We start from the raw sequence: 56,800 nt of genomic DNA on the forward strand, positions 1-56,800 counted from the left end.
GGGCGGCGACAGTCGTGGATCGACTGCCGCCTCCCGGTGCGCGCCTGCGTCACCGGCGGACCACGCTGGGGAGGGACGATGAGGCTGCCGCGCTCGGGCGCCGGCTGGACGATCGCGGTCTTCGGGCTCCTCGCGCTGCTCCTCGGCGCGCTCGGCCTGATCTGGCCGGAGACTCAGCTTCGTCTGCTCGGCTTCGAGGTGCCGGCCGAACGCGCACCGGGCGACTACACCGGCACGTTCCTCACCGCGTCGTCCATGGCCTCGTTCAACATGGGGGTCTACTACCTGCTCGCCGTCGCCACCGAGTGGCGGCCGTTCTACCGCTTCACTGTCTGGTTCCGCCTGGTCACGTTCACCGTCTTCACCATCGCGGTGCTGTCCGACGTCGCGCCGGACCGGTTCTTCGCGGTCGCCGCGTGGGAAGGGCTGGGCGCGGTCGCGACAGCCGTCGGCCTGTGGTGGGACGCGCGCCGGGCGGGCACCGCCACTGACGACTCCGCGCCGGATCCGGTGCCGGCCACCGATGCGGCCCGCTGAGCGGCCGGACCAGTTGGGTATTTTCGAACCGTGACCGAGACCCCGCCCGGCGCCGTGCGGCTGCCAATCGTGCCCGGTCTGACCGATCTGCAGGTGTTCGCCCGGGGCGGCTACGCCACCATCTACCGGGCCACCCAGATCTCGGTGGGGCGCGAGGTGGCGGTCAAGATCGAGAACCGGACGCTGGACAGCGAACGCGACCAGGCCCGCTTCCTGCGCGAGGCCCGCGCCGCCGGGCGGATGTCGTCGCACCCCCACGTGGTCGACCTCTTCGACGTCGGGGTCACCGTCGACCAGCACCCCTACCTGATCATGGAACTGTGCGACGGCTCGTACGCGGAGCGGATGCGCACCTCGCCGCTGGGCCCGGAGGAGACCCGCGACCTCGGCGTGAAGATCGCCGACGCGCTGGCCCACTCGCACGCGGCGGGCGTGCTGCACCGGGACGTCAAGCCGGCAAACATCCTGCACTCCGAGTTCAACTCGGCGGTCCTCGCCGACTTCGGCCTGGCGGTGCTCGCCGAGTTCCGTGACTCCTCGGTCATGCTGGAGGCGCTCACCCCGGCGTACGCGCCGCCCGAGACGTTCAACCACAGCCCGCCCAGCCCGGCCGTCGACGTCTACTCGCTGTGCGCCACCCTCTACGCGGTGATGTACGGCCGGCCGCCGCGCTGGCACTCGGAACGCAACCCGAGTCTGGTGACCGTGCTGGAGATGTTCCAGCAGCCCATCCCCGGGCTGCCCGGGGTGCCCGGCGAGCTGATCGACGTACTCCGGCTGGGGATGTCGAACGACCCGGGCGCGCGTCCCTCCGCGGTCGAGTTGCGCGGCCTGCTCGCCGGGCTGCCGCTGGACGGCGCCCCGGCCGGCGGCGCGCTCTACGACGGCGCCGAGCGCTACCGCCGTAGCGGCGGCCCGAACCCGCGCCCGCCCGCCGACGACGACCACCCGACCGTGGCGTCGCGGGCCCGCCGCTGGCCCAAGCGCTGGTTCCTCGGCGGCGCCGGGGTGCTCGCGCTGGCGGCGTCGGCCGGTGGCGGCTGGCTGGCCGCCGGTCACACGCCCGCCGCTCCGCCGACCCCGGTGACGAGCGGCGTGGCCGGGGGGCCGGTGCCCGGCTGCGCGTCCGCCGACGTGCGGCTCCCGGCCGGCGCGCGGTGCGCTTCCGAGCTGGAGTGCTTCGGTCCGGTACGGCTGCGCCGCGACCGGGCCGAGGCGAGCCGGGTGCCCTGCGACGGCCAGCACACCTGGGAGACGTACGCCGCGGGTGACCTGCCGGCCGGTCTCGCCGGCGCCAAGCACGACGCGGTGGTCGCCGACCCGGCCGTCGGCAAGGTGTGCAACCCTGACACGTTCCGGGTGGTCAGTGGCGCGGACCCGGCGAACGGATGGAACCTCGAGGTGCTGCCGCCGGAGACCGACGCCGACCGCACCTACCGGTGCCTGGCCGGGCGGGGAGTGAACGCGCTCGCCGGGCCCACGCTCACCGGCCGCTGAGCCCTCGGCTCTGCCGCACCGACCTCGGGTCGAGCGTCTCCAGCGTGTCGGCGTCCACCGCGGTCTGCGTCCGCAGGCCGCGTACCGCCCGCGGGTCCAGCGTCTCGAGCGTGTCCGCGTCGACCGGATGGCCGCCGGGGGCGCGCAGGTTCCGTACCGCCCGGGGGTCGATCGCCTCGAGCGTGTCGGCGTCCACTCCGTACCCGGCCTCGGGCAGCCAGGTCTCGGGCGACGGGGTGTGCCCACCACCGCTGACGGGCTGGCGGGCCGCGGTGATCGTCACCCCGGCGATCATGCCCAGCACGACGCAGACCAGGGCCAGCACGACCGACAGGATGCCGGGCGGGCGCCACACCGCGAGGGCCACCACCGCCGCAACCGTCGCCAGGGACGCGACGACGGCCTTCGCCCGCGCATCGGGCTTCGGGAACGATCTCACCCGACAAGCATGGCCCAGCGCGGCAACCTGTCAACCGGCGGGCCGAGACGGCTTCCCGTCAGTGACGCTCCACTTCGGAGCGCCAGAAGCGTCGATCGAGCAAAAATCGTTACATCTGTTGGCCGGCTGCCGTATCGCTCCGGGTTGGGAAGCCGCTACCGTGAGCGTCGATCCGGGAGTGGCGAGGCCGAGGTCTCCTCGACCACACCGCCCAGTGACGGACCCCCGGGGTACGGCAGGTGATCGGGCACCCGCCGTACCCCGGGCCCACCTCGGTCAGTAGGACTTGTCCTGGCCGAGGACGTGCTGGGCGACGAAGTTGAGGATCATCTCGCGGCTGACCGGGGCGATCCGGCCCGCGCGTACCGCGCCGAGCAGCGTCGACACGCCGTACTCGGTGGTCATGCCGGCCCCGCCGAGCGCCTGGACGGCGGTGTCGACGGCGAGCGCGGCGGCCTCACCGGCCGCGTACTTGGCCATGTTGCCGGAGATGCCCGCTTCCAGGTCGCGACCCGCGTCGTACAGCGTCGCCGCCTTGTAGATCATCAGACGGGCCAGCTCGACCTGTACCGCCGCGTGCGCGAGCGGGTGCGCCACGCCCTGGTGCGAGCCGATCGAGTTCCCGCCCCACACCTTGCGGGTGGCGGTGTAGTCGCTCGCCCTGTCGATCGCGTACCGGCCGGTGCCGGCGCCCATCGCGGCCACCGTGATGCGCTCCGGGTTGAGCCCGGCGAACAGCGCCGGCAGCCCGGCGTCGAGCGACTCGCCGACGAGCGCGTCGGCGGGCAGCCGGACGTCGTCGAGGAAGAGCAGGAACTGGTTCTCCGGCGACAGGATCTCCATGTCCAGCTTGGACTTCTCCAGGCCCGGCGCGTCGGTCGGCACGATGAACAGCGCCGGCTTCAGCTTCCCGGTGGACGCGTCCTCGGTGCGAGCGACCACGAGGACGTGCCCGGCCTCGTCCACGCCGGAGATGTAGATCTTCCGGCCGCTGAGCAGCCAGTCGTCGCCGTCGCGCCGGGCCACTGTGGAGAGCCGGTGGAAGTTCGAACCGGCGTCCGGCTCGGTGATCGCGAAGACGATCTTCTCGGAGCCGTCGGCGAGCCCGGGGAGGTGCTTCTTGCGCTGCTCCTCCGTGCCGTGCTTGCTGATGATCGTGGCGGCGATGGCGGGGGAGACCACCAGGAGCAGCAGCGGGCAGCCGGTCGCGGCCAGCTCCTCGCACACCAGCGCCAGGTCGGTGATGCCGCCGCCCCCGCCGCCGTACTCGGTGGGGATGTTGACGCCCAGGTAGCCCAGCCGGCCGGCCTCGTGCCACAGCTCGGTGGTGTGCTCGCCGGCCTTGGCCTTCGACACGAAGTAGGAATGGCCGTACTTGCGTCCCAGCTCCCGTACCGCATCGCGGAGCTGGTCCTGTTCGGGGGTGAGGTCGAAGTTCACTGGGGGTCCTCCTCGGGGTCCACGACGGCCAGTACGGCACCCGTCTCGACCTGGCCGCCGGCGGGCACCGGCAGTTCCGTCACCACGCCGTCGGCGGGGGCGAGCACGGGATGTTCGAGCTTCATCGCTTCGAGCGTCAGCAGCAGGTCACCGGCGGCGACGCGCTGACCGACCTCGACGTGCACCCGGGTGACCGCCCCGGGCAGCGGCGCGAGCAGCGACCCGGCCGCCAGCTCCGCGGTGGGCAGGGGCAGGCGGGGCAGCTCGGTGAGGCTCGCCGCCCCGTCCGGGCCGTCCACGAAGACCGACGACCCCACCCGGTGTACGCGGAAGGCCCGCCGAACCCCGTCGACGTCGAGCACCACCCGGTCCGGGGCGGCTGTCACCAGCTCGACCACCGGCAGCTCGGTGTTAACAGGGGACCCTTCCTCTACCGGATCCGTTAAGAGGGGGCCCTTCCTTCCCCACTCGGCGAGGGCGCCGGTGCGGTCGAGGCGGTAGTGGATCTCGATCTCCTCGTCGCCGGGGCCGGTGAACCGGGTGACCTGCGGGAAGGACGGCACGTTGCGCCAACCCGACGGCAGCCCGGCCAGCACCGGGGCGGCGGCCCGGCGCGCGGCGGCAGCGGCCAGCGCGGCGGCCAGCGCCACCACCGGAAGCTGCTCGGCCGGCAGCAGCGGCTCGAACACCTCCGGGTGCCGGTCCAGGAAGCCGGTGTCGACGTCCACGGCGGCGAACTCCGGGCTGCGCAGCACGCGTACCAGCAGGTCCCGGTTGGTGGCCACGCCATGCAGCTCGGCGCGGGCCAGCGCGCCGGCCAGGGCGCGGGCCGCCTCGGTGCGGGTGGGCGCCCAGGCGACGAGCTTCGCCAGCATCGAGTCGTAGTGCACGCTCACCGTCGAGCCGTCCACCACGCCCGAGTCCAGGCGCAGCCCCCGGGCCGGACCGAACTCGGCGGCGACCCCGGGGATCGCGAACCGGTGCAGCGTGCCGGTGGCCGGACGGAAGCCCTGAGCCGGGTCCTCGGCGCACAGCCGTACCTCGATGGCGTGGCCGTCGGCCGGCGGCGTGGTGGTGACCGGCAGCGGCTCGCCCTCGGCGACGAGCAGTTGCAGCCGGACCAGGTCCAGCCCGGTGGTCAGCTCGGTGACCGGGTGCTCCACCTGGAGGCGGGTGTTCATCTCCAGGAAGTGCACCTGCCCGTCCGGCGCGAGCAGGAACTCCACTGTTCCCGCGCCGACGTAGTCGACGGCCCGCCCGGCGGCCACCGCCGCCTCGTGCAGCGCCGCGCGCACGTCGTCGGGCAGCACGCCGGGCGCCTCCTCGACGATCTTCTGGTGGCGGCGCTGGATCGAGCAGTCGCGTACCCCGAGGGCCACGACGGTGCCGTGGGTGTCGCCGAAGATCTGCACCTCGACGTGGCGGCCGCGTTCCACGTACCGCTCGATGAAGACGGTGCCGTCGCCGAACGCCGCCGCCGCCTCGCGGCGCGCGCCCGCGACGGCCTCGGCCAGCCCGGCCGCGTCGTGGACGATCCGCATGCCCCGGCCGCCGCCACCGGCGGCGGCCTTGACCAGCACCGGGAAGGCGGTGACCTCGGCCGGATCGGTCCAGGTGGGCAGCATCGGCACGCCCGCGTCGGCGAGCAGCGCCTTGGCGGCCATCTTGTCGCCCATCGCCGCGATCGCCTTCGCGGACGGCCCGACCCAGGTCAGACCCGCGTCGGTCACCGCCGCCGCGAACTCGGCGTTCTCGGCCAGGAAGCCGTAACCGGGGTGGACGGCGTCCGCGCCGGACCGGCGGGCCGCGTCGAGGATGGCGTCGATGCGCAGGTACGTCTCGGCCGGCGTGTTCCCCGGCAGCCGTACCGCCTGGTCGGCGTCGGCGACGAACGGCGCGTCGGCGTCCGCGTCGGAGTGCACGGCGACGGTGGCCACGCCGAGGGCGCGGCAGGTGGCGAAGACCCGGCGGGCGATCTCGCCCCGGTTCGCGACCAGAAGCTTGGTGATCATCTTGAGTACGCCCCCTACATCCGGAAGACGCCGAAACCGTCGGCGCCCTTCACCGGTCCGTTGTGGATCGCCGACAGGCACAGCCCGAGGACGGTACGGGTGTCCCGGGGGTCGATCACCCCGTCGTCGTAGAGCCGCCCGGACAGGAACAGCGCGCCGGACTGCGACTCGATCTGCTGCTCGACCATCATCCGCATGGCGGCGTCGGTGTCCTCGTCGTACTCGCGGCCCCGGGCGGCGGCGGCCTGCCGGGCCACGATGGACAGCACCCCGGCGAGCTGCGCCGGGCCCATCACCGCCGACTTCGCGTTCGGCCAGGTGAACAGGAACCGCGGCTCGTACGCCCGGCCGCACATGCCGTAGTTGCCGGCGCCGTAGGAGGCGCCCAGGTTGACGGTCAGGTGCGGCACCTTCGAGTTCGACACCGCGTTGATCATCAGGGCGCCGTGCTTGATGATGCCGCGCTGCTCGTACTCGGTGCCGACCATGTAGCCGGTGGTGTTCTGCAGGAAGACCAGCGGTGTGTCCGCCGCGTTGGCGAGCTGGATGAACTGCGCCGCCTTCTGCGCCTCCTCGCTGAACAGCACGCCACGGGCGTTCGCCAGCACACCGACCGGGTAGCCGTGCAGCTCACCCCAGCCGGTCACGAGCGCGGTGCCGTAGCCGGGCTTGAACTCGTCGAACGCGCTGTCGTCGAGTACCCGGGCCAGCACCTCGCGCGGGTCGAACGGCACCTTCAGGTCGGCGCTGGCGATGCCGAGCAGTTCCTCCGGGTCGTACCGGGGTGGCAGCGGATGGGGGTTGCGGGGCGGCGGGCCCTGCTTGCGCCAGTTGAGCCGGCGGACGCACTGCCGGGCCAGCCGGATCCCGTCGCGTTCGTCCTCGGCGAGGAAGTCGGCCAGGCCGGACGTGGTGGCGTGCATCGCCGCGCCGCCGAGCGACTCGTCGTCGGTGACCTCGCCGGTGGCCATCTTCACCAGCGGCGGCCCGGCGAGGTAGACCTGCGAGCGGTCCCGGATCATGATGGTGAAGTCCGACATGCCGGGCACGTACGCGCCACCGGCGGTGGCGTTGCCGAAGACCACGCTCACCGTCGGGATCCGCTGCGCCGACAGTCGGGTCAGGTCCCGGAACACCCGGCCGCCCGGAATGAAGATCTCCGCCTGGGTGGGCAGGTCCGCCCCGGCCGACTCGACCAGGTTCACCATCGGCAGCCGGTTCGCCGCCGCGATCTCACCCGCCCGCCGGGTCTTCGCCAGCGACCACGGGTTGATCGCGCCCCCGCGTACCGTCGGGTCGTTCGCCACGATCAGGCACTCGACGCCCTCGACCACGCCGATGCCGGTCACGGTGCTGGCGCCGACCGGGAAGTCGGTGCCGAACGCGGCCACCGACGACAGCTCCAGGAACGGGCTGTCCGGGTCGAGCAGCAGCTCGATCCGCTCCCGCGGGAGCAGCTTGCCGCGACCGTGATGGCGGGTCACGTACTTCTCGCCGCCACCGCCCCGGGCCTGGTCGAGCGCCGCCTCCAGTTCGGCGAGGCGTTCCAGCAGCGCCTCCCGGTTGGCGGTGAAGGCGGGCGCGGACGGGTCGATCGTGCTCTGCAGAACTGTCGTGCTCACAGGCCCATGCCCTTCGCGATGATCTCGTTCATGATCTCGGTGGCGCCGCCGCCGATGCCGAGCAGCCGGGCGTCGCGGTAGTGCCGCTCCACCTCGGCGTCACGCATGTAGCCGAAACCGCCGTGCAGTTGCAGCGCCGCGTCGACGACGAAGTCGCACGCGGACACCGCCACGTTCTTCGCGATCGCCACCTCGGTCACCACCGGCTGCCCGGCGGCGACCCGCTCGGCGACCTCGTGCACGTACGCCCGGGCCGCCTCGGTGCGGGAGTGCATCTCGGCCAGCCGGTGCCGCACCACCTGCCGCGAAACGAGCGGCCGGCCGAACGTCTGACGGTCCCGGCACCACCGCACCGTCAGGTCCACGCAGCGCTGCGCGGTCGCGTACGCCTGCGTGGCGAGCGACAGCCGCTCGGCGGCGAACTGCTGCATGATGGCGAGGAAGCCGGTGTCCTCCGGGCCGACCCGGTTGCCCACCGGCACCCGGACGTCGACGAAGGACAGTTCGGCCGTGTCGGAGCAGTGCCAGCCCAGCTTCTCCAGCCGCCGGCCCACCGTGAACCCCGGCGTGCCCTTGTCGATCACGAGCAGGCTGAGCGAGCCCGACCCGGGAAAGTCGGTGCAGACCGCAGTGGTGACGAAGTCTGCCCGGACCCCGCTGGTGATGTACGTCTTGGCGCCGTTCACGACGTAGTGGTCGCCGTCGCGTACGGCGCAGGTGCGGATGCCCGCCACGTCCGAGCCGCCGTCCGGCTCGGTGATCGCCAACGCGCCGATCATCGTCCCGGCGAGCGCCGGCCGGACGTACTTCTCGATCAGCGCCTCGTCCTGAGCCTGAACCATGTGCGGCAGCGCGATCCCGTGCGTGAACAGCGCGGCGATCAGCCCCGACGACCCGCCCGAGCGGATGATCTCCTCGGTGACCACCATCGAGTCGAGCAGGTCGCCGCCGCTGCCGCCGACCGACTCCGGGAAGCCGATGCCGAGCAGGCCGACCTTCGCGGCGGTCTCGTGCAGCGACCGGGGCAGTTCGCCGGCCCGCTCCCAGTCGGACAGGTGCGGCAGCACCTCCCGGACCACGAACGAGCGGGTCAGCTCGCGTAGCTGCCGGCGTTCCGGCGTGTCCACGATGGTCATGCCGGAACCTCCGTCGGAAGATCGACCACCCGGGAGCGCAGCAGCTCGCCGAGCGCCTTGGCCTGGGGATCGAACCGGGTGGACGCGGCCACGCCCTGCCCGAGCAGCCCGCGGATCACGAAGTTGACGGCGCGCAGGTTCGGCAGCTCGTACCGCTCGACGGTGAGCGACGCCGTCTCCGGCAGCAGCTCGGCCAGCCGTTCCACGGTCAGCCAGTCGCGCAGCCACGGCCAGGTCGCGTCGGTGCGGGCCCAGACGCCCAGGTTGGCGTCGCCGCCCTTGTCGCCGGAGCGCGCCCCGACCAGCTCACCCAGTGGCCCCCGCCGGGTGGCGTGCAAGGAAGGGCCCCCTGTTAACGCCTCGTGTTGTACAAGGGTCCCTTCCAAACCGCTCGTCACCGTCGGCGGCGGGATCGGCACCCGCTCGCCGGAGGGCAGCACCGCCACGTGCTCGACCGCGTCCTGCGCGATCGCGTCGGCGGTGAACACCCCGTACGGCGTCGCGTCACCGGGCAGCGTGGTGAGCGTGCAACCCGGATAGGAGGCCAGCGCCAGCTCCACCGCCGCCGCCGAGAACGCCCGCCCGGCCCGCGACTTGTCGCCGTCGCGCAGATGTACGTGCAGCAGCGCGCTCGCCGCCTCGGTGTCGCCGGTGTCCGGGTGGTCGGTACGGGCCAGCGTGAACTCCAGCCCCTCCGTGCCGACCGACTCCTCGATCTGGGCGCGGACCAGTGCCGCCTTGGCCGGGATGTCCAGCCCGCACAGCACGAACGTCATCGAGTTGCGGAAGCCGCCCAGGTTGTTGACGCCCACCTTCAGCGTGTCCGGCGGCGGCGTGCCGCGCACCCCGGACACCCGGACCCGGTCCGGGCCCTCCTGCTCCAGCCGTACCGTGTCGAGCCGGGTCACCACGTCCGGCCCGAGGTAGTCCGGGCCGCCCACCTCGTACAGCAGCTGGGCGGTGACCGTCTCGACCGTCACCGCGCCGCCGGTGCCCGCGTGCTTGGTGAGCACCGACGAGCCGTCCGCGTGCAGCTCGGCGATCGGGAAACCGGGCCGGTGCCCGCCGTCCGGCAGTTCGGTGAAGAAGCTGAAGTTGCCGCCGGTGACCTGCGCGCCGCACTCGATCAGGTGCCCGGCCACCGTGGCCCCGGCCAGCGCGTCGAGGTCGTCGCGGGTCCACCCGAAGCGGGCGATCGCCGGGCCGACCGCCAGCGAGGCGTCGGTGACCCGACCGGTGACCACCACGTCCGCGCCCGCGTCCAGGCAGGCCGCGATCCCGAACGCGCCCAGGTACGCGTTGGCGGTCAGCGCGTCCGGCCGCTGGATCGCGTCGCCCTCGACGTACCCGACCCGCACCTGGAGGCCGAGCCGGTCGCCGAGCGACCGGATCGCGTCGGCCAGCCCCGCCGGGTTGAGGCCACCCGCGTTTGTGACCAGCGTGACGCCGCGCTCCAGCGCGGTGCCGAGCACGCCCTCCGCCTGGCGCAGGAACGTCTTCGCGTAGCCCAGCGACGGGTCGCGCATCCGGTCCCGGCCGAGGATGAGCATGGTCAGCTCGGCCAGGTAGTCACCGGTCAGCACGTCCAGCTCGCCGCCGTCGAGCATCTCCCGCCAGGCGGCGAAACGGTCGCCGTAGAAGCCCGACGCGTTCCCGATCCGCAGCACGCTCATGAGGGAACTCCGCTCGCCGGTTCCCGCTTGTCACCGGGCGGGCCGGCGAACGCCTGGGCCACGTCCAGCCACTCGTCGGCCACCGGCCCGGTGGCGGTCAGGGCCAGGTCGGCGCGGTGCCGGCGCTGCGTGACGAGCAGGCAGAAGTCGAGCGCCGGGCCGGTCACCCGGTCGGCCGCGTCGGCCGGCCCGAACTCCCAGACGTCACCGCCCGCGGGCGCGGTCAGCTCCACCCGCACCGGCGCCGTGGGCACCGCACGGCCGTGGGCGGCGAAGCCGTGCCCGAGGGTACGGAAGCCGAGGTGCGCGATGTGGCGCAGGCGCTGCGTCGGGGTACGGCTGACGCCCAGCGCGTCTGCCACGTCCTCGCCGTGCGCCCACGTCTCCATCAGCCGGGCCGTCACCATCGAGGTGGGCGACATGCTGGTGCCGTACCAGGGGATCTTCTGCCCGGCCGGGACGGCGGTGAGCGCGCCGGCGAGCGCCGACCGGCCGGAACGCCAGCGGGCCAGCAGCGCAGGCGGGGGCGCGAGGAAGGACTCCGCGCCGTCCTCGACCAGGCGCGACGGGTCCGGCGCGGCCATCACCGAGGCGAAGAACGCGGACTCGTCGGTGGCCGCCAGGTAGGCGACGTGGTCGGTCCAGGCCAGGTGTGCGATCTGGTGTGCGACGGTCCAGCCCGGGGCCGGTGTCGGCCGCTCCCATCCGTCCGGTGGCAGGTCCGCGACGAGCGCGTCGAGTTGTTCGGACTCGGCGGCCAGATCCGCGAGCAGGGCTGTCAGGTCGACCATTGTGCCTCCGGGCGGGGGTGGGTCAGGGGATCAGTGCCGCTCGCTCTCGGGGGTGAGCAGCGCGGCGAGCTGGCGTTTCCAGGTGTGCAGCAGGGCGGCGCGGCGGGGCGAGTCGTCGCTGAGCAGGTTGGCCACGCCGAGGCCGCGGAGCAGGTCGAGCGTGGCCTGCACCGACTCGCGTACGCCCGGCTTGCGCTCGTCCACGCCGAGCAGCTCGACGGTGAGCCGGTGCATCTCGCGGCCGATCCGCGCCTCCAGCGGCACCAGCGCGGCGCGCAGCTCGGCGTCGGTACGCGCGGCCACCCACAGCTCCAGCGCGGCCGCGAACAGCGGGCCGGTGAAGGAGGCGGCGAGCAGGTCGACCACGCCGTCGAGCCGCTGCGGGCCGACCGGCAGGGCCGCCGCCTCGGCGCGCAGCTCGGCCGCCCGGCGCTCGGTCAGGTGCGCGACGGCGGCGGTGACCAGCGCGGCCTTGGTGGGGTAGTGGTGCAGCTGGGCGCCCCGGGAGACCCCGGCGCGGGCCGCCACCACTGTCGTGGTGGTGCCGGACCAGCCGTGCTCCACCAGGCAGTCGACTGTCGCCTCCAGCAGCCGGGCCTGGGTGGCGCGGCTGCGCTCCTGCTGCGGAACTCGGCTCGGTGCGGTGGACACGCCATCAGCCTGCCGCCCCCAAAACAAACAGTCAAGCCTGACTTTTTTGAAAGGAGGGGGCCCTTGTTAACGCCTGCGGTAGCGGAGGGGCCCCTTGTTAACGCCTCAGCGACCGTCGCGCGGAGCGAAGACGGTGAGCGCGTCGGCGTCGGAGTGGCGGGAGCGGACGTACTCGTCGGCCCAGGCCGCCGCGTCCGGAAAGGCGGACTCGGTGGCGATCCGGGCGCAGGCGGCGTCCACGTCCAAGCGCGTACGGCGCAGTTGCACGCCCGGACCGAGCAGCGCCCACCAGGCGCCCGCGCCCCCGTACGGCATGCCGACGCTGCCCGGGTTCACCACCAGGCGACGGTCGACCAGCCGGGTGAACGGCATGTGCGTGTGCCCGCAGACCACGGTGCCGACCTCGGGCGGCAGGCCGGCGAAGACCTCGGCCCAGCGGTCCAGCCGCGAGTCGACGAGCACGACCTCCTCGTCGTCGCGCGGGGTGGCGTGGCAGAACAGCACGTCGCCCAGACCGGTGACCGGCAGCGTGACGGACGGCGGCAGCGCGGCCAGCCGGGCCACCTGGTCGTCGCGGAGCTGCCCCGCGGCCCAGTTCGACACCTCGATCGGGGACGCCGCCCCGGCACGCGCCTGCACCAGCTCCCGGTCGGCGTTCCCGCCGACCCAGCAGGCCCGGTCACCGAGCGCGGCCAACCGGTCCAGCACCTCGACCGGCTGCGGACCGGCCGCCAGGTCGCCGGTGAGGACGATCAGGTCGGCGGCGGCCACGTCCGGCTCGGCCAGCACCGCTTCCAGCGCGGGCAGCACACCGTGGATGTCGGACAGGACGGCGACGTGATCGGGCATCGTCCCAGCGTGGCGGCACCGGCCCGGAGGACCAAGCGATTCTGCGACGGGCAGAGACGGCTTGCTCAGAGGCGACCGGCCCGGCCTGCGCAGAACGGCATCGGCCCGGCTCCGCGCGGTGGCGGGCCGGGCCGGGAAGCCGGTACGGAGGTCAGACCCGCGCGCGGCGGGCCAGGCGCTCCGGGTCGAGGATGATGATGCTCTTGCCGTCCAGTCGCAGCCAGCCGCGCGAGGCGAAGTCGGCGAGCGCCTTGTTGACGGTCTCGCGGGAGGCGCCGACGAGCTGGGCGATCTCCTCCTGGGTGAGGTCGTGCGTCACGCGCAGCACGCCGCCGTCGCGGGTGCCGAAGCGGCCGGCCATCTGGAGCAGGTTCTTGGCGACCCGGCCCGGCACGTCCGTGAAGATCAGGTCGGCGAGCGAGTCGTTGGTCCGGCGCAGCCGGCGGGCCAGCACCCGCAGCAACTGCTCGGCGATCTCGGGCCGGTTGTTCAGCCACGGCCGCAGGGCCTGCTTGCGCAGGCGTACGAGCCGGGTGTCGGTGACCGCGGTGGCGGTCGCCGTACGCGGACCGGGGTCGAAGAGCGACAGCTCACCGACCATGTCCGACGGGCCCATCACGGCGATCAGGTTCTGCCGGCCGTCCGCCGCGCGGCGACCCACCTTGATCTTGCCGGACAGGAGGATGTAGAGACTGTCGCCGGGTTCGCCCTCGTTGAAGACGATTTCGCCCTTGCGGACCTCGATCGTCTCCATCTCCTTGGCGAGCGCCTCGGCAGCCTCCGGGTCGACACCCTGGAAGATCCCGCTGCGGGCCAGTACCTCGTCCATCGCGCACCTCCGCCTGCGCGTGCCGTCCGTCGGCCGGGTCCGCCGTCCGCTGATCCCTCGCGCGCCGCCAGTCTAGGCGCACATGAGTAGGAATCAGAGGTGCACCCCTGGAATCTTGATCGTTGGGCGTAACCCGCCCGACCCGGTGAGCAGCTAAGATCCCGCTTCCGGTCCGGGCCGGCGCCACCCGTTCCCTCCTGTGATCGTAGGGTGACCGGCGTGCTGTGTGAGCCGTTCCTGACCACCCGGTCCGAAGCCGGGTGGGACATCCCCCTGCTGGTCTGGCGGGCCGAGACGCCGCTGCTGGCGGTCGGCTCCGCTCCGCTGGGCGGCGGGATCGGCGTCCGCGGGTGGGTGCTGAACGCGACGGTGCCGATGTCGTACGACCGGGACGACCCCGCCGCGCACCTGGCCGAACTGGCGCACGGCCTCGGCCTGGGCGGACCCGGCGTCGGGCTGCTGACCGGCGTGGACGTGACCGAGGTGGTCAGCCACGCCGACGGCGGCGTCCGGGTCTGGGCGACCGTCGGCCTGGGCACGCCGGTCTGGGCCGCCGCGCCCGAGCCGGCGCGGCCCGCCGTGCCCGAGCCCGCGCAGCGCGTCGGCACGGTCAACATCGTCGCGTACGTGCCGCAGCGGCTCGGCGACGCGGCACTCGTCAACGCGGTGGCCACCGCCACCGAGGCGAAGGCGCAGGCGATCTGGGAACTCGGACTGCCCGCCACCGGCACCCCCACCGACGCGGTGACTGTGCTCTGCCCGGCCGACGGCGATCCGGCCCCGTACGGCGGGCCCCGGTCGGCCTGGGGCGCGCCACTGGCCCGGGCCGTGCACGCCGCCGTCCGCTCGGGCGGCGCCGGGACCGTGGTGCCCTGGTCCGACCGGCGGGCGGGCTGACGTGCGCCCCTCACATGCGACACGCCGGGTTTTCCGACCGATCGGCCCTCGTCGCGGCGTTCCGGGGACGGTAGCGTCGCCGACGATGTACGCTCCCGCCCGTTCTGTGCCCCGTGCCCGCCGCGCCGCCGTCGCCGCGCCGCGCCCAGCCCTCCCCGGACCTCGTCGAGGAGCGGTCCGGACCCGTCTGGCCGCGCTCGCCGCGCTCGCCGCCGTCCTGTTCGCCGCCGGCTGCGCCGGTGACGCCGGCGGATCGGGCGGCGACGCGAGGTGGCAGGCCGGTCAGGGCGGCGGGTCGACCGGCGCGGCCGGACCCGCCACCGGTGACCAGCCCGCGGCGCCGAACGCCCCCGACGAGCCGTCGATCTCGCTCACCGCGACCGGCGACGTGATCATGGGCAACGCCCCGGACCGGCTGCCGCCCAACGGTGGCAAGGGCTTCTTCGACGACGTGAAGTCGGCGCTCAAGGGTGACCTGGTGATGGGCAACCTGGAGGAGCCGCTCACCGACGACACCGGCGCCGGCAAGTGCGGCCCGCAGCCGAAGAACTGCTACCAGTTCCGGGCGCCGCCCGGCTACGCCGCGCACCTGCGCTCGGCCGGGTTCCAGCTGCTCAACCAGGCCAACAACCACGGCTACGACTACGGCCGGCAGGGCTACGAGAACACCCAGTCGGCGCTGGAGGCGCACGGGCTCAAGCACACCGGCGCGCCCGGTGAGATCACCGTGGTGGACGTCAAGGGCGTCAAGGTCGCCGTGGTGGGCTTCTCGTCGTACCCCTGGTCCAACAGCCTGGTCGACCTGAACGCCGCCAAGCAGGTGATCGAGATGGCCAAGGAGGCGGCCCAGATCGTCGTGGTGCAGGTGCACATGGGCGCCGAGGGGTCGGACAAGACCCGGGTGAAGCCGGGCACCGAGATGTTCTTCGGCGAGAACCGTGGCGACCCGATCCGCTTCTCCCGCACCGTCATCGACGCCGGGGCCGACCTGGTCATCGGCCACGGTCCGCACGTGCTGCGCGGGATGGAGTTCTACAAGGGGCGGCTGATCGCGTACAGCCTGGGCAACTTCGCCGGTGGCGGGAAGTCGCTGAACAGCTCCGGGCGGCTCGGCTGGGGCGGCGTGCTCAAGGTGTCGCTCACCGCCGAGGGGAAGTTCGTCGGCGGCACGTTCACCTCCACCGTGATGAACGGAGTGGGACGCCCGTCGGTCGACCGGCAGAACCGTGGCCTCGGGCTGGTCCGCGAGCTGAACGGGGCCGACTTCCCGGACACCGGCGCGAAGCTCGACGCGACCGGGAGGATCACCGCGCCCGCGGGTGGCTGAGCGCACGACCACCGCGCCGAGCCGCCGGAGCGTCGGCCCCGCGACGTAGGCTGGCCGACGTGACCACGCGCTCCCCCGAGACCGACCTCGGCCGTACGCGCCGCGCCCGGCGCATCGGCCGCGTGCTGACCGAGACGCACCCCGACGCGCACTGTGAACTCGACCACTCCAACGCGCTGGAGCTGGCAGTCGCGACGATCCTGTCCGCCCAGTGCACCGACAAGAAGGTCAACGAGGTCACGCCGAAGCTGTTCGCCCGCTACCGCACCGCGGCCGACTACGCCGGGGCGGACCGCGCGGAGCTGGAGGAGCTGATCCGGCCCACCGGGTTCTACCGCAACAAGACCAGCTCCCTGATCAACCTCGGGCGCGCGCTCTGCGAGCGGTACGACGGCGAGGTGCCCGGCCGGCTGGACGACCTGGTGACCCTGCCCGGGATCGGCCGCAAGACCGCCAACGTCATCCTCGGCAACGCCTTCGGTGTCCCCGGCATCACCGTCGACACCCACTTCCAGCGGCTCGTGCAGCGGTGGGCGCTCACCACCGAGACCGACCCGGTGAAGATCGAGCACGCGATCGGCGCGCTCTACCCGAAGCGCGACTGGACGATGCTGTCGCACCGGGTGATCTTCCACGGCCGCCGGGTCTGCCACGCCCGCAAGCCCGCCTGCGGCGCGTGCACGCTGGCGAAGCTGTGTCCCGCGTACGGCACCGGGCCGACCGAGCCGGCCGCCGCGGCCAAGCTGCTCAAGGGCCCCCGGGCCCGTGACCTGGCGGTGGCCGTCGGCCTCGACCCCGACCTGGTGCCGCAGCAGGCCGCCGCGGCGGACGTGCCGTGATGCGCCGTCTCGCGTACCTTCTCGTCCCGCTGCTGCTCGCGGTGGCGGGCTGCACCGCCACGGCCGACGAGCCGGAACGTCCGGCGCCGGCGACCCGGGCCGAGCGCCCCTCGCCGTTCGCCGACTGTGCTCCGCTGACCGTCGTGCCCGCCGCTGCGGCTCCGACGCCCGCCGGTAAGGCCGGGGACCAGCTCCCCGACCTGACGCTCAACTGCTTCACCGGCGGCGCGCCGGTGAACCTGCGCGACGTCAAGGGCCCGGCGGTGATCAACGTGTGGGCGTCCTGGTGCCCGCCGTGCCGCAAGGAGCTGCCCGCGTTCCAGCGGCTCAGCGAGCGGGCCGACGGCCGGTTCCAGGTCATCGGCGTGAACAGCCGGGACAGCCGCGGCGGCGCGCAGTCCATCGGCGAGGACTACGGCGTCGGCTTCCCGATGCTGCTCGACCAGGGCGACGCGTTCCAGCGCGCGCTGGAACGCAACGCGTTCCCGCTCACGGTGCTCGTCGACGCCGACGGGCGGATCCGGCACACCGACGCCACCGGCGCGCTCGACGACGCCCGCCTCGCCGCGCTGCTCCAGCGCCACCTCGGGGTGAAGGTATGACCCGACGGCCGCCGGGGTGGTTCGACCCGCTGCTGGGCCGGCTCGGCACCGCGCGCGCGGAAGACTTCACCCGCATCGTCACGCCGGAGCGCGGCGGCCGGGAGAGCGCCGTGCTGGTGCTGCTCGGTGAGGAGCCCGGCGCCGGGCCGGACGTGCTGGTCCTCCAGCGCGCCGCGACGCTGCGCAACCACGCCGGTCAGCCGGCGTTTCCCGGCGGCGCCGCCGACCCGGAGGACGCCGACGCCCGCGCCACCGCGCTGCGCGAGGCGAACGAGGAGGTCGGGCTCGACCCCGGCAGCGTCACCGTGCTGGCCGAGCTTCCCCGGCTCTGGATCCCGGTCAGCGACTTCGTGGTCACGCCGGTGCTCGCCTGGTGGCACGACCCGCACCCGGTGCACCCGCGCGAGCCGGCCGAGGTCGCGCACGTGGCCCGGCTGCCGGTCACCGAGCTGGTCGACCCGGAGAACCGGATGCGGGTCCGTCATCCGAGCGGCTGGACCGGCCCGGCGTTCTCGGTGCGCGGCATGCTGGTCTGGGGCTTCACCGCCGGCGTGATCGACCGGTTGCTGGAGATGGGCGGCTGGTCCCGGCCCTGGCCGCGCTCACGGATGGTGGAGCTGCCGCCGGTCGACGCCACACCCGCGCCGTCGGCGGGCACCGAACCGGCCGACGAGACACCCGTGCGTTGATCACCGGTACGCATCCTCGGGTCACGTTCCGCGAGCGCTGAGCCGAGCACGGGCCCGGTGCCCGTACCCTTGGGGCGTGTCCGCCGTGGATCTCGTCCTTCTCCTGCTCATGCTCGTGTTCGCGATCAGCGGATACCGTCAGGGTTTCGTCATCGGGGCCCTGTCGTTCTCCGGCTTCTTCCTGGGCGCGCTGCTCGGCCTCCAGGTCGGGCCGCTGATCGCCCAGCAGTTCACGGCGAGCGGCACCCGCGTGCTGGTCTCCCTGGTGGCGATCTTCGGGCTCGCGGTGCTCGGGCAGGCGCTGGCCGGCTGGCTCGGCTCCAACCTGCGGGCGGCCATCACCGGGCCGGCCGGGCGGAAGGTCGACGACGTCGGTGGCGCGTTCATCTCGGTCATCGCGGTCATGCTGGTGGCCTGGCTGGTCGCCGTGCCGCTCGGCTCCTCCTCGGTGCCGTGGCTGGCCTCCTCGGTCCGTAACAGCGCGCTGCTCACAGTCGTCGACCAGGTGCTGCCGGACAAGGCGCAGGACCTGTCCACCGCGCTGCGTGACACCGTCGACACCAACGGCTTCCCGGACGTGTTCGGCGATCTCGCGCCGACCCGGGCCCGGCAGGTCGCCCCGCCCGACCCGGCGCTGGCCAACTCGCAGGTGGTGCAGAACAGCAGGCGGTCGGTGGTGAAGGTGCTGGGCTCCGCGCCGAGCTGCTCGCGCCGCATCGAGGGCTCCGGCTTCGTGTACGCCGACGACCGGGTGATGACGAACGCGCACGTGGTCGCCGGCACCCGCTCGGTTGCGGTGGAGCTGCGCGGCGAGCGGTACGACGGCGAGGTCGTCGTCTACGACCCGGACCGGGACCTCGCCGTGCTCTACGTTCCCGGGCTGCCCGGCCCGTCGCTGCGCTTCGCCGCCGGTCAGGCCGCCACCGGCGCGGACGCGATCGTGCTCGGCTTCCCGCTCGACGGCCCGTACGACGCCCGCCCGGCCCGGATCCGGGACGTCGACCGGATCACCGGTCCGGACATCTACTCGGCCGGGGACGTCACCCGGGAGATCTACACGATCCGGGCGCTGGTCCGCAGCGGCAACTCCGGTGGCCCGCTGGTCTCCTCGAACGGGCTGGTGCTCGGCGTGATCTTCGCAGCGGCGGCGGACGACCCGAACACCGGTTTCGCGGTGACAGCGGCCGAGGCGCGGCCGGTGGCGCTGGCGGGCGCGGAGCGTACCCGGGGAGTGGCCACCGGCGAGTGCACCTGAGCCGGCCGGCGGCGCTCAGCCGCCCGCCGGCGCTCCCGCCGGTGTCGCCTCGTCGCCGGAGCGGGACAGCGGCAGCCGGGCGCGACCCCAGGTGAGCGTGCGGTCGAGCACCGCCCGCGCCATGATTGCCACGCAGGCGCCGCCGTTGAGGAACGAGGCGACCACGTCGCTGGGGTGGTGCATGCCCCGGTACATCCGGGTGAGCGCCACGCCGACCGGCACCAGCACCAGCAGCGTCCACCAGCCGATCTTGGCCGGGGTGCTGCGTGCCCGCAGCGCCAGCAGCACCGCGAGACCCACGTAGAGCGCGGTGGCCGCCGACGTGTGCCCGGACGGGAAGCTCGAAGTCGGCGGGGAGGCGTCCATGTGCTCGACGGCCGGACGGTTCCGGTCGATCACCATCGTGGTGAACAGGAAGATCAGTGCCTGCGCGGTCACCGCCGCGCAGAGGAACAGCGGCTCCCGCCAGCGGTGCAGCACCAGCCGCAGCACCAGCGCCGCCAGCACCGTGACCACGACGATCATCTGGGTGCTGGCGAGCGTGCTGAACACCAGCGAGACGTCGTTCCAGCCCGGCGTGCGATCGCCGGCCAGCTCCCGGTTGACCGTGTCCTCCACGGTGAACGGCCAGGTACGCGCCAGCACCCGGGTCACCAGCAGGCCCAGACCCACCATCAGCGCGAAGAGCAGGGCCAGCGGCAGCAGGACACGCCGGGTGACTCGGATCACGACATCGGACATGGGCTCGCCTGTACCCCGTGGCGGCTCCGGCTACGCCCGGCCGCCCTCCGGCCGCTGATCGGCCAGCTCCGGCTCGACGCCCTCGCGGAGCGGACGGGCGGACGGTCGCCCGGATCCGCTGCGCCAGGTGGCGAACGCGGCCGAGGTCGCGGCCACCACCGCCGCCCCGAGCACCCAGCCACCCACCACGTCGCTGGTCCAGTGCACGCCCAGCGCGATCCGGCTGAGCCCGGTCACCACAGTCACCAGCAGCGCGGCGGCCCACAGCATGATCCGGCCGGCGCGGCTGTCCCGGGCGAACGGCAGGAACACCAGCAACAGCACCCCGGCCGCCAGCGCCGCGTTGAGCGCGTGACCGGACGGGAACGAGTAACCGGCCGCCCGGGCCACCGGTTCGAGCAGGTCCGGCCGGTCCCGCCCGACCAGGAGCTTGAGCAGCGCGCCGAGCAGCCCACCGGCGATCATGGTGACGACCACCCAGGCCGCGAGTCGGGACGCGCCGCGCCGGAACAGCCACACCGCCACCGCTGCCGCGGCCACCCGCAGCGGGCCGGGCCCGAAGACATGCGTCCAGACCGTCATCACCGCGACCCAGGCGGGATGGTCCTGCGCGTACCCGTGGAACGCGTCGGTGATCGAAGCGTCCAGCCGGAGCAGCGGCGACCAGGCGCCGAGCACCAGCAGCGCGAGCAGGGCGAACGGGATCAGCACCAGGAACGCGGCGGCGGTGGCCAGGGAGAGCCGCAGACCCAGTGAGTGGTCCCGGTCGAGGCGGCGGCTCCGCCACGACCGGCGGCGCGTGACAGTCGCCCCGGTGGTGTCCATGGGGGCTTCCCTACCCAGGAACGGGCGCGGTCAGACCACCGCGTCGGTCAGCGGCGGATCTGCCGGAACCGGCGCACCATCAGCGCGCTGCCGGTGATCAACGCCACGAACAGCGCCAGGCCGCTCCAGAGCCGCTCCGGGGCGCCCACGACGGTCTGCCCCGCCGGCAGCGCCGACCAGCCCTCCGGCCTGCGCCCCAGCGGGTCGCCACCGCGGCCCGCCGCCGCGGCCCGGGTGTCGCGCCCGTCCTCCGGGGCCGGCCCGAAGCCCACCACGCCGGGAGAGTCGTTGTCGTCCAGCGGGTTGTGACCCACCGACGGCACGTCGGCGGTCAGCGCCGCCACCGGGTCCACCAGGCCGTAGCCGAACCGGTCGTCGCGTCCGGTCGGGCCGAGGTCCCGGGCCGTGCTGATCAGCCGGTTGACCACGTCCCCGGCGGACATCTTCGGATACCGCGAGCGGACCAGCGCGGCGGTCGCGGCCACCAGCGGCGCGGCGAAGCTCGTCCCCTGCACCCGCCAGTAGCCCCCCTCCGGCCGCGCGCCGTAGAGCGCGGTGGCGGGTGCGCTGAGGACCGTCTCGTGGCCGGTGATCGAGCCGGACCAGAGGTTCTCGCCGGAGCGTTCCAGCCCGGCGACGGCCAGCACGCCGGGCTCCCGGGCCGGATACCAGACCTTGGTGGTCGTCGAGGTGGCCAGGTTGCCGGTGCAGGCGACCACCACCACGTCCCGGGCGAAGGCGTAGTCGAGCGCTGCGGCCAGGGCCGCGCTGTCGCTGCTGCCGCCCAGCGACAGGTTGACCACTCCGGCGCCGTTGTCCACGGCCCAGCGCACCGCCTTGGCGATGATGAGCGCGTCGTCGTAGCGGTTATCGGCGTCGAGCACCCGGACCGGGAGGATCTTGGCGTCCGGCGCCAGCCCCACCACGCCCCGGTCGTCGTCGGCCCGCCCGGCGATCAGCCCGGCCACGGTGGTGCCGTGCCCCACCGGATCAGGCCCGTCCGAGCCGTCCGGAGTCACCAGGTCGAGGCCGGGCAGGACCTGGCCGGCCAGGTCGGGATGCGATCCGTCCACACCGGAATCGATCACCGCGACCACCACGCCGCGCCCGGTCGAGGTGCGCCAGGCGGTCTTCGCCCGCAGCTTCTCCAACTGCCACTGCTCGTCGCGGACGTGGTCGCCGCGGAGCACCCGGTCGGGAGCCGCCAACTGCCGCTGAGAGGCGGCGACCGGGACGGACGGCGCGGCCTGTGCCGGCGGCGTCAGCGGACCGGCGACGACGACCAGCGCCGACGCGACGGCCAGCAACGCGCGCCGGGCGACGCGCTGGGGCGGCCCACCGGGCAGGCCCTGCCGATCCCTGGTCACATTCCCCAGCCGTTCCGTCGCGTCAGACACATGCCGCTCGGAGATTACCGGTTGTCCCGGCCGTCACGGGCCAACTCGGCACTTCGGATCACCCGGGCGGAAGATGCGCCAACTGCACCAGGCGCACCCCCTCACGACGGGTGACCAGACGGGCCCGGCCCGGCGGCAGCGGCCCGGCCTTCACCTGACCGACGAGCGCGCCCTCCTCCGGGCCGCCCGACATCACCAGCCCGGCCGTGGACAACTCCCGCAGTCGCTGCACGATCGGCTCGTACGCGGTCCGTCCCGCCCCGCCGGTCCGCCGCGCCAGCACCAGATGCAGCCCGACGTCCCGGGCGTGCGGCAGGTGCTCCTCCAGCGCGCGCAGCGGGTTCGTCGGGCCGCCGGCCACCAGGTCGTAGTCGTCCACCAGCACGAACAGCTCCGGCCCCTGCCACCAGGACCGGCTGCGCAGTTGAGCCGGGGTCACCTCCGGTCCGGGCTGCCGCCCCGCGAGGTAGCCGGCGGCCGACTCGATCAGCTCGGCGGTGTGCGGCGCCGCCGTGCCGTACCCGATCAGGTGTGGAGTGTCGATCACGCCCATCAGGCTGCGCCGGTAGTCCACGAGCATCACCCGGGCCTGCTCCGGAGTGAACCGGTTGACGATCGACGTGGCGAGCGCGCGCAGGAACGACGACTTGCCGCACTCGGCGTCGCCGAAGACCATGAAGTTCGGCTCGGTGGCGAAGTCCAGCACCACCGGGGCGAGGTCCGCCTCCGCCACGCCGATCGGGAACGCCAGCCCGGTTGTCGCGCTCTGGTCCAGCTCGGCGTAGGGCAGCACCGGCGGCAGCAGGCGCACGCGGGGCGCGGGCGGACCGGTCCACGCCCCGGCGACCGCCTTCACCAGGTCGGCGGTCTCGCCGCCGAGCGCGTCGACCCGGGGCACGGCGGTGAGGAAGTGCAACCCGCCGGCGGTGATGCCCCGCCCCGGCCGCTCCTCCGGCACCGTCGCCGCCAGCGCCCGCTTGACCACCACCGAGTCGGCCGGGTCGCCCAGGCGCAGCTCCAGCCGGGAGCCGAACAGGTCGCGGATCGCCGGGCGGAAGTCCGACCAGCGCAGCGCGGTCGCCACCACGTGCACCCCGTACGCCAGGCCGCGGGTGGCCAGTTCGGTGACCAGCGGTTCCAGGTCCTCGTACTCGCCGCGCAGGGTGTTCCAGCCGTCCACCACCAGGAACACGTCGCCGAAGGCGTCGGTCGCGCCCGCCGCCCGGCGCTGTCGCCACGCGGCCATCGACTCCACGCCCGCCTCGGCGAAGCGCCGCTCCCGCTCCGCGAGCAGGCCGGCGACCTCGCCGACGGTACGGCGCACCGCGGTGCCGTCGGAGCGCCCGGTGACACCGCCCACGTGTGGCAGGTCGCGCAACGTGCCCAGCGTGCCGCTGCCGAAGTCGAGGCAGTAGACCTGCACCTCGGCCGGGGTGTGGGTGAGCGCCAGCGCGCAGACCAGGGTGCGCAGCAGGCTGGACCGGCCGCTGCGGGTGGTGCCGACCACCGCGACGTGCCCGGCCGCGCCGTCCAGCGCCAGCCAGAGCAGGTCACGCCGCTGCTCGAACGGCTTGTCCACCACCGCCACCGGCACCTGCAGCGCCCCGTGCAGCTCCGGGTTGGCGACGGTGAGCCCGCGTACCGGGTCGGCGCCGACCGGGCCGAGCAGCTCGTCCAGGGCGGGCGAGGCGTCCAGCGGCGGCAGCCACACCTGGTGCGCCGGCGGGCCCTGCCCGGACAGCCGGTCCACCAGCAGGTCCAGCAGCGTCTCGCCGCTGTCGTCCTCGGCGGGGAGGGCGGCGGGCGTGGCCGGCTCGGGCACCGGCACCAGATGGGTGGAGAAGGCGAGCACCCGCGACTCACCAGCGTCGGGCGCGCCCGCCGGCCCGCCGCGCCGGTGGACCGCGCCGGAGACGTACGCGGCCTTGAACCGCACCAGCGGGTCGGTGCCGGAACGCAGGTAGCCGTGCCCCGGGCTGCGCGGCAGTTCGTGCGCGTCCGGCACGCCCAGCACCGTCCGCGACTCCAGCGCCGAGAACGTCCGCAACCCGATCCGGTACGACAGGTGCGTGTCCAGCCCGCGCAACCGCCCCTCCTCCAGCCGCTGGCTGGCCAGCAGCAGGTGCACCCCGAGCGACCGGCCCAGGCGGCCGATCTGCACGAACAGGTCGATGAAGTCGGGCTTGGCGGACAGCAGCTCGGAGAACTCGTCGCAGATCAGCAGCAGTGACGGCAGCGGCGCCAGCGGCGAGCCGGCCGCCCGGGCGCGCTCGTAGTCGCGCACGCTCGCGAAGTTGCCCGCCCGGCGCAGCAGTTCCTGCCGGCGCATCAGCTCACCGTTTATCGCGTCCACCATCCGGTCCACCAGTGGCAGCGCGTCAGCCAGGTTGGTGATCACGGCGGCGGTGTGCGGCAGCCGCTCGAACGGCGCGAACGTGGCGCCGCCCTTGAAGTCGACGAGGACGAAGTTGAGCTGCTCCGAGCTGTGCGTGGCGGCCAGCCCGAGCACGAGCGTGCGCAGCAGCTCCGACTTGCCGGAGCCGGTCGCGCCGATCAGCAGGCCGTGCGGGCCCATGCCGTCCTGCGCCGACTCCTTCAGGTCGAGGTCGATCGCGCCGCCGTCCGCGCCAACCCCGATCGGCACCCGCAGCCGGTCCCGCGCGGCCCGGGGCGCCCAGCCCTGCTCTGCGGTGAAGCCGTCCGGGTCACCGAGCCCGAGCAGCTCGGGCAGGCCGGGTTCGGCGCCGGGCGGCGCGTCCGGCCCGCGTACCGTGCCGGCGAGCCGCAGCGGCGCGAGCCGCCGGGCCACCGCCTCGGCGTCGGCGGTCGCCAGCGCGTCGGCGGCGCCCACCTCGGCGTGCCCCTCGGCGGAGTGCGAGTGCAGCCGGCCGTCGACCAGGTCGAGCAGGAGCGCGTACCGGTCGAGCAGCCGGGGCGGCGGGGTGTCCAGGTCGAGCACGGTGACCGCGTCGATGCCGCCGTCGCCGGCCAGGTCGGTGGCCCCGGTCAGGTCGCCGCCGTCGAGCACCACCACGACGTGCGGCCCGTCCGTGGCCACGCCGTGCGGACTGAACCGCGACCGGGCGCCGAGCACGTCGTGCAGCAGCCGTTCCAGGTCGGCGGCGGAACTGGTGACCAGCCGCACCGGGCCGAGCGCGTCGGTACGGCTCGGGTGGTGGGCGTGCGGCAGCCACTTGACCCACTCCCAGGCGGCCCGGCGTTCCGGCCCGGAGCAGACCGCGATCAGCAGCTCGTCGGGCGCGTGGAAGACGGCGAGCTGGGTGAGCACCGCCCGGGCCAGCGCCTGCGCGGCGGGCGATCCGGCGCCGCGTACCGGGCCGGCCGGCCCGCGCACGAAGACCCGGGCGAAACTGCGCAGCGACAGCGCCACTGGCAGGTCCGGCACCACCGAGTACGCGTCCAGGAAGCGCCGCAGCGCCCCGGCCGTCATCGGCTCCAGCTCCTCCAGCGGGCGGGTGACCGGCGGGACCAGCGGGGTGGCCAGCGTCTGCGGCCCGACACCGACCCGGACCACGGCGAAGTCCCCGTCGCCGGGCCGCCGTTCCCAGACCCGGTGGCTGTCGACGGTGGACCAGAGTCGCCCCGGATCGGGATGGCGGTAGGACAGGCCGGCCCGCTGCGCGCCGGCGGTCTCCCGCACCCGGCGGCGCAGCGTGGCCAGGTGCCGCAGGTACTCCCGGCGGGCGGCCATCAGCTCGGACTTCTTCGGCCCGGCGCTGCCCCAGGTGGTCACGAGCATCGCCAGCGAGGAGAGGCCGAACATGCCGCCCACCACGTACGAGTAGGCACCGCCGCCCCGGCCGAACATCATCGCCATGGCCACCGTCCCGCCGAGCATCGGCAGCACCATCAGCGCCTGCTGCCAGCGCCCGCCGGTCGCCACCGGGATCTCCGGCGGGGCCTCGACCGGCAGCTCGCCGACCGGGATCTCCGGCGCCGGGCGGCGTGGCGGCCGCTTGATGACGACAGTGGACACTCACCCTCCCCGGAAGTGGCTCTGGGTAACCCGAGCCTGGCTCATCGTAGGTAAAGTCCTCTCGTCCGTCAGCCCACTGTTCCCGCTCGATATGGAGGTGCCTCGATGACAAGCGGGCTCGCCCGGGTCACCATCAGCGCGCCCCGGCGGCGGGTCGACGTGGCCCTACCGGAGCAGGTCCCCCTGGCCGAGCTGCTGCCCGAGGTGCTCCGGCACGCAGGTGTCGGGCTGGCCGACGACGGCGAACGGCACGGTGGGTGGGTGCTGCGCCGCACCGACGGCGGGGTGCTCGCCACCGCGCAGGCGCTCCTGCCGCAGGGCGTCCGCGACGGCGAGGTGCTGCACCTGGTGCCGGCCCGTGCCGAGTGGCCCGAGCTGGAGTACGACGACGTGGTCGAGGCGATAGTCGACGGGGCCCGGCGCCGGGGCGCCGCCTGGTCGGTCCGCGCCACAAGGGCCGCCGCGCTCGGCGGCGCCGCCGTACCCCTGGCCGTCGGGCTGGTCGCCGTGGTCGCGGCCGGTCCCGGTGAGCGCGGCTGGCCGGTGGCCGCCGCGATCGCCCTGATCCTGGTGCTCACCGCCACCGCGGCCTCCCGGGCGTACGGCGACGGCGCCGTCGGTGCCACGCTCGGCGGGTACGCGCTGCCCTGGGCGGCGACGGCCGGTGCGCTCGCCGTCGCCTCCGGCGATCCGGTCGGCCCGATTCCCGGCCTGCGCTGGGTGGGCGCTCCGGAACTGCTCGTCGGCTCGGTGGCGCTGCTGCTGGTGGCGGTGCTCGGGCTGCTCGGCGTGGCCAGCCGGTCCCGGGTCTTCGTGGCCGGGGTGACGGCGGGCGTGACCGGCGTGGCGTCCGCGTTCGGCGGGCTGCTGCTCGACCCGGCCGGCGCCGCGGCCGTCCTGCTCGCCGTGCTGGTGTTCGCGCTCGGCGGGCTGCCGTTGCTGGCCATCCGGGTCGGCAAGCTGCCGCTGCCGCCGCTCACCCTGCCCAGCCCGGCCGGCACCCGGGACCTGCCGGACCGGGGCCGGGTGCACGCGGCGGTGGCCCGCGCCGAGGAGGTGCTGACCGGGATGCTGCTCGGCCACGCGCTGCTCGCGGTCGGCGCGGTCGCGGTGCTCGTCGCCACCGGCCGGACCGCCGGGCTGCTGCTCGCCGCCGTCGCCTGCGGGGTGCTGCTGCTGCGCTCCCGGCTGTTCGTGGCGGTCCGCCACCGGGTGCCCGCCGTCGTCGCCGGGCTGGCCGGGTACGCCCTGCTTGGCGCGGTGCTGGCCGAACACGCCGGTCCGGCCGGCCGGTTCGCGCTGGCCGTGGGCGGGCTGGCGCTGGCCCTGGTCGCGGTCACCGCGGGCGCCACGTACGCCCGGCGACCTGTCTCCCCGTACCTCGGCCGGCTGGCCGACCTGACCGACACCGCGCTGGTGGTCGCGGTCGTGCCGGTGGCCTGCGCGGTGCTGGGCCTCTACGACCGGGCCCGCGACCTGCTCGCCTGAACACGCGGAGGCCCGGGTCGCGAAGCGCGACCCGGGCCTCCGGCGAAAGCGTGAGCGTCAGTGCAGCGTCTCGCCGCGCTCCTCGGCCTCCTTGGCCCGCCGGTACGAGGCGGCGATCTCCGCCTCGGCCTCGACCCGGCCGACCCAGGTCGCGCCCTCGACCGACTTGCCCGGCTCCAGGTCCTTGTAGACCTCGAAGAAGTGCTGGATCTCCAGCCGGTCGAACTCGCCCAGGTGGTGGATGTCGCGCAGGTGCTCCTGGCGCGGGTCCTCGTAGGGCACGCAGAGGACCTTGTCGTCGCCGCCCTTCTCGTCCGTCATCCGGAACATGCCGATGGTGCGGCAGCGGATCAGGCAGCCGGGGAAGGTCGGCTCGGGCACCAGCACCAGCGCGTCCAGCGGGTCGCCGTCCTCGCCGAGGGTGCCCTCGATGAAGCCGTAGTCGGCCGGGTACTGCGTGGAGGTGAAGAGGGTACGGTCCAGCCGGATGCGGCCGGTCGCGTGGTCTACCTCGTACTTGTTGCGGTGACCCTTGGGGATCTCAACCGTGACGTCGAAATCCATCTTCCACGCTCCCTCGTTTGCCCACGCTGGCTAACGGAACCAGCGGTTCGCCCCCGGCGCGGGGGAACGCCCCCCGTCGGCCTCGGCCGCCGCATAGTGTTCGGACCGAAGTAGTGTCGCCCAAGGCGATTTCGAGCGGGGAGGAGGGGGCCGTGGGGAGGGAAGATTCACACTACCGCCCCGAGAGGGTTGACGGGTCCGCTTCCGGGGGTTCCGGTTCCGGTGGCGCCACCGGCCGGGTGTCCGTACCGGGTGCGAACGTCCCCCACCGTCCGGCTCCGGGGCCGATCCCGGTGAGCCCGCCGGTCCCGCCGGCCGGCGCCGCGCCGCCCCCGCCCTCCCCGCCTCCGGCCGCGCCGCGTCGCCGCTCCCGGCTGGTCGCGGCGCTCGCGTGCGTACTCGTGCTGGCCCTGGCGGTCGCCGGGCTGGCCGTGTTCCGGCCCGGTCCGGTCGCGGGCTGGCTGGGCGACGACAGTTCTTCGGGTACGGCGGTCGCCGCGCCGCCCGAGCCCACCCCGCCGGCCGTGCTGGCCGGGCCGGACGGCAACGCCCCGCTGCCCACCGAGGCCGGAATCCGCGCCGCCCTGGACCCGCTGGTGCGCGCCGCCGCGCTCGGCGACCGGGTGCACCTGTCGGTGGCCGACGTGAGCACCGGCCAGGCGCTCTACGGCAGCGGCCAGGACACCCCGACGGTGCCCGCCTCGGTGACCAAGCTGGCGACCGGCGTGGCGGTGCTCGCGGCGCGCGGCCCGGCCTACCGGATCCCGACGAGGGCGGTGGCCGGCCCGAACCCGGGCGAGGTGGTCCTGGTCGGCGGCGGTGACCCCACGCTCGCCGTGGACAAGGACGGCTTCTACCCGGGCGCGGCCCGGCTGGACGACCTCGCCGCCCAGGTGCGCAACGCGCTCGGCGGCACCGCGCCGACCAAGGTGATCGTCGACTCGTCGCTGTTCACCGGCCCGGTCTTCGAACCCGGCTGGGACTCCGACATCCCCACCGGCGGGTTCGGCGCGGCGATCACCGCGCTGATGACCGACGGCGCCCGGAAGAACCCGGCGGAGGCGCGCCGCACCGCCGAGCAGACCAACCACGCCGCCGAACGGGTGCCCCAGCCGGACCTGACCGCCGGCCGGCAGTTCGCCAAGCTGCTCGGGCTCACCGGCGGCGCGGCCCAGGTGACCCGGGGCACCGCGCCGACCGCGTCCGGCGCCACCGGTACGGCGCCCGGCGCCGAACTGGGCACCGTCGAGTCCCTGCCGATGATCCGGCTGGTCGACATCATGATCAGCGACAGCGACAACGTGATCGCCGAGGCGATGGCCCGCCAGGTGGCGCTCGCCAAGGGCAAGCCCGGCTCGTTCGCCGGCGGCGCCGCGGCCACCGGCCAGGTGCTCGGCGAACTGGGCCTGCCGGCGGGCGAGATCAGCCTGGCCGACGGCAGCGGGCTGTCCCGCACCAACCGGATCAGCCCCTCGCTGCTCACCGACCTGATCACGCTCGCCGGCAACGGCAGCCACCCCGAACTCGCCGCCATCTTCGGCGGCCTGCCGGTCGGCGGCTGGTCCGGCACGCTCGACGAGCGCTACCGGGCGGCGGCGACGAGCGCCGGCGCGGGCGTGGTGCGTGCCAAGACCGGCACGCTCAGCGGGGTCAACGCCATCGCCGGCACGGTCACCACCGCCGACGGCCGGCTGCTCACGTTCGCCGTGCTCACCGACCGGACGCAGGGCTCGCTGGACGAGACCCGGGCGGCCCTGGACCGGATCACCTCCGCGCTGGCCGGGTGCGGCTGCCGCTGACCGTCGGGCGTCGATCGGCGGGCGCGAGCCCGGGTGGGGGTGTTCCGGCGCGGGTACGGTGGGTTCATGGCGCAGTTCGTGGACTGGGATCTGGCCGCCGCGACAGCGGGGGCGCTGAGCAAGTCGGGCCCCCGGGTGTCGTACGCCGAGGCCACCGACGTGGTCGGCGACCTGCGCCGGCTGACCGAGGAGGCGGCCGGGCACGTCGCCGACTACACCGGCCTGCGTCCGCAGGTCGCCCACCCGCCGGTACGCGTGGTCGACCGCCGGGACTGGGCCGCGGCGAACATCGCCGGGCTGCGTGAGGTGGTGTCCCCGCTCGTGGAGCGCCTCTCCGGCGACAAGCGGCCGGGCGCGCTCACCGAGGCGATCGGCTCCCGCGTGACGGGCGTGCAGGCCGGCACCGTGCTGGCGTACCTCAGCGGCCGTGTGCTCGGCCAGTACGAGGTGTTCGCCGGTGACCCCGGCCAGCTGCTGCTGGTGGCCCCGAACATCCTCGAGGTGGAGCGGAAGCTCGGCGCGAACTCGCGCGACTTCCGGCTCTGGGTGTGCCTGCACGAGGTCACCCACCGCACCCAGTTCACCGCCGTGCCGTGGATGCGCGCGTACTTCCTCGGCGAGGTGCAGGCGTTCGTGGACGCCTCCCAGGGCGGCGAGCACCTGCTGGAACGGCTCCGCCGCGGCGTGGCCACGCTCTCCGACGCGGTCAAGGACCCGGAGAGCCGGGCCAGCGTGCTGGACATCGTGCAGACCCCGGCCCAGCGCGCCGTGCTGGACCGGCTGACCGCGCTGATGACGCTGCTGGAGGGGCACGCCGAGTTCGTGATGGACGGCGTCGGTCCGCAGGTCATCCCCAGCGTCGAGTCGATCCGGGCGGCGTTCAACCGCCGCCGCGAGTCCGGCAACCCGCTGGAGAAGGCGATCCGGCGGCTGCTCGGCATCGAGGTCAAGATGCGCCAGTACGCCGAGGGTCGCAAGTTCGTGCACGGCGTGGTCGACCGGGTGGGGATGCCGGGCTTCAACAAGATCTTCTCGTCGCCGCTGACGCTGCCGCGCCTGGACGAGCTGGGCGACCCGGACGCCTGGGTGAACCGCGTACACGGGCCCGCCGGTGCCACCCCGCCCCTCGGCTGACCCGCCCGGCCCGGGTGGTTCGCCCAGTTCGGTCGGTGCGCTGAGTTCGGCTGGCTCGGTCGTGCCGGGCGGTCCCGCCGGCTCGGCGGATCCGGCTGGCTCGGTGGATCGCCCCGGCCGGGCTGATTCCGGCGCGCGATCGCGCCGCTCTCCGTCGCCCGCTCCCGCCGTCGCCGCCGTGCGGCTCGCCGTACGCCGGACGCTGACCGGCCTGCCCGGCGCCGGACCGGTGCTGGTGGCCTGCTCCGGCGGCGCCGACTCGCTCGCGCTCGCCGCCGCCACCGCGTTCGTGGCTCCCCGCCTCGGCCGCCCGGCGGGCCTGGTGACAGTCGACCACGGCCTGCAGCCCGGCTCCGCCGAGCGGGCCGAGGCGGTCGCCGCCTGGGCACGCTCGGCCGGGCTCGACCCGGTCGAGGTGCTTCCGGTACGGGTGGACGGCCGGCCCGGCGGCCCCGAGGCGGCCGCCCGCGAGGCCCGGTACGAGGCGCTGGTCGCGGCGGCCCACCGGCACCACGCGGCCGGGGTGCTGCTCGGGCACACCCGGGACGACCAGGCCGAGACGGTCCTGCTCGCGCTGGCCCGGGGCGCCGGGCCACGAGGGCTGTCCGGGATGCCGGAAAGTCGTGATCTCGACGGGGTATCCCTGCTGCGCCCACTGCTCGACATCCCACGTGCCGACACCCGGGACGCCTGCGCCGCGCTCGGGCTCGACCCGTGGGCGGACCCGCACAACGCCGACCCCGCGTACGCCCGGGCCCGGGTCCGGTCCGACGCGCTGCCGGCACTCGTCGACGCGCTCGGGCCGGGGGTGGTGGCGAACCTGGCCCGTACCGCCCGCCTGCTCGCAGCGGACAACGCCGCGCTCGACGCGCTCGCGGACGCCGCGCTGGCCGACGTCCGGGCCGACGGCCGTGCGCTCTCCGTCGACGGGCTGGCCGGGTTGCCGGCCGCAGTGCGTACCCGGGTGCTGCACACCTGGGCCCGCGAGCTGGGCGCCGCGCCGGCCGCGCTGTCCCACAGTCACGTGGCAGCGCTGGACGCCCTGGTCACTGATTGGCGCGGCCAGGGCCCGGTGCACCTGCCCGGCGGCCACCAGGTACGCCGCCAGGCCGGTCACCTCCTGCCCTGACCGGTGATCCAGCCGGGTTCGCGCCGCCACTCCGGCGGCCTGGCGCCCCGCGGCGTCTCGCCCCTCCGGCCTCGCCTCGCCTGGCGGTGATCAAGGACTTTGTGTCCACTTCACGCCTCCGGCAGCCCGCAAACTCCTTGATCACGGGTGCGACGCGGGAAGCGGGCCCACCCGGGGGCGGTGATCATGAGGTTGACGGGGAGGAAACGGACGAAATCCACGGTCAACTTCATGATCGCCGGGGTGGGCCGGGCCGGGCCGAGGTGGGCCGGGGTGGGCCGGGGTGGGCCGGGTGGAGCGGGGAGCGTCAGGCGGTGGTGCGTTCGCGGAAGGTGGTGCGGTAGGCGAGCGGGGTGGTGCCGACGCGGCGGGTGAAGTGGTGCCGTAGCGCCGCCGCGTCGCCGAAGCCGGCCTGCTCGGCGACGCCTTCCACGCTCAGCGTGGTGTCCTCCAGCAGGTGCCGGGCCAGCAGCACCCGCTGGTTGGTCAGCCAGTCGTGCGGGGTGGTGCCGGTCTCGGCGCGGAACCGGCGGGCGAACGTGCGCGGGGCCATGCCGGCGCGCGCGGCCAGCTCGTCCACTGTCACCGGGTGGCGGAGGTGCCCCATCAGCCACTCCAGCACCGGTTCCAGGGTGGGCGCCTCGGGGGCCTTCGGGATGGGCGCCTCGACGTACTGGGACTGGCCGCCGTCGCGGTGCGGTGGGACGACCATCCGGCGGGCCAGCCGGGTGGCCACGGCGGAGCCGTGCTCCTGGCGTACCAGGTGCAGGCAGGCGTCGATGCCGGCGGCGGTGCCGGCGCTGGTGAGCAGCCGGCCGTCCTGCACGTAGAGCGAGTCGCACTGCACCTGGGCGGCCGGGAAGCGTCGCTGGAGCTCGTCGGTGTAGCGCCAGTGGGTGGTGCAGGCGCGCTCGTCGAGCACGCCGGCTTCGCCGAGGACGAACGCGCCGGCGCAGACGCTGAGCAGCCAGGCTCCGCGGTCGGCGGCGCGGCGCAGCGCGGCGAGCACCGGTTCGGGCACCGGGGCGCCGTCGGCGTGCGCGGGCACCGCCACCAGGTCGGCGTCCTCGACCACTGTGAGGTCGGCGGTGGGGGCGAGCAGGAATCCGGAGCGGCTGCGGACCGGGCCGCCGTCGGCGGTGCAGACATCGAACCGGTAGCTGGGGAAGCCGTCGGCGGTGCGGTCGGTGCCGAAGACCTCGGCGAGCACGCCGAGCTCGAACGCGGCGACCTGGTCCATGACGATGACGGCGACCGAGCGGAGCATGTGACGAGGGTAACCCGACCGGTGGCAGTAAATCGATGCCCAATGACATTCCTGCCACTGTCCGTATCGGTCGGTGGCTCGCAGAATCAATGGTGTCCGGTGCGCACCGGCGGCGAAAACCGTCTCAACCATGCGAAAGCGAGCGCCGCCATGACCGTTCTGTTGTTCCTGCTCTTCCTGCTTCTCCTCATCGGGGCCAGCGCCTTCGGGCTCACCGCCGACACCCGCGACTCGGCCGACTGGAAGCCGAGCGACGACGGGCAGCGCTGGCGCTCCCGTACCTGCTGAGGTGATTTGTTCAGATCGCGCCGAAAATCCCCGGCGGGACCGCGCCAAAAGGAGCGGCCCCGCCGACGGCCGCCGTGGGGCGTACGGCAGGCTAGGAGCATGGCTGACGGCTCCTGGTACGACGCCGACATCGACCACGTGATCATCTCGGAGGCCCAGATCCGCGACAAGACCGCGGAGCTGGCCAAGCAGGTCTCGGCGGACTACGCGCACGTCGAGGACGGCCTCCTGCTCGTCTGCGTGCTCAAGGGCGCGGTCATGTTCATGGCCGACTTCGCCCGCGCGCTGGGCCGCCAGGGCCCGCCCGCCGAGCTGGAGTTCATGGCCGTCTCCTCCTACGGCCAGGGCACCACCTCGTCCGGCGTGGTCCGCATCCTCAAGGACCTGGACCGGGACATCGCCGGCCGGCACGTGGTGGTGGTCGAGGACATCGTCGACTCCGGTTTGACCCTGTCCTGGCTGCTGCGCTACCTGGAGTCGCGCTCCGCGGCCAGCGTCGAGGTGGTCGCGCTGTTCCGCAAGCCGGACGCGGTCAAGGTGCAGGTTCCGGTCAAGTACGTCGGATTCGACATCCCCACCGAGTTCGTCGTGGGCTACGGCCTCGACTTCGGCGAGCGCTACCGCGAGGTGCCCTACGTCGGGGTGCTCAAGCCCGAGGTGTACGCCCGGGCGTGAGTTCCGCCGAGCCCTTCGTCAGCGGACATTCAGCGGGCTCTCAGCCTTCCGGTCTACGGTAGGGGCCGGTGACGTGGAGGCACCCTCCACGCCCGACCCCTCGAACCGCTGACCGTGCGGTATGGGTGGGCCGGGTGCGGAGCTCCCCGCCACGCCGGCCCAAACCCGGGTTCGCCCTGCGCGTAAGTGACGGGCTCGCAAGCTCGCTCGTCGCGCGTACGGTGTACCGTCGAATGACCGTGGTGCGGCAGTTTGCGTGCCCCGGGGGTCGGGCCGGCCCGCACGGCGGCCGCGGCCGCCGCTCAAGGCGGCGACACCATTCAGACGGTCAGGACGTCGATCAGGAGGATGCGGGCGCCTCGGCACCCGACAACAGCATGGAACGTACGCGTTTCTTCCGCCGACCGGTGGTCTGGATCATCCTGGTCATCCTCGGCGCCGTTGTGCTCAGTCAACTGTTCACCGCTGGTCCCAGCTACCACCGGGTGGACACGTCCGTCGCGCTCGACCAGCTCAACAAGGGCGGCATCGAGAAGGTCGTCTTCCAGGACAAGGAGCAGACGCTCCAGCTCGACCTGAAGGACAAGGCCAAGTTCGGCGACGACACCACCACCGACAAGATCGAGGCGCAGTTCCCGTACGAGGTCGGCGGCCAGGTCTGGAACCAGGTCCGCGAGGCCGAGGCGGCGGACCGGATCACCGGCCCGGTCGACACCAAGGTGTCGTCGGACAGCATCTGGGTCAGCCTGCTGGTCAACCTGCTTCCCATCGCGCTTCTCGTGCTCCTGCTGCTGTTCTTCATGTCGCAGATGCAGGGTGGCGGCTCGCGGGTGCTCAACTTCGGCAAGTCCAAGGCGAAGATGATCACCAAGGACACGCCGAAGACCACCTTCGCGGACGTGGCCGGGGCCGAGGAGGCCGTCGAGGAACTGCACGAGATCAAGGACTTCCTGCAGAACCCGGCGAAGTACCAGGCCCTCGGCGCCAAGATCCCGAAGGGCGTGCTGCTGTTCGGCCCGCCCGGAACCGGCAAGACGCTGCTGGCCCGCGCGGTCGCCGGCGAGGCCGGGGTGCCCTTCTACTCCATCTCCGGCTCCGACTTCGTCGAGATGTTCGTCGGCGTCGGCGCCAGCCGTGTCCGCGACCTGTTCGAGCAGGCCAAGTCGAACGCCCCGGCGATCGTCTTCGTCGACGAGATCGACGCGGTCGGCCGCCACCGTGGCGCCGGCATGGGCGGCGGCCACGACGAGCGGGAGCAGACGCTCAACCAGCTTCTGGTCGAGATGGACGGCTTCGACACCAAGGGCGGCGTGATCCTGATCGCCGCCACCAACCGGCCGGACATCCTCGACCCGGCGCTGCTGCGCCCGGGCCGGTTCGACAGGCAGATCCCGGTCGACGCCCCCGACATGGAGGGCCGCAAGGCCATCCTGCGGGTGCACGCTAAGGGCAAGCCGTTCACGCCCGACGTCGACCTCGACGCGGTCGCCCGGCGTACCCCGGGCTTCAGCGGCGCCGACCTGGCCAACGTGATCAACGAGGCCGCGCTGCTCACCGCCCGTAAGGAGCAGCGGGCGATCACCAACGACTCCCTGGAGGAGTCGATCGACCGGGTGATCGCCGGCCCGCAGCGCCGGACCCGGGTGATGAGCGACCAGGAGAAGAAGATCACCGCGTACCACGAGGGTGGGCACGCGCTGGTCGCCTGGGCGCTGCCGCACGCCGCGCCGGTGCACAAGGTGACCATCCTGTCCCGGGGTCGCTCGCTGGGTCACACGCTCGTCCTCCCGACGGAGGACAAGTACACCCAGACCCGGGCCGAGATGATCGACACCCTGGCGTACGCGCTCGGTGGCCGGGCTGCGGAGGAGCTGGTCTTCCACGAGCCGACCACCGGCGCCGGCAACGACATCGAGAAGGCCACCCAGCTGGCCCGCGCGATGATCACGCAGTACGGCATGAGCTCCAAGCTCGGTGCGATCAAGTACGGCACCAGCGGCGACGAGCCGTTCCTCGGCCGCAACATGGGCCACGAGCGGGACTACTCCGACGCGGTGGCCGCCGAGATCGACGGCGAGATGCGCGCGCTGATCGAGCTGGCCCACGACGAGGCCTGGGAGATCCTGGTGGAATACCGGGACGTCCTGGACAACATGGTCCTGGAGCTGATGGAGAAGGAGACCCTCTCCACCGCCGACATGGCCCGCATCTGCGCCCGGGTGGTCAAGCGCCCGCCGATGGCCCCGTACCACGGCTTCGGCAAGCGTCAGCCCTCCACCGAGCCGCCGGTGCTCACCCCGGCCGAGAAGGAGGCGCTGGCGACGCAGGCCCGCGCCGACGCGGCCGCCTCGATCGGTGGTTCCAGCTCGATCGGTGGTTCCAGCAACAACTCGGACGGTACGCACTGAACAGCGATCCGACGACGGCCGGCTCCCCGCACAGGGAGTCGGCCGTCTCCGCGACCGAGCCCGACGGCGACGACGCGCTCGACTACGTGGCCGCGCGCCTGATCAGCGGCAAGCTGACAGGCGGCCCGGTGGAGGACAGCGTCGACCTCGCCCGGATCGAGAAGGCGGTACGCGAGATCCTCATCGCGGTCGGCGAGGACCCGGACCGCGACGGCCTCCAGCAGACCCCGGCCCGGGTCGCCCGCGCGTACGCCGAGCTCTTCGCCGGCCTGCGGGTCGACCCGGCGCAGGTGCTGCGCACCACGTTCGAGGCCAACCACGAGGAACTGGTGCTCGTCCGGGACATCGACGTGATGAGCCTCTGCGAGCACCACCTGCTGCCGTTCCGGGGCAGCGCGCACATCGGCTACATCCCCGGCCCGGACGGCCGCATCACCGGCCTGTCCAAGCTGGCCCGGCTGGTCGAGGTGTTCGCCCGGCGGCCGCAGGTGCAGGAGCGGCTCACCTCGCAGATCGCCGACCTGCTGATGTCCAGCCTCGCCCCGCGCGGCGTGATCGTGGTGCTGGAGTGCGAGCACATGTGCATGGCGATGCGCGGCATCCAGAAGTCCGGCGCGAAGACGATCACGTCCGCAGTGCGCGGCGGCCTGCAGAACGACGCGAAGTCGCGGGCCGAGGCGATGGCACTGATCATGGCCCGCTGACCCTCGACCGACACCGACGGCCGCGTACTCCCGCCCGGGAGACGCGGCCGTCGTCAGCTCGGCAGCATGGCCAGCAGCAGGCCGGCGGCGGTGAGCACGGCCGGGATCAGGCAGACCAGGGCCCCGAACCGGGGCGTGCGGTCCACCCGGTCGGTCGGACGCGGGCGGAAGAGCCGCCCCACAGCGAGCCAGCCCAGCATGAACGCGACGGCCGGCAGCGGCAGCCCCACCAGCAGCGCCAGCACCGTCACCGCCCCCGGCCCGGCCACCGCGTACAGCACGAGCTGGAGCAGCGGCACCACGAGCGCCAGCGGCCCGTACACCAGCAGGTTGCGCGGCCGGGACGGCCACCGCGCCAGCCGGGGCAGGCCCCGCGCGGCTAGCGTGTCGTCCGCCGCGTCCGCCCAGTCCCCGGCGGCGCGCAACGCCGCCAGCACCGCCGACGGCCCACCCGCCATCGACCGGGCCGCCTCGGTCACCTCCGGCGGCGTCGGTACCAGCGACAACGCCGGTACGCCCAGCTCACGCAGCCGGGACTGCTGCGGCGCCAGCCGTTCGCGTACCGCTGTCAGCTCCTCTCGGGCCGCCGCCACCGACCGCGCCTGCTCCCCGGCGGCGGTGGCCGCCGCCCGGCGTACGCCGTCGAGCGCCCGTGCGGCCGCGACGTACTCCGTCCAGGCCGACTCGGCGGGTTCCGCCACTGTTGTCGGTCCGCCGTTGCGGGGCCCGGGCACGGTCGTGCCGGTCTCGCTCATGCCGAACCCTCCCCGGCGCCGAACGGCACGAAAACGGTGCCCTGCTCGTCCGGGCCGTCCCAGAGCATCGCGCGGCCCGGCCGGGGCCGCCACCAGACCGGACGGTCGAAGAGCTGCTCCAGCCGCCCGCCCGGCACGTCGGTGACCGCCACGGCGGTGAGCTTGTCCAACTCGCCCTCCGGGCCGAGCAGCCCGGCCAGCGGCGCCGGCGTCCGCCACCAGCCGAGCAGGTGCCGCCCGGCCGGCGGGCCCTCCAGCAGCAGCGACCGCAGCAACTCCGGCGGCAACTCGGTGGCGTCCGGCACGTCCACCCCGAACACCACCAGGTAGCCGGGCTCGTCCGACGCCATCGCGGTCCGCAGCCCGGCCGCGTCGACGGTCTCCACCCGATGCCGCCCGGCCAGTTCGGCGGCCAGCACCCCGGCCGGCTCGGCCGACCCGTTCGCCAGCGGCGCCAGCACGAACCGGGCCGCGCCCGGATGCGCCGCCGCCGCGCTGCGGACCGCCGTCACCAGCAGCCGCTCGGCCTCCTCGTCCCGGCCCAGGACGGCCAGGTTGCGCCCGGCGCCCGGCCCGAGCGGCACCGTCACTGTGGAGCGCCGCACGTCCACCGCCCGGCCCAGCAGGGCGGCGGGAGCGTGGGCCCGGCCGGCCAGCGCGGCCCGGTGCCGCGGGTCGTTGGCGAGCAGCGGGCGGGCGTACCCGGCGAACACCACCGGCGGCGTCGCCGACTCGCCCCGCGTCTCCCAGAGGCGTCGCCGCAGGCCGGCCAGGACCTCCGGATCCTCGTACGGGTCCGGGAAGCGGATCATCCGCTCATGCCCGCGGGTCGCGCCGCGCGGACCGCCCAGACCGCCCGCCGTGTTCACCACCGCGCTGCCCACCGGCAGCCCGGCCGCCGAGTCGTTCGCCGGCTCCAGCACCGCCGAGCCGCCGGGCAGTGCCACCCGCACCGGGAACTGGCCGAGCAGCGGATCCCGCGGGCCACCGATGCCCAGGTCACCCTCGCCCGCGAGGACCAGGTGGATGCCGTACGACCGGCCGGCGCGGGCCAGCGCGTCCAGCCGGGCCAGCAGGTCGGCGGCGAGCCGGTCCCGCTCGCGCAGCACCAGCGGGAAGTTGTCGATCACGCAGACGATCCGGGGCAACGGCTGGTGCTGCCGCAGCTCGGCGTAGCGCTGCCCGCCGGCCCGCCGGGACGCCTCCTCGCGGCGGCGCAACTCCGCCTCCAGCTCGCCGAACAGGTCGGCCACGTACTCCCGGTCGGCCGCCATCCCGGCGGCGCGCACCTGCGGCACCCAGGAACGGTCCCGCTCGGTCTGCAGGAACTCCACGAAGGACTCGCCGTCGGCCAGGTCGGCCAGGTAGAGCGCCAGCTCGTCCGGGCCGTACCGGGCGGCGAGCCCGAACAGCGCGTCGGTCAGGAACGCCGACCGGCCGGCCTGGCCCCGGCCACTGACCAGCCAGTGCGGGGTCAGCTCGGTGAAGCCGAGGCTGACCGGGCGCCCGGCGGCGTCACCCACGGTGGTGCTCAGCCCGTCCGCCGAGCCGTCGGTCCAGAAACCGTCCGCCGGGAGCAGGTCACCCAGCGAGAGGCGGGAGCCGTCCTCGATCTGCCGGACCAGCCGCGCGCACACAGCGGCGACCAGCTCGGCGGGCGGGTCGTCGTCCAGGAACACCGGCGAGTTCAGCCCGCCCGGCGGCTCCGCGCCGGGACTGCTGAACCCGGCGCCGGGCGGGTCGCCGACGAGCGCGTACGCGGTGCGGACCGTGATCGCCGTGGCGCGCGGCAGCGGACCGCCGTCCGGCCAGCCGGCGACCACCAGATGCAGCCCGGCCCGCGGCCCGCCCTCGGCCAGGCCGGCGAGCCGGTCCAGGTCGGCAGTGGTAGTACCCTCCGGCAGCGCGGCCACCACGAGCAGCAGCGTCCGGTCGTGCGCCCGCTGCCGGGCCGTGCCGGCGGCCACCCACTGCTCCGCCTCGGCCAGCACCGCGCGCATCCCCGCGAGGTCGGTGGCGGGCGGGGGCAGCAGGCCGGCGTCGGCGAGCGGCGCGTACCCGGCGAAGGTGTCACCGGAACCGCCGTCGACCGCGCGGGCCAGCAGCGCCCCCGCTGGCGTCGCCGCGAACACGCGCAGCAGCAGCGCGCGGAGCAGCCCCGCCACCCGAGGGTCCGAGGCGTCGGCGTCGAGGCTCACGTGACCGCTGCCGAACAGGGGCGCGAGCGCGGGGAACCGGGCGTCGTCGAGCGGCGCGGCGGTGCCCATCCGGACCAGTGGCGGCGGGCCGTCACCGGGTGGCGTCGCCGCGGTCAGCGTCTCCAGCGGACCGCCGGCCCAGCCCGGCGCGGCCAGTTCAGCAGCCGCCCGCAGGCGCTCGGCCAGCTCGTACTGCCGGTGATGGTCGGCCGGCGCGGGCCGGATCTCGTCGAGGATGCCCGCCGCCGCCGTTGCGGCGGCCTCGGCCCGGCGGTGCAGCGCGGCGGCCCGGCCGGCGCGCGCCTTCGGAGTCGCCACCGCGTCCACCTCTCTTCCCGAGGCCGACATGTCCTCCCCGAGGTGTGACGGTAACCCAGCCGGGGGCCGTCCACCGGGATGTCGGTCGGCGCGGTGAGCTGGTCGGCGGTGAGCAGCCTCACCCCGCCGCCGGGCGGCCTCCGCCCGGCGGTTCGCCACGATCCGCCGGTTCCAGGCATTGGGTACGCGACGCGCAGCCGATAGCCTCAGGAGGTGGAATCAGTGCAGCCCCCCGCCGGTTCCCAGGTGTCCCGAGTACCGGCGCAGCGGACCCCGCCGGAGCAGTTGGCGCCTCCCGCGCCCGCTCCCGCGCCGGTACGCCCCAAGCGGTCGCTGCGGACGGTCGTCGGCGTCGTCGCGGGGGTGCTGGCGCTGCTGTGCACGGGTGGAGCGGTGGCCGGATTCGTGCTGTACGACCGCGCGACAGCGCCGGACCGAAGCGCCCCCGACGTCGTGGTCGACAACTATTTGCGAGCTTTCCTCGTGGACCGCAACGACACGAGAGCTGAGGAATTCGACTGCGCGGGGAGGGCGGACGCTGACGCATTGCGTGCGTTTCGCGAAGACCTCGTCGCCCGTGAGCAGCGCTTCAACACGACGATCTCGGTGAGCTGGGGCCCGCTGGCCGTCCAGCAGTCCGGGGAGTCCGCAGTGGTCGAGGTCGAACTCATCATCTCTGCCTCCGTCGATGGCATCTCACAGAGAGATCGACAGAGATGGCGGTTCGAGACGAGACGCGAGGACGGTTGGGGCGTCTGCTCGACGCAGCGCGCCGGTTGACTTCCGGCTATTCCAGCCATAGCAGGTGCACCGGCACCTCCAACGTGGTCGGTGCCTGACCGCGCCAGGCCCACCGGTACCACTCCAGTTCCGGCGTGACCCGCACGCAGATGTCGCCGTCCGCCCCGGAGTAGGTCTCGGTGACGGCGCGCAGGTCACGCCGTTCCACGCCGTTGTCCACGTGCACCACGCGCCGGCCGGTCACCGCGTCGGCCTCGAACACCGGGGTGGGCGGCCGGCGGTTCGGGGCGTCCAGCGAGACCAGCCGGATTCCCGAGGGGGCTGGTGCGGTCGGCGGGGGTCGCTCGCCGATCGTCTCCACCCAGACCCGTTCCACGGGCACCAGCGGGGCGAACACCTCCACCTGCTCGGATTCGGCCCGGTACCACTCGTGCTCGGGGATGACCGGCACGTAGGTGCGGCTGCCCTGCACCACGCGCTCGTCAGCCCGCAGGTCCCCGCGCCAGCCGAGGCCGGGAAGGCCGACGAGTACCCGCCGGCCGCGCAGCTCGGTTCCGCTCGTGGCGGGCACCGTCTCGACCGGCCGGGGCGGCAGCGGTGCCCAGTCCGGCCGGTCGGCGAACGGGTCGGGCAGGGGGTTGCTCATCCGCCCGGCCTCACCCGGTCTCGCCGAGGGGCGCGCCCCGCTTGCGCATGAAGGGCACCGGGTTGTCCGCGCCGTTGCTGGACCGGTCGCCGTTCCTGTGCACCTCGAAGTGCAGGTGCGGGCCGGACGAGTTGCCGCTGCTGCCGGAGAGCCCGATGACCTCGCCCGCCGCGACCGACTGACCCGGCACCACCCGGGGACGCTCGACCAGGTGGCAGTAGCGGGTGATGAACCCGCCGGCGTGCAGGATGTCCACGAACCATCCGCAGCCGCCCTTGTTCGGCCAGCCGTCCCGGTCGCAGTCCTTCCGCCCGGCGCTGTCGGGATCGCAACGGGCCACCAGCACCCGGCCCGCCGAGGCGGCGTGGATCGGCGTGCCCTTCGAGGCAGCCAGGTCCACGCCGTGGTGGCTGGGACGGGCGGTGGTCCGGAAGCCGGAGACCACGCCGCCGGGCAGCGGCGCGGTCCAGCCGGAGGCGGCGATCCGGTCTCCGGCCGCCGCGTCGCACACGGCCTTGCCGGCGATCTCCACGGTCCGGGCGGCGCCGCCGGCGAGCGCGTCGACGATGCGTCCGGCCAGTTCCTCGTGCTTGGCGTAGGCGTCGGGGTAGGCGCTCACCTGGACGCGCTGGGCCACGACGGTGAGCGGGCGCTGCTGCCAGTTCGGCACCTTCTCCATCTTCTGGTAGAACTTGCGGGCCGCGTACGAGGGCGTCATCCGCTGCTCGACGCTGCCCCATCCGGGCCGCTGCTGGAACAGGCCGAGCGAGTCGTGGTCGGCGCCGACCCCTTCGTGCGGCAGCGCCAGCGATGCCGGCACCGTGCTGTTGGCGAGGTTGCGCAGCGCTGATTCCTGCATCGCGGTGGCCAGCGCGATCACCCAGCCGCGCGCGGGGAGCTTCATGTCCTGGCCGACCTTGATGATGACCGCGGCGTTGCGCAGCTGACGCTCGCCGTACTCGGCGAAGCGCGGCATGTCCCCGGTAAGGTTCACCTGGTAGGCCGGGTCGCAGCTCAGGGCGGCGAGCTTCGGGTCGTCCCCGTCGCCGCCCAGTTCGGTGAGGAAGAAGGCTCCGGCACCGCCAACGCAGCAGAGCAGGGCGAGTGCCGCCGTGACAGCGGTGGCGAGCACGCCGACCCGCAACTTCCGGCGGACCTGTCCGGCGACGGCCGGGCCGGCGGTCACGACCGCTCCCAGTCGACGGCGTCCACCAGCCAGGGGCCGTCCGGCGCGACGAGTTCGAGCCGGAGCGTGCCGTTGTCCAGCGGAACGAGCGCCTCCACGAACGACTCGGTCCGGGGCCGGAGAGTAGGTGCGCCTGTCGTCTTCCGCGCCGGCACTGTCTCCGGGTCGGCGTCTGTCATCTTCTCCGCCAGCGCGGGGGTGGCGAGCGGTCGGAGCCGGGCCTGCCAGGCGTCGCCGGTGCTGCCCGGGCCGCTCAGCCACGCGGTGGTGAACCGCCCGGCGACCTGCTCCGGCGTGGCCTCGCCCGGCCGGGTCTTCGGGGCGACAGCGGTCGGCGGGCTGGCCAGCACGCCGTCGTCACCGGCCTCCGGGTCCGCGGTGCTGATCGGCTGGCTGGGCCGGCTGGTCAGGCCGAGCCCCGAATCGCCGGGCCCGCCGACCAGGCGGGCCGCGCCGATCACACCGAAGACCAGCACGGCGATCACCAGGGCGATGCCGAGCCTCGACCGGAGGACCCGGGTGAAGAGGAACTCCAGCGCGCGCCGCACCGGACTCACCGGGCCTCGGAGCGGATGCGCGGCGCCGGCCGGGCCGGGGCGGTGCCGCGGCCCGCCGAGTCCGGCCGGTAGACGGCGTAGGACGGTGCCTCCTCCGGCACGTCCGGCTCGGTCCAGGTCGACGGCGCGCGCCGGGGGCGGGGCGTGCTACCGGGACTCTCGCCCGGCCGCCCGCTCGCGGGCGCCCCCTCCGGCCGTTCCCGTCCGTCCGGTCGCTCCCGTTCGGCCGGTGTGGCGCTGTGCGCCGGATCCTCGTGGCGGGCCTCCGGCCGGAGGCTGCGCTGATCGGCGGTGACGGTACGGCGTCTGCCGATGGTCGGCTCGTTGGTGCCGCCGGGCTCGGCCACGTCCAGCCGGGCGGCGATCCGCATGTCCCGGAAGAACCGGCGGTGCCAGGAGCCGGCCGAGCTGACCGCCTCGCTGCTGTCCTTGCCGCCGAGCTGGGTGATGCGGCGGTACGGCCGCAGGAGCAGCCAGCCGACCACGCCGCAGAGCCAGACCAGGACCACCTGGAGCCAGCCGGGCAGCGTGGCGGTGTTCATGATCAGGTCGACGGCGAAGAGGTAGATGGCCGCGCCGGTGCCGAAGATGGCGATGTTGAAGACGGCGGCGACCACCGCGTTCGCCAGCCGCCGGAGGCCGGCGCTGGCCGGGCGCATCAAGCCGACCGTGCCGAGGATCGGCGCGGCGATCACCGCCCAGCGGAAGATCAGGAAGCCGAGCAGCACCAGCAGAGACGCGGTGAGGTCGAACATGGCGAACAGCACCGAGGCCAGCACCGCGATGAACCCGGCACCGATCCGGTCCATGTCCTTGGTGCCCTTGAGGTACTCGTACGCCTCCGGGTCCTCGGTCTTGATCTGCTCGGCGACACGGGCCCACTGCTGCTGCTTGGCCTTGATCGTGCCCTCACGGGTTGCCGGATTCTGGCGGAGCTTCTCCGACTCCTCCCAGGTCAGGGACTTCGCGTCGTAGAGCGCTTCGCCGTACTTCTTGGCGGTCTCGCTGTCCGCCGAGCCGAGCACGCCGCGCAGCCAGTTCCGGTAGAGCATCGTCTCGGTGGCCGTGTCGCTGGCGCGCACCGCGGGTGGCCGCTTGTCGACGCAGGCGCTCGGGTTCGGCAGCGCGCACTTGTCCGGCGGAACGGTTTTGGAGGAGGGGCCGACCGCGTCGTGTACCACGCCCAACGTGCTGATCAGCGTGCTGTCGGCCATGTTCGCGGACTTGACCGGCCAGGCGGCCAGCGCGGTCACCGCCACCATCACCAGCAGTGCCCAGCCCGCAGTGGTCATCGCGTTGCTCATGTCCGACTGGCGGGACCGCCAGAGCAGGTAGAGGCCGACCACGCAGACCGTGATGATGCCGAAGACGCTGAACACCTTCTGGTAGACGGCCTTCGTGGCCTGCTCCACCAGCGGGTCGGCCCAGCTCCACATGGTGCGCGGATCCCAGGCGCGCTCCCGCAGCGCGTTCGAGGCACCGATCACCGCGTTGGCGAACATGAACTCGCCGTTGGCGACCATCGTGGTGAAGCGGTAGTCGGGATGCAGCACCGAGGAGGCACAGCCGCCGTCCACGTCGTACGTGTTGTAGCTGTACCCGGCGTACCCGTAGTGGCTGTAGAGGCCACTCGGCCCGAGTTCCTTCGCCGAGTCGGGCCGGGACGCGAACCAGCCGGCCAGGCCCGAGTCCGGCGCGGCGGGCACCGGCGCGTTGCGGCACTCGACCTGGTCCTCGCTGACCGCCTTGAGGCGGCCGACGCAGGCGCGGAAGTCGGCCTGCCACTCCTTGGTGCTGCACAACTCGGCCCGCGCCTGGGTGACCGGCGCGGCGGCGTACGCGGGTGTGGCCGCACCGATCACCGGCCAGGAGATCGTGGCCCCGGCGAGTACGCCGAGCGCGAGGAGGAGCGCCGCGATCCGTGCCCTCGCCATGTCACGCCTCCAGGTCAGCCAGGACGGTCGGCAGTATCCCGGCGGCCTGGGCGACCGCGGCGGGGGTGGTGTCCAGGTGCTCCAGCAGCCCGTCGACGTACGACACGTCGACCCGGACCTTCTGCACGCGCCCGTCGACGTCGCGCATGACGAACTCGCGGAAGCCGAGCCGGTTGGCCGATCCGCTGTCCGCCTGGGAGAGCGAGGCGAGTGTGGCCTCGTAACCGTCGTCGACGGGCACCCGCAGCAGGCGCAGCGCCTCGGAGGCGATCTCGCTGTCCTCGGCGATCCGGCCGACGAAGACGGTGGAGACGAGGTTCTGCACGTCGAGGCCGAGGATGTCCTTCGGGTTCTGCGAGGCGACGAGCGCGGCGAGGTTCCACTTGCGGGAGTCGCGGGCGAGCCGGACCAGGAACGACCGGCCGGAGCGCCAGCCCTCCATGAAGTGGGCCTCGTCGAGGCCGACCAGTTTCCGGGAGGACATCGAGCCGCCGTAGCAGCGGCGTACGGCCAGCCGGTGCGCGGTGTGCAGCATCGGCAGCGCGAGCGCCTCCTCGGCCGACCAGTACTCGCGCTCGATCTTGAGGTCGGGGAGCCGCAGGCCGGCCATGGTGATGACGGTGAGCGCGGCGTCGGCGCCGAGCAGCCCTTCCGGTGGCCGGCCGAAGAAGAGCATGGCCAGCGGCATCTCGGCGGTGTCGAGCAGCAGGTGGGCCAGCTCGCGCCCGGCGTCGTCGTCGAGCCCTTGCAGGCAGGTCACCACGTCGTCGAGCGTGGAGGTCTCCTCCGCGGGAACCTGGCGTACGGCGTGCCGGAACAGCGTGGCGGTGGACGCCTCCCGGGCCACCTGCGGCGGCACCAGCATCATGCAGATGTCCTGCACGAGCATCCGGCGCTCGGCGCGGGCGTTCGACACGGCGATCTCGAACTCGCGGTCACCGGCCGCCCCGGCGCCGAACTCGGTGCGCAGCGGCGTCGGGATCAGCGCGTACGGCGCCAGCGTGCCCTGCTCCGAGCCGGTCAGGTTGAGCACCCGGGAGTACGGGGCGAGCTCGGGCATGGCGCAGAGCCGGGCCAGCGGGCCGGACGGGTCGAGCAGCGTCACCTGCGCGCCACGGCGCGCTGCCAGGTAGCCGAGCGCGCCGAGCAGCGTCGACTTGCCACCACCGGGTTCGGCGACGAAGACGGCGAGGCCGGAGCGTTCGCGTACCTCCATCGGGAAGTGCAGGTCGAGGAAGACCGGACGGCGGCAGGTGCCGGCGGTACGCCCGATCAGGTCGCCGCGCCGGTCGCCGACTGTGGACGCTGCCTGCGGCAGCGCGGCGGCGAGCAGGTTGACCGGCATCCGCCGGACGTAGCCGGTGTTGGCGATCGGCTCGCCGGGGATGAACTCGCGGGCCAGCCAGTCCTGGTTCTTCGGGTGCTGGAGCGAGATCCGCAGCTCACGGGAGTAGAGCTGGATGAGCCGCCGGGCCCGCTCCAGGCACTCCTCCCGGGTACGGCCGCCGACCGCGATGCGGTGCCAGCCGTGTGCCCGGGCCGAGTCGACGGGCAGGCCGGTGGTCATCTCGTCGCCGATCACCAGCGCGCGCTTGGCCAGGCGTTCCAGCTCGGGCGGCGCGTCGATGCCGTGCTCGGCGTAGTCGAGCTGCTGGGAGCGGATCATCCGCAGCCGGTGTTCGAGGTTCCGGAACGAGTCGTTGGGGCCGAGGATGTCGACCCGGGTGGACAGCTCCATCGGCCAGGGCAGCCGCTCGTGGAAGTGCAGCCAGGGCTCGTGCCGCTCGGGGATCTCCAGCGGCTCCATCCGGCCGACCGCGAGCACCGCGACGTGGCGTTCCTCGCCGGTCATCCGGTTGACCAGCTTCACCGTCGAGCCGTACGGGGTGCGGTAGCGCTCCACCTGCTCGGTGAGGGCCAGCAGGTCGCCGCGTTCCCACCGGCCGTTGGTGATCGGGGACAGGACGCCGGGCGGCGCCATGCACAGCGCCACCGACCGGTAGAGCAGCCATTCCAGTTCGGGCGCGGTGACCCGCCGCCCGCGCATGCCGAACGCGCCGAGGACCTCGTCGAACTGCTCGACGGTACGGCTCAGCCGGCGCCGCTCGCCGTCGGCGGTGCCCCGGCCGAACGTGCGGAGCAGACGTTCGGTGAGCGAGTCGCCGAGCGACCGGCGGGCGAACGTGACGCCGAGGTAGGTCTGGCCCTCGGCGTGGTTGACCGCCATCAGGTGCCGCTGGGCGGCGACCAGGTGGTCGGCCCAGCCGGTGGTGCCCGGTACGTCGGGCAGCGGGGCGGCGGTGTGCGCGTCGATGGTGCGGGCCCACTCGTCGGCCGGGAAGGGCCGGGTGGTGCGGCGCAGGTGCAGCCGGAACCCGGCGAGTCCGGCGTACTGCTCGGAGATCGCCGAGAGCAGTGCCTCGCGTTCGGCGTCGGGCCGGAACGCCCACCGCACCTCGGGCAGCCAGTACCAGGCGGTGACGGTGTTGGGGGTGAAGGTGAGGTGGCCGGCGATCTCGGTGATGGCCAGCTCGACCGACGGGTCCCGGTCACCGAACTTGATCTTCGGGGCGCGGACCCGGACCGGCTTGGTCGGCCGGTTGCGGCGTTCCGGCGTGCGCTGCCGGGGCGGCGCGACCTCGCGGTGCGCCGGACGGCCGACCTCCCGCGACGGCGCGGCGCCGGTCGCGAGCGGTTCCGCCGACGCGAGATCCGGTTCCCGGTACTCGGCGGGCGCGGGTCCGGGCGCGGCGATCTGCGGGGGCGGTGGGAGTGTCGGCTCCGGCTCGGCCGGGGGCCGGAGCGCGGGCAGCCGGTCACCGGCCTGCTGCGGCACCCGGCTCCGGGACGGCGGGGGCGAGGCGAGCGCGGCCGGCGGGTCGGGCAGGGCCGGCTCGGCCGGCAGCGGTGCGGCGCGTGCGGGCTCGGGCCGGGGGCGTCCGACCGCGCGTACCCCAGGGGTCTGCTCGCGGGCCGGGGGTTCCGGCTCGGCCCGCGGCGCGGGCTCGACCGGCGCGGCGTGCTGGTGCGGGATCGGCAGGGGCTCACGGCCGACGCCGCGGCGGGGCGGCGCCACCACCGGCTCGACCGGCGGGGGCGGGGTGGGGGCGGGTCGCCGGACCCGGGGCTGCGCGCCGCCGAAGAGGTCGAGGAAGGGCGAGTCGATGTCGCCGTCGGGGCGTACCGGCTCGCGGGGCGTGATCGGTCGCGGCGGTTGGAAGACACCGACCCGGCTGTGTCCCGGGCTGGTGACGAGCGCGCCGTCCAGGACGACCTCGTCCAGATCCTCGTCCGGTGGGTAGTCGAACGATCGCTGACGGTTACCATTCGGCCCGGCCGGACGCCCGGCCGGGGAACCCGGCGTGGAAGAGCGACTCATGCGACCGCCTCACCCGCGTCGTTCGTCTGCACGGTTGTCGTACGCCCGGTCATGCCAGTTCCTCCCGGATCCTGATCCGGCTCGCGACGAGCCGCGGATCCCGCTGCTCGGTGGCCGGTTCCCGGGTGCGTCGCCAGTCGGTCAGCGCGGTCCGGATCACCATGCGCGCGGGCCGGTCCGGGTCGACGTACCGGAAGATGAACGAGGTCGTCACGATCGCCAGCGAGATCTCCCAGGCGGGGAAGAGCTCGACCTGGAGCGTGAACAGCCAGTGGATGAACATGTAGAGGGGTACGAGCAGCATGAACAGGCCGTACTGGGCGTACGGCAGGTGAACGGGAAGGGTGTACCCGGGCGGCCCCAGGTAGACGAGGCGTGCCCGGTAGATGTCGTCGTCGGTGCGCAGCCGCATCGTCGCCCAGCGTCCTACTCGAAGATCAGGTTGATCAGGTAGTCGCCGACGAAGAAGAGTGTGGCGGCGCCGGCGATGAAGGCCAGGCCGATGATGGCGATGGCCGAGCTGGTCAGCACCTTGGAGATCTCACCCCGGCTGGCCCGGCCGATGAAGATCACCCCGAGGACGGCGAGCAGGATCGGTGCGATCTTACTGGCGAAGAAGGTGACGACGTTGTCGGTGTCGATGCCCTTCGGAGCCGGCTCGGCGAGTGGAGTCGACGCCAGGGTGTGGAGCGCGTGGTCGACGGCGCTCGACGCCGCTGCCATGAGCTCGATGGCGATCACTGGAAACCTCCCCAAGGTCGCGGCCGGCGGTGCCGCGTTGGTGCAAGTAGGCAAGCCTGGCGGGATGGTGCTCGGCGGACACGGAAGTGGTCAACGCTGTGTCCGTGACCCACCACGCTGGGTGGTGAGTTTTGGGCGGATTCTTCCCGCTTCGGCCCTCCCTCCAGGCTTCGCCATCTCGATGCTGGGCAATTCCAAAGCGTACGGCCCGGCCACCTTTGCGACAAGCCGCGAAGAGTCGACCGTGAATCGCCCGGAAGACCGATCGTACACCTGTTCCAATCCGCATGTCAGGGCTGCTGCGTCGGCGGCTCGCCCGGTCGCCGGAAGCCCCGCCCACGAGCGGTACTGTCGGCTCCGTGACCGATCTGGTACGGGCGGAGACCCCGGTGGTGATGGGCGTCCTCAACGTCACGCCCGACTCCTTCTCCGACGGCGGCAGATACGCCGATCTGGACGCGGCAGTCGCACACGGGGTGCGACTTCGCGCCGACGGCGCCGACCTGATCGACGTGGGCGGCGAGTCCACCCGGCCCGGCGCCGAGCGGGTCGACGCGGAGACGGAGACCGCCCGGGTGCTGCCGGTGGTCCGTGAGCTGAGCGCCGCCGGCATCGTCGTCAGCATCGACACCAGCCGGGCCCGGGTCGCCGAGGCGGTCCTCGCCGCCGGCGCGTACCTGGTGAACGACGTCTCCGGCGGCCTCGCCGACCCGGACATGGCCCGGGTGGTCCGCGACGCCGGCTGTCCGTGGGTGCTCATGCACTGGCGGGGACACTCGCGGGAGATGCGCGAGCTGGCCACGTACACCGACGTGGTGACCGAGGTCCGGGACGAGCTGAGCCGGCGGGTCGACGCCGCGCTCGCCGCCGGGGTGGCCGCCGACCGGATCGTCGTCGACCCGGGTCTGGGCTTCGCGAAGACCGCCGCGCACAACTGGGCGCTCAGCGCCCGCCTGCCCGAGCTGGTCGACCTGGGCTTTCCGGTGCTCTTCGGGGCCAGCCGCAAGTCCTACCTGGGCCGGTTGCTCGCCGACGCGGCGGGCGAGCCGCGGCCCACCGCCGGGCGGGAGGCCGCGACCGTCGCGACGAGCGTGCTCGCCGTCGCGGCCGGCGCCTGGGGGGTACGCGTGCACGACGTCCGCGGCACCGCCGACGCGCTCGCCGTCTGGCAGGCCACCGGCAGCCCCCGTCTCGCCACCGCGACCGGCAGGCGGCCCGCGACCGCGTCGCCGAGGGCGGCGGAAGCGGCCACCGGCGCGAGTGGAGGCGACAGGTGACCGACCGGATCGAGCTGACCGGCCTGCGCGCGCACGGCCGGCACGGCGTCTACGACTTCGAGCGCGCCCAGGGGCAGGAGTTCGTGGTCGACGCGGTGCTCGAACTGGACCTGGGCCCGGCCGCCCGCTCCGACGAGGTGACCGACACCGTGCACTACGGGGAACTCGCCGAACGGCTGGTCGCGGTGATCACCGGCGAACCGGTGAACCTCATCGAGACACTCGCCGACCGGCTGCTCGCGGTCTGCCTGGCCGAGCCGCTGGTCGCCGCGGCGACGGTGACCGTGCACAAGCCGGAGGCACCGATCCCGCACGCCTTCCGGGACGTCGCCGTCACGATGAGGCGTACCCGGTGACCCGGGCCGTGCTGTCGATCGGCAGCAACCTGGGCGACCGCCTCGGCCACCTGCGCGGCGCGGTGGCCGCGCTCGGCGACCGGGTCCTGCTGGTCTCCGGTGTCTACGAGACTCCACCGTGGGGGGACGCGGACCAGCCCGCGTACCTGAACGCGGTGGTGATGGTCGCGGACCCGGCGGCGACGCCGGAGGACTGGCTGGCCCGCGCCCGGGCCGCGGAGGCGGCGGCCGGGCGGGCCCGCGACCCGGAGCGGCGGTACGGGCCGCGCACGCTCGACGTGGACGTGATCGCGGTCTGGGACGACGCCGGCCAGCCGGTGCTCCGCGACGACCCCGAGCTGACGGTGCCGCATCCCCGGGCCCACCTGCGCGCGTTCGTGCTGCGCCCGTGGATCGACGTCGAGCCGCACGGCCGGCTGCCCGGGCACGGCTGGCTGACCGATCTGCTCAACGCCGAGCCGCTGGCCGGTGACGCCCTGGAACTGAGCCCACGACCCGATCTGACGCTAGAGTCGGACACATGACCCGCAGGAGCGTGGCCCGGCAGTGGCGAGCTGAGGAGGCGCGGTGAGCACCGACCGCTCCCCGCAGGGGCCCGACCGCTTCCGGATGGGGCCGACCCGGGCCTCCACGCTCGTGGTGGCCGGCCTGGCCGCCGCCGCGGTGGCCTGGCTGCTGATCAGCGGCTTCTACTACGACTTCGCGCCCGACCTGCCCTGGCTGCCGGTGATCACGCTGGCCGGCCTGGCCGTGCTGGAGGGCTACGCGGCGGTGAACACCCGCAGCCGGATCGAGCGGCGGCCCGGCCGCGAGCCGGTGAACCCACTGCTGGTCGCCCGGTTCGTGGTGCTGGCCAAGGCGTCCGCGCTGGCCGGTGCCATCTTCGCCGGCTTCTACGCCGGCCTGACCGGCTGGCTCTTCGTGGAACGGACCAATGCCGCCCAGGGCGATCGGCCCGCCGCGCTCGGCGGTCTGATCGCGTCGCTCGCGCTCGTCGCCGCCGCGCTCTGGCTGGAACGCTCCTGCCGGGTGCCGGAGCAGGAGGACGACGAGGACCGCGAGCCGGGCGACCGCGAGACGCCGCGCGGGCGTCTCTGATCCGGGGTTCCCCACACCCCGGCCCGGCGGTACCGTCCCTGGCGACCGGAGAGCGACGGCCGCCACGGTCCGCCCGCCCGTGGGCCGGACGCGGCCACCTGGGAGGCGCGGGTCTATGGCGTACGACGACGCGGGTCGGACAGCGCCGCCGGAGACATCGTCCGGCGTGCCCGCCGCCGTACTGGAGCACGTCTTCGACGACCCGGCGCACGGCGAGCCCGGCCGGGACCGCATCGCGGTGCACGTGCTCTGGGAGTTCGTGCTGCTCGCCGCGCTGGTCGCGGTGACCTGGCTGCTCTGGCGGGAGAACGCGGACGCGCTGCGCGGCGGCTCCCTGAAGACGCTGCTCGTCGACGTGGCCGCGCTCGGCCTGCTCACCCTGGCCGCCGGCCTGAGCCTGCGGGCCGGCGCGGTGAACCTGGCGGTCGGCCCGGTCGCGCTGGCCGCCGCGCTGCACTTCGCCGAGCAGGGCGACCGCGGCATGCGGGAGGCGCTGCTGCCGGCGCTCGCGGTGGCGGCGGCGGCCGGGCTGGCGCTCGCGCTGGCCGTGGTGGTGCTGCACGTGCCCGGCTGGGCGGCGAGCCTGGCCGGGGCGGCCGGCGTGATCGTCTATCTGGAGCGCCGGAGCGTGCCGGTCGCGGTGCAGAGTGACTACGACCCGCGCCGCAACGCGCTGTACCTCTTCGTGGGCTTCGCCGCGGTGGCCGTCCTCGGTGGCCTGTTCGCCGCGATGATGCCGGTGCGCCGGCTGATCGGCCGGTTCCGGCCGGTCGCCGACCCGGCCCGGCGGCGCGGCGCGGTGGCCGCCACGGTGACCGCGCTGGCGCTGGTCGCGTCCACCGTGCTGGCGGCGCTCGGCGGCGTGCTGATCGCCGCGAACGGGGACGGCGCCGTCGCGCCCGGCACCGGCCTGGACTGGACCGTGCTGGCGGTCGGAACGGTGATGCTCGGCGGCACCAGCGCGTACGGCCGTCGCGGCGGCATCTTCGGCACCCTGCTCGCGGTATGCCTGGTGGTGGTGTTCCTGGCCTGGACCGTGCCGCAGGGCTGGTCGGTCGGCCGGTGGGCGCTGGGCGGCGCCACGCTCGGCGCGGGGCTGCTCGTCACCCGGCTGGTGGAGACGTTCGGCCGGCCCCGCCCGGCGCCGCCGGCGACTGTGGGACCGGTTCCGGTCCGCCCGCTGCGGGACGGCGCGACGAGCGGCGGTTGGGGGATGACCCCGGCGCCCGAGCCGGCCGACACCTGGCCGTCGGTGCTGCCGGTACGCCAGAACGACACCCCGGTGGAGGCCTGGGAGGCCCCGCGCTGGGAGAGCGAGCCCCGGCGCTGGGACGCCGACGAACGCTGACCCGACCGCGGCCGTGCGTCCGGCGCGCCGGAGCTGATCTCGCCGGTTAGGCTCGGCGGCATGAGCGAGACTCCTGCCCCCGGCGGCCGCACCTTCGACGAGCTCGACAAGCTCTCCACCGAGGAGTTGCGCGAGCAGGCGTTCAACCTGGCCCGCGAGCGTCGCGACGTGGGCTTCTTCTGGTCGGTCCTGCGGCACCTGCCCAACGCCGACGAGGCCGCCGCGCTGGACGGCGCGCCGAACTCGATCGGCCCGACCATCGACGAGGCGAACGCGCTCTGGCGCGAGCTGACCGGGCACGGCTACGAGGAGTCCGCGCCGTTGCTGCGCGCCGCCTTCATCGACTACCTGATGAAGCACTGACGTCGATGACGACCCGCCGGCCGGCGACGGCCGGACGGTTGCGCAGGTTTGCCCGGCGCGACCGGCCGGGAACTGACCGTCGCATGGCTCTGAGCAACCGCCCCCGCGCCGTCTCCCGGTACGGCACGGCCGCCGGCACCGGCACCCTCGCCGCGTTCCTGCTGGTCGCCGTCGGCGGCAGTCCGATGTACGTGGACTGGGCGCAGCGCGCCACCGACCCGACCGGGGCGGGCGGCTGGTTCCTGCGGCTGCTGGCCTGGCCGTCCTGGCGGTGGCACGCCGACGAGGGCGTGTTCGCCACCAACCTGCGCGCGATCCTGCTGATCGTGCTGGCCGCTGCGCTGCTCTACCTGCTGCCCGGCCCGCAGGTCGACCGGGTGGCGTCCTCAGGCAGCCAGTTCCTCTCCGGCTGGGGCGCGTACGTGCTCGCCGCCGGGCTCAGCGCCCTGCTCGCCACGCTCCTCGGCCCGCACGGCTCGCTGTTCGCCGCGTTCCAGTCCGCCAGCACCGGCGTCACGTACGGCTTCTTCGCCGGCTGGATCGTCGGGCTGGCCAGCCTGGGCGGCCGGGCCTGAGCTCAGTCCACAGCGCCCAGCGCCAGCACCCGGGTACGGGCGAGCAGGCCCACCGCCCGGCCCTCCTCGGTCACCACGGCGTGCTCCGCGCCGGAGGTGAGCAGCGCGCCGAGCGCGTCGTACGCCGAGTCGCCGAGCGCCACAGTGGGCAGGCCGGCGCCCCCGTCGGCCGGGAGCGGGTCGAGGACCGCGCGGGTCACCGGGGTCACCGCGAGGCGCCGGATGCCCCGGTCGGCGCCGACGAACTCGCGGACGAAGTCCGAGGCGGGTGACCCGAGCAGCGCGGCGGGCGTGTCGTACTGCTCCAGCCGGCCGCCCTCGGAGAGCACCGCGATCCGGTCGCCGAGCCGGACCGCCTCGTCGAGATCGTGCGTGACCAGCACGATCGTCTTGCGTACCTCGGCCTGCAGGCGCAGGAACTCCTCCTGCAGGCGGGTCCGGACGATCGGGTCCACCGCGGAGAACGGCTCGTCCATCAGCAGCACCACCGGGTCGGCGGCGAGCGCCCGGGCCACCCCGACCCGCTGCCGCTGCCCGCCGGACAGCTCGTGCGGGTACCGCCGGCCGAACTGGGCCGGGTCGAGGCCGACCAGTTCCAGCAACTCGCCGACGCGGGCGCGGGTGCGCTGCTTCGGCCAGCCCAGCAGTCCCGGCACTGTCGCCACGTTCGCCGCGACGGTCTGGTGCGGGAAGAGGCCGACGTTCTGGATGACGTACCCGATGCGGCGGCGCAGCGCCACCGGGTCGACCCGGGTGACGTCGTCGTCGCCGAGCAGGATCCGCCCGCCGGTCGGCTCGATCAGCCGGTTGATCATCCGTAGCACCGTCGACTTGCCGCAGCCGGACGGGCCGATCAGGACCACCAGCTCACCGGCGCCGACCTGCAGGCTCAGCTCGCGTACCGCCTCGGTGCCGTCCGGGTAGCGCTTGCGGATGCGTTCCAGCGTGATCGACGCCGCGCCGTGTCCGGCAGCGTCCCCCGGGGTACCGTCCACCTGTGTCCCTCCACCTGAGCTACCGGGCCGACCCGGGTAATCCGTGGTTCTCCTGGCAGTACGTGCGGGACAACTCTGACACGATCCTGGCCGCGCTGCGTGAGCACACCTGGCTGACCGCCCGGGCCGTGGTGATCGCCGCGCTGGTGGCGCTGCCGCTCGCGGTGCTCGCGTACTGGTTCCGGTCGTTGTCGGCCTCCATCCTTGCGCTGACCGGGGTGCTCTACACCGTCCCGTCGCTGGCGCTGTTCGCCTTCCTCGCGCCCTACCTGGGCATCGGCGCGATCACCGTGCTCACCGTGGTGGCGCTGTACGCGCTGCTGGTCATCGTGCGCAACGCGCTGGCCGGGCTGAACCAGGTGCCGCCGGAGGTGCGGGAGGCCGCCGAGGGCATGGGGTACGGCCGGTGGGGGCGGCTGTTCCGGATCGAGCTGCCGCTGGCGCTGCCCGGCATCCTCACCGGCGTACGGCTGGCGACGGTGTCGACTGTCGCGCTGGTCACGGTGGGTGTGGTGGTCGGCCGGGGCGGGCTCGGCCAGCTCATCTTCGCCGGCTTCCAGAACAACTTCTACAAGGCACAGATCATGACCGGCACGGTGCTGTGCGTGCTGCTGGCGCTGGTGCTGGACCTGGTGCTGGCCGGCGTGGGCCGCCTGCTCACCCCGTGGCTGCGCGGGAGGTCCGCCCGGTGAACCCCGTCGAGCAGGCGGTCGTCTGGCTGAACGACCCGCTGAACTGGACCAATCCCGGCGGCGTGCTGGACCGCCTCGGCGAGCACCTGAGCATGTCCGCCCTGGCGGTGCTGCTCGGATGCCTGGTGGCCTGGCCGATC

Annotated in this window: 52 protein-coding genes (1 of these 52 running past the window's edge); 26 read left to right on the forward strand and 26 right to left on the reverse strand. The window is 74.0% G+C overall.

The features are described 5' to 3' along the window. Positions 1-78 precede the first annotated feature (78 nt). Together HA073_RS25905 and HA073_RS25910 are read left to right on the forward strand one after the other, a co-directional pair. The gene (locus tag HA073_RS25905) at positions 79-537 is read left to right on the forward strand and encodes a hypothetical protein (RefSeq protein WP_043327862.1); all 459 of its coding nucleotides are present in this window, start codon (positions 79-81) and stop codon (positions 535-537) included. Between the two features lie 30 nt (positions 538-567). After that, positions 568-2,034, forward strand: coding sequence for a serine/threonine-protein kinase (locus tag HA073_RS25910; RefSeq protein ID WP_064446801.1), 1,467 nt, complete (start codon positions 568-570; stop codon positions 2,032-2,034). Here HA073_RS25910 and HA073_RS25915 read toward each other — a convergent pair. The 10 genes from HA073_RS25915 to HA073_RS25960 all read right to left on the reverse strand — a co-directional run bounded on the left by HA073_RS25915 (position 2,021) and on the right by HA073_RS25960 (position 13,476). Next, a complete protein-coding gene (locus tag HA073_RS25915; protein ID WP_043327863.1) occupies positions 2,021-2,473 on the reverse strand; it encodes a hypothetical protein in 453 nt (150 codons plus the stop codon). The two genes, HA073_RS25910 and HA073_RS25915, sit on opposite strands and share 14 nt — an antisense overlap. Before the next feature lie 276 nt (positions 2,474-2,749). Then, a complete protein-coding gene (locus HA073_RS25920) occupies positions 2,750-3,913 on the reverse strand; it encodes an acyl-CoA dehydrogenase family protein (protein ID WP_043327864.1) in 1,164 nt (387 codons plus the stop codon). After that, on the reverse strand, positions 3,910-5,925 hold the full coding sequence (locus tag HA073_RS25925; RefSeq protein ID WP_166457503.1) for a biotin carboxylase N-terminal domain-containing protein: 2,016 nt from the start codon (positions 5,923-5,925) through the stop codon (positions 3,910-3,912). The genes HA073_RS25920 and HA073_RS25925 overlap by 4 nt, the downstream gene beginning before the upstream one ends. Positions 5,926-5,939: 14 nt before the next feature. Then, positions 5,940-7,547 carry an acyl-CoA carboxylase subunit beta gene (locus HA073_RS25930; protein ID WP_069088221.1) on the reverse strand — a complete coding sequence of 536 codons (1,608 nt, stop codon included), beginning with the start codon at positions 7,545-7,547 and terminating at the stop codon, positions 5,940-5,942. Then, positions 7,544-8,683 carry an acyl-CoA dehydrogenase family protein gene (locus HA073_RS25935; protein ID WP_064446799.1) on the reverse strand — a complete coding sequence of 380 codons (1,140 nt, stop codon included), beginning with the start codon at positions 8,681-8,683 and terminating at the stop codon, positions 7,544-7,546. Before HA073_RS25935 ends, HA073_RS25930 begins: the two co-directional genes overlap by 4 nt. Further along, positions 8,680-10,356, reverse strand: coding sequence for an acyclic terpene utilization AtuA family protein (locus tag HA073_RS25940; protein WP_064446798.1), 1,677 nt, complete (start codon positions 10,354-10,356; stop codon positions 8,680-8,682). The genes HA073_RS25935 and HA073_RS25940 overlap by 4 nt, the downstream gene beginning before the upstream one ends. Beyond that, positions 10,353-11,147 (reverse strand): TIGR03084 family metal-binding protein, encoded by a 795-nt coding sequence (locus HA073_RS25945; protein WP_064446797.1) that lies wholly within the window; start codon positions 11,145-11,147, stop codon positions 10,353-10,355. The genes HA073_RS25940 and HA073_RS25945 overlap by 4 nt, the downstream gene beginning before the upstream one ends. 30 nt (positions 11,148-11,177) lie before the next feature. Continuing rightward, positions 11,178-11,798 (reverse strand): TetR/AcrR family transcriptional regulator, encoded by a 621-nt coding sequence (locus HA073_RS25950; RefSeq protein ID WP_043327870.1) that lies wholly within the window; start codon positions 11,796-11,798, stop codon positions 11,178-11,180. Between the two features lie 105 nt (positions 11,799-11,903). Beyond that, positions 11,904-12,647: a metallophosphoesterase gene (locus tag HA073_RS25955; RefSeq protein WP_166457504.1), complete on the reverse strand. Its 744-nt coding sequence runs from the start codon at positions 12,645-12,647 to the stop codon at positions 11,904-11,906. Positions 12,648-12,798: 151 nt separating this feature from the next. Continuing rightward, positions 12,799-13,476, reverse strand: coding sequence for a Crp/Fnr family transcriptional regulator (locus tag HA073_RS25960; protein WP_007466162.1), 678 nt, complete (start codon positions 13,474-13,476; stop codon positions 12,799-12,801). Between the two features lie 219 nt (positions 13,477-13,695). On the opposite strand from HA073_RS25960, the gene HA073_RS25965 reads away from it, so the two are divergent. The 6 genes from HA073_RS25965 to HA073_RS25990 all read left to right on the forward strand — a co-directional run bounded on the left by HA073_RS25965 (position 13,696) and on the right by HA073_RS25990 (position 19,085). Next, entirely contained in the window at positions 13,696-14,373 is a 678-nt protein-coding gene (locus HA073_RS25965; protein ID WP_113973638.1) for an adenosylcobinamide amidohydrolase, read from the forward strand. A gap of 106 nt (positions 14,374-14,479) precedes the next feature. Then, positions 14,480-15,700 (forward strand): CapA family protein, encoded by a 1,221-nt coding sequence (locus HA073_RS25970; protein WP_233607777.1) that lies wholly within the window; start codon positions 14,480-14,482, stop codon positions 15,698-15,700. Positions 15,701-15,759: 59 nt separating this feature from the next. Continuing rightward, entirely contained in the window at positions 15,760-16,539 is a 780-nt protein-coding gene (gene nth, locus HA073_RS25975) for an endonuclease III (RefSeq protein WP_064446796.1), read from the forward strand. Continuing rightward, positions 16,539-17,141 (forward strand): TlpA disulfide reductase family protein, encoded by a 603-nt coding sequence (locus HA073_RS25980; RefSeq protein ID WP_043327874.1) that lies wholly within the window; start codon positions 16,539-16,541, stop codon positions 17,139-17,141. Before nth ends, HA073_RS25980 begins: the two co-directional genes overlap by 1 nt. After that, positions 17,138-17,830: a CoA pyrophosphatase gene (locus HA073_RS25985; protein ID WP_166457505.1), complete on the forward strand. Its 693-nt coding sequence runs from the start codon at positions 17,138-17,140 to the stop codon at positions 17,828-17,830. The genes HA073_RS25980 and HA073_RS25985 overlap by 4 nt, the downstream gene beginning before the upstream one ends. Positions 17,831-17,906: 76 nt before the next feature. Further along, complete coding sequence (locus tag HA073_RS25990; protein WP_043327876.1) at positions 17,907-19,085, forward strand: MarP family serine protease; 1,179 nt, start codon at positions 17,907-17,909, stop codon at positions 19,083-19,085. A 15-nt stretch (positions 19,086-19,100) separates the two neighbouring features. On the opposite strand, the gene HA073_RS25995 is transcribed toward HA073_RS25990, so the two are convergent. The 4 genes from HA073_RS25995 to eccCa all read right to left on the reverse strand — a co-directional run bounded on the left by HA073_RS25995 (position 19,101) and on the right by eccCa (position 26,045). Further along, a complete protein-coding gene (locus tag HA073_RS25995; RefSeq protein ID WP_166457506.1) occupies positions 19,101-19,826 on the reverse strand; it encodes a phosphatase PAP2 family protein in 726 nt (241 codons plus the stop codon). A gap of 30 nt (positions 19,827-19,856) precedes the next feature. Next, positions 19,857-20,651: a phosphatase PAP2 family protein gene (locus tag HA073_RS26000; RefSeq protein WP_064446795.1), complete on the reverse strand. Its 795-nt coding sequence runs from the start codon at positions 20,649-20,651 to the stop codon at positions 19,857-19,859. 47 nt (positions 20,652-20,698) lie between these two features. Next, positions 20,699-21,958 carry a type VII secretion-associated serine protease mycosin gene (gene mycP, locus HA073_RS26005; protein ID WP_375336244.1) on the reverse strand — a complete coding sequence of 420 codons (1,260 nt, stop codon included), beginning with the start codon at positions 21,956-21,958 and terminating at the stop codon, positions 20,699-20,701. Positions 21,959-22,106: 148 nt separating this feature from the next. Next, positions 22,107-26,045, reverse strand: a complete 3,939-nt coding sequence (eccCa, locus tag HA073_RS26010) for a type VII secretion protein EccCa (protein WP_113973593.1) — start codon at positions 26,043-26,045, stop codon at positions 22,107-22,109. A 105-nt stretch (positions 26,046-26,150) separates the two neighbouring features. Here eccCa and eccD point away from each other — a divergent pair, with 105 nt between their 5' ends. Beyond that, on the forward strand, positions 26,151-27,533 hold the full coding sequence (eccD, locus tag HA073_RS26015; protein WP_166457508.1) for a type VII secretion integral membrane protein EccD: 1,383 nt from the start codon (positions 26,151-26,153) through the stop codon (positions 27,531-27,533). Positions 27,534-27,590: 57 nt separating this feature from the next. Here eccD and HA073_RS26020 read toward each other — a convergent pair whose 3' ends face one another. Continuing rightward, the gene (locus tag HA073_RS26020) at positions 27,591-28,097 is read right to left on the reverse strand and encodes an inorganic diphosphatase (RefSeq protein WP_013288994.1); all 507 of its coding nucleotides are present in this window, start codon (positions 28,095-28,097) and stop codon (positions 27,591-27,593) included. 293 nt (positions 28,098-28,390) lie between these two features. Here HA073_RS26020 and dacB point away from each other — a divergent pair, with 293 nt between their 5' ends. The 3 genes from dacB to tilS all read left to right on the forward strand — a co-directional run bounded on the left by dacB (position 28,391) and on the right by tilS (position 32,159). Next, complete coding sequence (gene dacB / locus HA073_RS26025; RefSeq protein ID WP_374226006.1) at positions 28,391-29,896, forward strand: D-alanyl-D-alanine carboxypeptidase/D-alanyl-D-alanine-endopeptidase; 1,506 nt, start codon at positions 28,391-28,393, stop codon at positions 29,894-29,896. A 66-nt stretch (positions 29,897-29,962) separates the two neighbouring features. Further along, positions 29,963-31,030, forward strand: a complete 1,068-nt coding sequence (locus tag HA073_RS26030) for a zinc-dependent metalloprotease (protein ID WP_043330860.1) — start codon at positions 29,963-29,965, stop codon at positions 31,028-31,030. Between the two features lie 178 nt (positions 31,031-31,208). Next, positions 31,209-32,159 carry a tRNA lysidine(34) synthetase TilS gene (gene tilS / locus HA073_RS26035; protein WP_166457510.1) on the forward strand — a complete coding sequence of 317 codons (951 nt, stop codon included), beginning with the start codon at positions 31,209-31,211 and terminating at the stop codon, positions 32,157-32,159. Positions 32,160-32,466: 307 nt separating this feature from the next. On the opposite strand, the gene HA073_RS26040 is transcribed toward tilS, so the two are convergent. After that, entirely contained in the window at positions 32,467-33,426 is a 960-nt protein-coding gene (locus HA073_RS26040) for a GlxA family transcriptional regulator (RefSeq protein WP_166457511.1), read from the reverse strand. A gap of 150 nt (positions 33,427-33,576) precedes the next feature. On the opposite strand from HA073_RS26040, the gene HA073_RS26045 reads away from it, so the two are divergent. The 4 genes from HA073_RS26045 to folE all read left to right on the forward strand — a co-directional run bounded on the left by HA073_RS26045 (position 33,577) and on the right by folE (position 37,501). Further along, entirely contained in the window at positions 33,577-33,714 is a 138-nt protein-coding gene (locus HA073_RS26045) for a hypothetical protein (protein ID WP_166457512.1), read from the forward strand. 99 nt (positions 33,715-33,813) lie between these two features. After that, positions 33,814-34,389: a hypoxanthine phosphoribosyltransferase gene (gene hpt / locus HA073_RS26050; protein ID WP_013288988.1), complete on the forward strand. Its 576-nt coding sequence runs from the start codon at positions 33,814-33,816 to the stop codon at positions 34,387-34,389. A 377-nt stretch (positions 34,390-34,766) separates the two neighbouring features. Beyond that, positions 34,767-36,797 (forward strand): ATP-dependent zinc metalloprotease FtsH, encoded by a 2,031-nt coding sequence (gene ftsH / locus HA073_RS26055; RefSeq protein WP_043327886.1) that lies wholly within the window; start codon positions 34,767-34,769, stop codon positions 36,795-36,797. Positions 36,798-36,883: 86 nt separating this feature from the next. Continuing rightward, positions 36,884-37,501, forward strand: coding sequence for a GTP cyclohydrolase I FolE (gene folE, locus HA073_RS26060; protein WP_013288986.1), 618 nt, complete (start codon positions 36,884-36,886; stop codon positions 37,499-37,501). Positions 37,502-37,554: 53 nt separating this feature from the next. Here folE and HA073_RS26065 read toward each other — a convergent pair whose 3' ends face one another. Next, positions 37,555-38,256: a hypothetical protein gene (locus HA073_RS26065; protein WP_166457513.1), complete on the reverse strand. Its 702-nt coding sequence runs from the start codon at positions 38,254-38,256 to the stop codon at positions 37,555-37,557. Continuing rightward, the gene (locus HA073_RS26070) at positions 38,253-40,781 is read right to left on the reverse strand and encodes an FtsK/SpoIIIE domain-containing protein (RefSeq protein WP_309228063.1); all 2,529 of its coding nucleotides are present in this window, start codon (positions 40,779-40,781) and stop codon (positions 38,253-38,255) included. The genes HA073_RS26065 and HA073_RS26070 overlap by 4 nt, the downstream gene beginning before the upstream one ends. Before the next feature lie 213 nt (positions 40,782-40,994). On the opposite strand from HA073_RS26070, the gene HA073_RS26075 reads away from it, so the two are divergent. Continuing rightward, positions 40,995-41,552, forward strand: coding sequence for a hypothetical protein (locus tag HA073_RS26075; RefSeq protein ID WP_069088235.1), 558 nt, complete (start codon positions 40,995-40,997; stop codon positions 41,550-41,552). A 7-nt stretch (positions 41,553-41,559) separates the two neighbouring features. Here the strand turns inward: HA073_RS26075 and HA073_RS26080 are convergent, their stop codons facing one another. From HA073_RS26080 to HA073_RS26110, 7 genes are read right to left on the reverse strand one after another with little or no spacing between them, the layout of a single operon-like run. Next, positions 41,560-42,159: a hypothetical protein gene (locus HA073_RS26080; protein ID WP_069088236.1), complete on the reverse strand. Its 600-nt coding sequence runs from the start codon at positions 42,157-42,159 to the stop codon at positions 41,560-41,562. A 10-nt stretch (positions 42,160-42,169) separates the two neighbouring features. Next, entirely contained in the window at positions 42,170-43,345 is a 1,176-nt protein-coding gene (locus tag HA073_RS26085; RefSeq protein ID WP_166457515.1) for a M23 family metallopeptidase, read from the reverse strand. Next, entirely contained in the window at positions 43,342-43,902 is a 561-nt protein-coding gene (locus HA073_RS26090) for a hypothetical protein (RefSeq protein ID WP_113973585.1), read from the reverse strand. Before HA073_RS26090 ends, HA073_RS26085 begins: the two co-directional genes overlap by 4 nt. Beyond that, entirely contained in the window at positions 43,899-45,836 is a 1,938-nt protein-coding gene (locus tag HA073_RS26095) for an MFS transporter (protein ID WP_166457516.1), read from the reverse strand. The genes HA073_RS26090 and HA073_RS26095 overlap by 4 nt, the downstream gene beginning before the upstream one ends. A 1-nt stretch (position 45,837) precedes the next feature. Then, the gene (locus HA073_RS26100; protein WP_069088240.1) at positions 45,838-49,215 is read right to left on the reverse strand and encodes an ATP-binding protein; all 3,378 of its coding nucleotides are present in this window, start codon (positions 49,213-49,215) and stop codon (positions 45,838-45,840) included. A 49-nt stretch (positions 49,216-49,264) separates the two neighbouring features. Beyond that, on the reverse strand, positions 49,265-49,627 hold the full coding sequence (locus HA073_RS26105; protein ID WP_013288977.1) for a hypothetical protein: 363 nt from the start codon (positions 49,625-49,627) through the stop codon (positions 49,265-49,267). 14 nt (positions 49,628-49,641) lie between these two features. After that, positions 49,642-49,956: a hypothetical protein gene (locus tag HA073_RS26110; protein WP_043327895.1), complete on the reverse strand. Its 315-nt coding sequence runs from the start codon at positions 49,954-49,956 to the stop codon at positions 49,642-49,644. A 359-nt stretch (positions 49,957-50,315) separates the two neighbouring features. Here HA073_RS26110 and folP point away from each other — a divergent pair, with 359 nt between their 5' ends. From folP to HA073_RS26145, 7 genes are all read left to right on the forward strand, one after another. Further along, positions 50,316-51,233 (forward strand): dihydropteroate synthase, encoded by a 918-nt coding sequence (gene folP, locus HA073_RS26115; protein ID WP_166457517.1) that lies wholly within the window; start codon positions 50,316-50,318, stop codon positions 51,231-51,233. Then, positions 51,230-51,589: a dihydroneopterin aldolase gene (folB, locus tag HA073_RS26120; RefSeq protein WP_043327897.1), complete on the forward strand. Its 360-nt coding sequence runs from the start codon at positions 51,230-51,232 to the stop codon at positions 51,587-51,589. Before folP ends, folB begins: the two co-directional genes overlap by 4 nt. Further along, positions 51,586-52,113, forward strand: a complete 528-nt coding sequence (gene folK, locus HA073_RS26125) for a 2-amino-4-hydroxy-6-hydroxymethyldihydropteridine diphosphokinase (protein WP_043327898.1) — start codon at positions 51,586-51,588, stop codon at positions 52,111-52,113. Before folB ends, folK begins: the two co-directional genes overlap by 4 nt. Positions 52,114-52,198: 85 nt before the next feature. Next, a complete protein-coding gene (locus HA073_RS26130; protein WP_104114026.1) occupies positions 52,199-52,687 on the forward strand; it encodes a DUF3180 domain-containing protein in 489 nt (162 codons plus the stop codon). A gap of 115 nt (positions 52,688-52,802) precedes the next feature. Then, positions 52,803-54,035, forward strand: a complete 1,233-nt coding sequence (locus HA073_RS26135) for an ABC transporter permease (protein ID WP_043327900.1) — start codon at positions 52,803-52,805, stop codon at positions 54,033-54,035. Positions 54,036-54,095: 60 nt separating this feature from the next. Further along, entirely contained in the window at positions 54,096-54,398 is a 303-nt protein-coding gene (locus tag HA073_RS26140; protein WP_030502043.1) for a hypothetical protein, read from the forward strand. 83 nt (positions 54,399-54,481) lie between these two features. After that, positions 54,482-54,973, forward strand: coding sequence for a hypothetical protein (locus HA073_RS26145; protein ID WP_064446780.1), 492 nt, complete (start codon positions 54,482-54,484; stop codon positions 54,971-54,973). Between the two features lie 2 nt (positions 54,974-54,975). On the opposite strand, the gene HA073_RS26150 is transcribed toward HA073_RS26145, so the two are convergent. Then, complete coding sequence (locus HA073_RS26150; protein ID WP_043327902.1) at positions 54,976-55,968, reverse strand: ABC transporter ATP-binding protein; 993 nt, start codon at positions 55,966-55,968, stop codon at positions 54,976-54,978. A 2-nt stretch (positions 55,969-55,970) separates the two neighbouring features. On the opposite strand from HA073_RS26150, the gene HA073_RS26155 reads away from it, so the two are divergent. Together HA073_RS26155 and HA073_RS26160 are read left to right on the forward strand one after the other, a co-directional pair. Continuing rightward, entirely contained in the window at positions 55,971-56,660 is a 690-nt protein-coding gene (locus tag HA073_RS26155) for an ABC transporter permease (RefSeq protein ID WP_043327903.1), read from the forward strand. After that, a protein-coding gene (locus tag HA073_RS26160; RefSeq protein WP_051611574.1) for an ABC transporter permease crosses the window boundary here: on the forward strand, positions 56,657-56,800 show its 5' end (the start). 579 nt of this gene lie beyond the right edge of the window; 144 of the gene's 723 nt are visible here — the first part of the coding sequence; its start codon is at positions 56,657-56,659; its stop codon lies beyond the right edge, outside the window. Before HA073_RS26155 ends, HA073_RS26160 begins: the two co-directional genes overlap by 4 nt.

The organism is Micromonospora sp. CMU55-4 (genome assembly GCF_011602315.1).
Lineage (GTDB): Bacteria > Actinomycetota > Actinomycetes > Mycobacteriales > Micromonosporaceae > Micromonospora > Micromonospora chalcea.

What these genes read in the sequence shown, in the direction of transcription:
- HA073_RS25925 (WP_166457503.1), bottom strand. Translation starts at nt 5,925, where the DNA reads ATGATCACCAAGCTTCTGGTCGCGAACCGGGGCGAGATCGCCCGCCGG.
- HA073_RS26130 (WP_104114026.1), top strand. Translation starts at nt 52,199, where the DNA reads ATGGGGCCGACCCGGGCCTCCACGCTCGTGGTGGCCGGCCTGGCCGCC.
- hpt (WP_013288988.1), top strand. Translation starts at nt 33,814, where the DNA reads ATGGCTGACGGCTCCTGGTACGACGCCGACATCGACCACGTGATCATC.
- HA073_RS25960 (WP_007466162.1), bottom strand. Translation starts at nt 13,476, where the DNA reads ATGGACGAGGTACTGGCCCGCAGCGGGATCTTCCAGGGTGTCGACCCG.
- HA073_RS26000 (WP_064446795.1), bottom strand. Translation starts at nt 20,651, where the DNA reads ATGGACACCACCGGGGCGACTGTCACGCGCCGCCGGTCGTGGCGGAGC.
- HA073_RS26020 (WP_013288994.1), bottom strand. Translation starts at nt 28,097, where the DNA reads ATGGATTTCGACGTCACGGTTGAGATCCCCAAGGGTCACCGCAACAAG.
- HA073_RS26140 (WP_030502043.1), top strand. Translation starts at nt 54,096, where the DNA reads ATGAGCGAGACTCCTGCCCCCGGCGGCCGCACCTTCGACGAGCTCGAC.
- HA073_RS26080 (WP_069088236.1), bottom strand. Translation starts at nt 42,159, where the DNA reads ATGAGCAACCCCCTGCCCGACCCGTTCGCCGACCGGCCGGACTGGGCA.
- HA073_RS26100 (WP_069088240.1), bottom strand. Translation starts at nt 49,215, where the DNA reads ATGAGTCGCTCTTCCACGCCGGGTTCCCCGGCCGGGCGTCCGGCCGGG.
- HA073_RS26145 (WP_064446780.1), top strand. Translation starts at nt 54,482, where the DNA reads ATGGCTCTGAGCAACCGCCCCCGCGCCGTCTCCCGGTACGGCACGGCC.
- HA073_RS25995 (WP_166457506.1), bottom strand. Translation starts at nt 19,826, where the DNA reads ATGTCCGATGTCGTGATCCGAGTCACCCGGCGTGTCCTGCTGCCGCTG.
- HA073_RS26030 (WP_043330860.1), top strand. Translation starts at nt 29,963, where the DNA reads ATGGCGCAGTTCGTGGACTGGGATCTGGCCGCCGCGACAGCGGGGGCG.
- HA073_RS25985 (WP_166457505.1), top strand. Translation starts at nt 17,138, where the DNA reads ATGACCCGACGGCCGCCGGGGTGGTTCGACCCGCTGCTGGGCCGGCTC.
- HA073_RS25980 (WP_043327874.1), top strand. Translation starts at nt 16,539, where the DNA reads ATGCGCCGTCTCGCGTACCTTCTCGTCCCGCTGCTGCTCGCGGTGGCG.
- HA073_RS25935 (WP_064446799.1), bottom strand. Translation starts at nt 8,683, where the DNA reads ATGACCATCGTGGACACGCCGGAACGCCGGCAGCTACGCGAGCTGACC.
- HA073_RS26135 (WP_043327900.1), top strand. Translation starts at nt 52,803, where the DNA reads ATGGCGTACGACGACGCGGGTCGGACAGCGCCGCCGGAGACATCGTCC.
- HA073_RS25905 (WP_043327862.1), top strand. Translation starts at nt 79, where the DNA reads ATGAGGCTGCCGCGCTCGGGCGCCGGCTGGACGATCGCGGTCTTCGGG.
- HA073_RS25945 (WP_064446797.1), bottom strand. Translation starts at nt 11,147, where the DNA reads ATGGTCGACCTGACAGCCCTGCTCGCGGATCTGGCCGCCGAGTCCGAA.
- HA073_RS25955 (WP_166457504.1), bottom strand. Translation starts at nt 12,647, where the DNA reads ATGCCCGATCACGTCGCCGTCCTGTCCGACATCCACGGTGTGCTGCCC.
- HA073_RS26065 (WP_166457513.1), bottom strand. Translation starts at nt 38,256, where the DNA reads ATGAGCGAGACCGGCACGACCGTGCCCGGGCCCCGCAACGGCGGACCG.
- HA073_RS26095 (WP_166457516.1), bottom strand. Translation starts at nt 45,836, where the DNA reads ATGGCGAGGGCACGGATCGCGGCGCTCCTCCTCGCGCTCGGCGTACTC.
- eccD (WP_166457508.1), top strand. Translation starts at nt 26,151, where the DNA reads ATGACAAGCGGGCTCGCCCGGGTCACCATCAGCGCGCCCCGGCGGCGG.
- HA073_RS25940 (WP_064446798.1), bottom strand. Translation starts at nt 10,356, where the DNA reads ATGAGCGTGCTGCGGATCGGGAACGCGTCGGGCTTCTACGGCGACCGT.
- HA073_RS26045 (WP_166457512.1), top strand. Translation starts at nt 33,577, where the DNA reads ATGACCGTTCTGTTGTTCCTGCTCTTCCTGCTTCTCCTCATCGGGGCC.
- HA073_RS26105 (WP_013288977.1), bottom strand. Translation starts at nt 49,627, where the DNA reads ATGCGGCTGCGCACCGACGACGACATCTACCGGGCACGCCTCGTCTAC.
- HA073_RS26040 (WP_166457511.1), bottom strand. Translation starts at nt 33,426, where the DNA reads ATGCTCCGCTCGGTCGCCGTCATCGTCATGGACCAGGTCGCCGCGTTC.
- ftsH (WP_043327886.1), top strand. Translation starts at nt 34,767, where the DNA reads ATGGAACGTACGCGTTTCTTCCGCCGACCGGTGGTCTGGATCATCCTG.